The following is a 47,784-nucleotide window of genomic DNA, read 5'->3' on the forward strand; positions in this document are numbered from 1 at the left end:
ATCGCCATGTGCACGCCGCCCTCGATGCGATCTTCGAAAGTAATCAAACGGAACGTGCCATGCACCGTCGGCAACTCCCGCTCGCCGATGCGCTCGATGGTGTGTTCAGTGCTCAGGCGATAGTGGATCAGGTCGGCGATAGTGCCGATCTTGATCCCGTGCTTGCGCGCGAAGACTTCCAGATCCGGACGACGGGCCATGGTGCCGTCGTCGTTCATCACTTCGACGATCACCGAGGCGGGCGTGAAACCAGCCAGCCGCGCCAGATCGCAACCAGCCTCGGTGTGACCGGCACGGGTCAACACGCCACCTTCCTTGGCGCGCAGCGGAAAGATATGGCCCGGCTGCACCAGGTCTTCTGCGCGTGCGTTCGGCGCCACCGCAGCGGCCACCGTACACGCGCGGTCGGCCGCGGAAATCCCGGTAGTCACGCCGACCGCCGCTTCGATGGAGACCGTGAACGCGGTGCTGAATACACTGCCATTGCTCGGCACCATTTGCTCCAGCCCCAGGCGCTGGCAATGATCGTCGGTCAACGTCAGACAAATCAGCCCTCGAGCCTCACGGGCCATGAAACTGATCGCCTCGGGCGTGCAACGGTCGGCGGCCAGTAGCAGGTCGCCTTCGTTTTCCCGATCCTCGTCATCGACCAGCAACACCATTTTGCCGAGGCGATAATCTTCGATGATTTCTTCGATGCTGTTGAAGGCCATGCTGGACTCTCGATATGGGTGAAATTCGTGGTATACCATAATACAAAATCAACCAAGAGGTCACTATGAAGGCGTACTGGATTGCTCACGTGGACATCACCGATCCCGATCACTACATCCAATACACGCAGCGCGCGCCGAAAGCGTTCGCCGAGTTCGGCGCGAAGTTTTTAGCCAGAGGCGGGCGCAGCGAAGCGATGGAAGGTCGGGCGACGCCGCAGCGCAGCGTGGTGATTGAATTCGAAAGCTACGAGCAGGCCGTGGCGTGCTACCACTCGGCGGCGTATCAGGAAGCGAAGAGCTACCGCGAGGAGTGGGCGCGGGCGGAGATCATTATTGTGGAAGGGATGGCGCCGTAAGCGGCGCGGGCAGGACGATCAACGCATGAAATGAATCTTGCCGCTGTCGTCATTGCCCATGTACATGCCATAAACCCCGGCCTGGCGTTCCTCGATGTAGCGTTCGAGGATCTGCCGGATCGCCGGGTAATAGATCTGCTCCCACGGGATGTCTTCCGGGGCGAAGAACTTGCAAGCGAGGGTTTCCGGGCCGTACTGGCCGGTGATCTCCAGCGCGAGGGCGCGGAAGATGATGTAGACCTCGCTGATCTTCGGCACGCTGAAGATCGAGTACGGCGAGACGATTTCCGCGCGTACGCCGCTTTCTTCCCAGACTTCGCGCAGGGCAGCCTGTTCGGTGGTCTCGCCGCTTTCCATGAAACCGGCGGGCAAGGTCCAGGTGCCGGGGCGCGGGGGAATCGCTCGTTGGCACAAGAGGTATTTGCCGTCCTGCTCGATGATGCAGCCGGCGATGATCTTCGGGTTTACATAGTGGATGTAGCCGCAGCCGCGGCACATCAGGCGCTCGTGCGTATCGCCCGGCGGCACCTGCTGACCGAGGTCAGCGCCACCGCATTTCGGGCAAAAGCTCGGGCTGAACATGTCAGTGACCTATGCGCGGTTCTTTCAGCGCGATGGGCAGGGTGATCGGTGGAGTGGCGCCGGTCTCTTCCTGCTTGCGCTTGAGGTAGTCGAGGGCCACGGCAGCCGCAGCGCGCACGTGATCGACGCACGCCTGATGCGCCGCCAGCGGATCGCCGCTCTTGATCGCCTCGACCATTTTTTCCATTTCGTGGTTACTGGCGCCGCGACGGTTTTCCTGGGAGACCGACGTCGCCCGCAGGTAGCTGATGCGCGCCTGCAACTGACGCAGCTGAGTGGCCGCGACATGGTTGCCCGAGCCTTCCAGCAGCACGTCGTAGAAACCCTGTACCGAGTCGATCACCTGTTGCAGTTCGCCGTCCTTGAGCGCCTTGCGGTTCTCGTCGAGAGCTTTTTCCAGGGCCTTGATGTCCTTGGCCTTGGCGCGCAGGGTGAACAGCTGGACGATCAGGCCTTCGAGTACGCAACGCAGCTCATAGATGTCGACCGCATCGGCGAGGGTGATGATCGCTACGCGCGGGCCTTTGGCGTCAGCGAACTCGACCAGACCTTCGGATTCCAGGTGACGCAAGGCTTCACGCACCGACGTACGGCTCACGCCCAGGCGATCGCACAGATCGCGCTCCACCAGGCGATCGCCCGGCAGCAGCTGGAAGTTCATGATGGCGCTTCGCAGTTTATCCAGCACGATTTCGCGCAGGGTGACGGGGTTGCGATTGACCTTGAAGCTGTCGTCGAGTGGCAGGCGTTTCATGGGGTCCGCTCTTTAAGGTGGCTGTCCATGCCAGACGGGCATCAAAACAGCCGAGGGGTTAACTGGAGGCCTCGGCGTCGGCTTCGGCGAAGGCTTCACGGGCGAGCCGGAAACTGTCCACGGCTGCCGGGACGCCGCAATAAATACCGACCTGAAGCAGAATTTCGCGTATTTGCTCACGACTCAGGCCGTTACGCAAGGCGCCGCGCACATGCAGTTTCAGTTCGTGCGGGCGGTTGAGCGCCGAGATCATCGCCAGGTTGATCATGCTGCGCTCCTTGAGCGACAGGCCTTCGCGTCCCCAGACGTGACCCCAGCAGTATTCGGTGACCATTTCCTGCAACGGGCGGGTGAAGTCGTCGGCGTTCTCGATCGAGCGCTGCACATAGGCTTCGCCCAGCACCTGGGTGCGGATCTTCAGGCCCTTTTCGTACTTGTCGTTGTTCATCATTACCCCTCACACCACCATTCCCTGTGGGAGCGAGCTTGCTCGCGATAGCGTCAGCACCCGCAACATTGATGTCGACTGACACTACGCCTTCGCGAGCAAGCTCGTTCCCACAGGGTTTCGCATTATTTTCTCAACCCAGTGTCGGCAACGCGCCGAGCTTGCCCTTGTGATAAATCATCGGCGTCACCGGCTGCTCCGGCAGGATCAGGTTCTTCACCGCGCCAACGATGATCGCGTGGTCGCCACCGTCGTATTCACGCCACAGTTCGCACTCGATGATCGCCGTGGCTTTGGCGAGGATCGGGTTACCGAGCTCGCTCAAATGCCACTCGATGCCGTTGGCCTTGTCCTTGCCTTTGCCGGCGAAGGCGTAGGCCTCGGCGGTCTGGTCGGCGGACAGCAAATGGATCGCGAAACGCTTGCTGTCGCGCAGCACCGGGTAGGTGTCGGAAGCGTAGTTGGGGCAGAACAGCACCAGCGCCGGGTCAATCGACAGCGCACTGAAGGCGCTGGCGGTGATGCCGACGATGCCGCCATCCGGGTCAAGGGTGGTGACCACCGTGACCCCGGACGGAAACGAGCTCATGACGTCTTTGTAAATGCCGGGTTCGATCATGTCGCAGGACTCCTAACGCATCACAAACGGATCAGGCATCGGCGCCTGGGAGAGGTTGATCCACACCGTTTTCAGTTCGGTGTAGGCCAGCACCGAATCGATGCCGCTTTCGCGTCCATAGCCACTGTTCTTGAAACCACCGATCGGTGCCATTGCCGACACCGCGCGGTACGTGTTGACCCAGATGATCCCCGAACGCACGTCCCGGGCCAGGCGATGGGCGCGGCCCAGATCGCGGGTCCAGATGCCGGCGGCGAGGCCGAACTGTGAGTCGTTGGCAATCGCCAGCGCTTCGGCTTCATCCTTGAAACGGATCACCGAGGCCACCGGGCCGAAGACTTCTTCCTGCATGATCTTCATCGAGTTGCGATCGCACTCGAACAGCGTCGGCTCATAGAACCAGCCGTCGCCCACACCGCTCGGCCGCTTGCCGCCCAGACGCAGGCGCGCACCTTCGGCAATCGCATCAGCCACCAGACCTTCAACTACCGCCAGTTGCTGCGCGGTGGCCATCGGGCCCATTTCGCTGCTGTCGTCCTGCGGGTTGCCGATGCGGATGCGCTGGGCGCGCTCCACCAAACGGCTGACGAACTCGTCGTAGATTTCATCCTGCACCAGCAGTCGCGAACCGGATACGCAACTCTGCCCGGACGCCGCGTAGATCCCGGCGATGGCGCCGTTGATCGCGCTGTCGAGATCGGCGTCGGCGAAGATGATATTCGGCGACTTGCCGCCCAGTTCCAGCGATAGCTTGGCGAAGTTCTCGGCACTGCTGCGCACCACATGCCGGGCCGTGGCCGCGCCGCCGGTGAAGGCGATCTTGCGGATCAGCGGATGACGGGTGAGGGCGGCGCCGGTGCTCGGGCCGTAGCCGGTGACGACGTTGACCACACCCGGCGGAATCCCGGCTTCGAGGGCCAGGCGCGCCAGTTCCAGAATGGTCGCCGAGGCGTGCTCGGAGGGTTTGATCACGATGGTGTTGCCCGCCGCCAGCGCCGGCGCCAGTTTGATCGCAGTCAGATAAAGCGGGCTGTTCCACGGAATGATCGCGGCGACCACGCCCATGGCTTCGTGCACGGTGTAGGCGAACAGATCGGGTTTATCCAGCGGCAGGGTGCCGCCTTCGAGCTTGTCGGCGAGGCCGGCGGTGTAGTGGAAGAACTCCGGCAGATAGCCGACCTGACCCCGGGTTTCGCGGATCAGTTTGCCGTTGTCGCGGCTTTCCAGCTGCGCCAGTTGTTCCTTGTTTTCAGCGATCAGGTCACCGAGACGACGCAGCAGTTTGCCGCGCGCGGTGGCGGTCAAACCACGCCATGCCGGGCTGTCGAACGCGGTCTGCGCGGCTTGCACGGCGCGCTCGACGTCGGCTTCGTCAGCGTCGGGCAGTTCGGCCCAGGGTTCGGCCAGCGCCGGGTTGAGGCTTTCGAAAGTCTTGCCGGAGAGGGCGTCGACCCATTCTCCGCCGATGCACATCTGGAAGCGTGCGAGCGTCATGCAACGATCCCCTTTATATGGTTTTGTCGGGCGTGTGCGGTGTCGAGAAATTCCAGCAGCGTCTGGTTCACCAGCCGTGGCGACTCTACCGGCATCATATGCCGTTGTTCGGGCAGCACGGCAACCTTCGCGCCGGGAATGCGCGCGGCCAGTTGCTCGGCCATTTCCGGGGTCGATCCGGGGTCCAGCTCGCCAGTGGCGATCAGCGTCGGCGCCTGGATGCTGCCCAAGTCGTCGGCGCGGTACATGTCCTGGGTGGCGAACAGTTCGTAGGTGGTCAGGTAGCCTTGCGGATCATTGCCGGCGAGGGTCTGGCGGATCGCGGCGATCTGCGCCGGGTTGGCCGCCTGATATTCGCGGCTGAACCAGCGCGACAGCGCCGCTTCGGCATTCGCGTCCGGCCCGTGTTCGGCGGCTTGCGCGGTGCGGGCGATGACGCCGGCGCGCTGCTCTTCGCTGCGGTTGAACACGCTGTTGAGCACCACCAGGCTTTTCAGGCGTTCCGGGTAATGCAGGGCAAACGCCCGCGCCACCAGACCGCCCATGGAGAAGCCGATCACCGACGCCTCGGGCAATTGCAGGTGGTCGAGCAGCTCCAGCAACTGATCGGCATAGCCGAGCAGGGCGGTGCCGCTGGCCGGTCGCGGGCTGGCGCCATGGCCGAGCATGTCGTAGGCGATCAACCGGTATTGCGTGGCCAGGCCAACGATCTGGCCGCCCCACATTTCTTTGTTCAGGCCCACGCCGTGGATCAACACCACGGGTTGGCCTTGGCCGGTCGCCAGATAACTGGTGCCGGCCGGGGTGAGTTCAGCGGTGAGCCGAATCATGGAGCGCTCCTGCAATGCCTTTTTTATTGTGATTACTGGGCTTTTTCGGCGGCCAGTTCTTCCAGATCGATGTAGCGGTTGCCGATGCGCGGGTGCAGGCGACCACCGTCGGCGCAACCGAGCACCACGACGATTTCGTCGGCGCGCGGGGCGTCTTCGATCTGCATTTCCAGGGTGATGTAGTGCGAGCGCAGGCCTTCGTCGTCCTTGTGCATCATCGGGATCTGAATCGAAGTGCCCGGACCGCCGCGCTTGTTGGTGAAGCTCAGGTAACTCTTGGCCTTGACCGCTTCGCGGTAGTGATTGCCGAAGCGCAGGGTGTGGATCACCGCCGACGCGTGCTCGATTTCGCCATCGGCGCCGACCACCGCGGCTTTGCCGTAAGCCTCGATCTTCTCGGCACCGCCGATGATGCCCACCAGACGCTCGACCATCATCGCGCCGAGGTCGGAGCAATTGGCGCGGATCTGCGGCTTGAGGTCTTCGACAAAGCCGTTGCCGACCCATGGGTTCTTCATCACGACGGCCAGGCCGACCATGGTCACCGGGGTATCGGACGCCTTGCCGCCTTCGATGAAGGTTTCTTCGACATAGCTGACGATCTTGCGAATTTCGAAACTCATGAGCTGCTCCGTAGGGGATAAAGAGTGTCTGTGCGTCTGATGGTATACCATAATACCGATCGTGCAAGTCCCCCTCGCAAGAATCCCTGCCATCAGTCGGACGAATGCCCGCGTATTCAGCCGCCGCTGTAGTCCCTTTCGGTTAACAAAAGATAACGTTGCGCCGATTGTCAGACGTTTCGAATGCCCGATAGGATGAGCCAGCTTCCGAAGGGGCTCTGGATGGCGGGTTTCAGGACTATGCTTGTGACCAGGCAGTCACCGTGAGCACCCTTGCGGCGCCCTTTAAGGTCCATGACCAACAATAATAAACAGGGGAAGGTCTATGAGTCGTTGCCGCCCGCCGGCGTTACGCAACACCGCGTTGCTGGCCACAGCACTCTCTCTGCTGGGCTTTGCCACATTGTCGGCGCCGGTTCTCGCCGCCGAAGCGCCTGCCGATGTGGTCTATTCCACCGAATCGGCCAAGGCCTCGAAAAGCCTGATGCTCGATGTCGTTCACGCCGGAACCCGGCTGGTGGCGGTCGGGGATCGCGGGCACATTCTCTATTCCGACGACCAGGGCAAGACCTGGACCCAGGCCAAAGTGCCGAGCCGCCAGTTGCTGACCGCCGTGTATTTCGTCGATGACAAGCACGGCTGGGCCGTCGGCCACGACGCGCAGATCCTCGCCAGCGAAGACGGCGGCCTGACCTGGACCAAACAGTTCGAAGACCTCAAGCGCGAATCGCCGCTGCTCGACGTCTGGTTCAAGGACGTCAACAGTGGTCTGGCCGTGGGTGCCTACGGCGCGCTGCTGGAAACCACCGACGGCGGCAAAAACTGGGAAGACGTCAGCGATCGCCTCGACAACGAAGACCAGTTCCACCTCAACGCCATCGCTTCGGTAAAAGACGCCGGCCTGTTCATCGTCGGCGAGTCGGGCAGCATGTTCCGCTCCGCCGACTGGGGCCAGACCTGGGAAAAACTCGAAGGCCCGTACGAAGGCTCGCTGTTCGGCGTGATCGGCACGGCGCAACCGCAAACCCTGCTGGCTTACGGTCTGCGCGGCAACCTTTACCGCTCCACCGATTTCGGCAGCAGCTGGGAGCAGGTCGAACTGAAAGCTGCGCGCGGTTCGCTGGAGTTCGGCCTGTCCGGCGCCACGCTGCTCGAAGACGGCTCCATCGTCATCGTCGGCAACGGCGGCTCAGTGGTCAGCAGCAGCGACAACGGCGAAACCTTCAGCGTGTTCAACCGTCCGGATCGCATCTCGCTGTCGTCGGTCACCGCCGCCGGCAACGGCAATCTGATCCTGAGCGGACAGGGTGGCGTTCGCGTGACTACTGCGAACGGCGCCGAGCTGGGCAAATGAGCCGAATCAATAATAAGAAGGCGGGGCTATGACTTCCTTGAGCACTCATCATCAGGACAAGGCGACGTTTCTCGAGCGCCTGATCTTCAACAACCGCCCGGCAGTGATCGTGATCTGCCTGCTGGTCAGCATTTTCCTGTTCTGGCAGGCCACGCTGATCCGCCCGTCCACCAGTTTCGAAAAGATGATCCCGCTCAAGCATCCGTTCATTGAAAAGATGATGGAGCACCGTAACGATCTGGCGAACCTGGGCAACACCGTGCGCATTTCGGTGGAAGCGAAGGATGGCGACATTTTCTCCAAGGAGTACATGGAGACCCTGCGTCAGATCAACGACGAGGTGTTCTACATCTCCGGCGTCGACCGTTCCGGCCTCAAGTCGCTGTGGAGCCCGAGCGTGCGCTGGACCGAAGTGACCGAGGAAGGTTTTGCCGGCGGCGAAGTGATCCCGCAGAGCTACAACGGTTCCCAGGACAGCCTCGATCTGCTGCGCAACAACGTGCTCAAGTCCGGTCAGGTCGGGCGTCTGGTGGCCAACGACTTCAAGTCGAGCATCGTCGACATCCCGCTGCTGGAGTCCTACCCGGACCCGCAGGATCAGGGCAAGCTGTTGGCGCTGGATTATCGCCAGTTCTCCCATGAGCTCGAAGACAAGATCCGCAACAAGTTCGAAGCGCAGAACCCCAACGTCAAGATCCACATCGTCGGCTTCGCCAAGAAGGTCGGTGACCTGATCGACGGCCTGGTGATGGTGGTCATGTTCTTCGGCATCGCTTTCGTCATCACCCTGATCCTGCTGCTGTGGTTCACCAACTGCCTGCGCAGCACCGTGGCGGTGTTGAGCACCACGCTGGTGGCGGTGGTCTGGCAACTGGGGTTGATGCACTTTTTCGGGTTCGGCCTCGATCCGTATTCGATGCTGGTGCCGTTCCTGATTTTCGCCATCGGCATTTCCCACGGCGTGCAGAAAATCAACGGTATCGCCCTGCAATCCGGTGAGGCAGACAACGCGTTGACGGCTGCACGGCGGACATTCCGTCAGCTGTTCCTGCCGGGGATGATCGCGATTCTGGCGGACGCCGTCGGCTTCATCACGCTGCTGATCATCGACATCGGCGTGATCCGCGAACTGGCCATCGGCGCTTCCATCGGTGTGGCGGTGATCGTGTTCACCAACCTGATTCTGCTGCCGGTGGCGATTTCCTATGTCGGCATCAGCAAGCGCGCCATCGCCAAGAGCAAGAAGGACGCGCACCGCGAGCATCCGTTCTGGCGCCTGCTGTCGAACTTCGCCAACCCGAAAGTCGCCCCGATTTCCATCGCCTTGGCGCTGGTCGCTTTCGGTGGCGGTCTCTGGTACAGCCAGAACCTGAAGATCGGCGACCTCGACCAGGGCGCGCCGGAACTGCGTCCGGACTCGCGCTACAACAAGGACAACAACTTCATCATCAGCAACTACTCGACCAGTTCCGACGTGCTGGTGGTGATGGTCAAGACCAAGTCCGAAGGTTGCTCGCGCTATGAAGCCATGGCGCCGATCGACGAGCTGATGTGGAAGATGCAGAACACCGAGGGCGTGCAGTCGGCAATCTCGCTGGTGACCGTGTCCAAGCAGATGATCAAGGGCATGAACGAGGGCAACCTGAAATGGGAAACCCTGTCACGCAACCCGGACGTGCTGAACAACTCCATCGCCCGGGCCGACGGCCTGTACAACAACAGTTGCTCGCTGGCACCGGTGCTGGTGTTCCTCAACGACCACAAGGCCGAAACCCTGGATCGCGCGGTGCATGCGGTGCAGGACTTCGCCAAGGAAAACAACAAGGAAGGCCTGGAATTCATCCTCGCGGCCGGTAACGCCGGGATCGAGGCGGCCACCAACGAAGTGATCAAGAAGTCCGAGCTGACCATTCTGATCCTGGTGTACATCTGCGTGGCGGTCATGTGCATGATCACCTTCCGCTCGTGGGCGGCGACCTTGTGCATCGTGCTGCCGCTGGTGTTGACCTCGGTGCTGGGCAACGCGCTGATGGCGTTCATGGGTATCGGCGTGAAGGTTGCGACGTTGCCGGTGGTGGCGCTGGGCGTGGGGATCGGCGTGGACTACGGCATCTACATCTACAGCCGTCTGGAAAGTTTCCTGCGTGCCGGCCTGCCGTTGCAGGAAGCCTATTACCAGACCCTGAAATCCACCGGTAAAGCAGTGCTGTTCACCGGTCTGTGCCTGGCCATCGGCGTGTGCACCTGGATCTTCTCGGCGATCAAGTTCCAGGCCGACATGGGCCTGATGCTGACCTTCATGCTGCTGTGGAACATGTTCGGTGCGCTGTGGCTGCTGCCGGCACTGGCGAAGTTCCTGATCAAGCCGGAGAAACTGGCGGGGCAGAAGGGGAATTCGTTGTTTGCTCACTGAGCCGGTTGGCTGAAATGAAAAAGCCGCAACCTTTAAGGGTTGCGGCTTTTTTATGTCTGCGGTGAGGGCAAGCGGTCTCAAGGCTTAAGAAAGTTCGGTGCCTAGCACGACGCTAAGCGCACTCCGCGCATCATCCAGCTGCACCAACGTCGCATGCCGCGCGCCTAGCGCATCCCGATTCTCGATGGCCGTCAAAATCGCCTTGTGCCGAGGCAACGCCAGTTCATGCAGGTTCGGCCGCTGATTCGAATGCTTCAGAGCCTCGGCAATCGCCACCGACAGCATGTTGCACAGGTTCGCCAGCAAGTCGTTATGAGTCGCGTCGGCAATCCGGCTGTGGAAGTCCAGATCCGGTTGCAGCAAGGCTTCCGGGGTCGGCGCCGCTTCCATGCGCTGGTAAGCCTCGGCAATCGACGCAATGTCGGCATCGGTGGCGTGCTGGGCGGCGAGGGCGGCGGCGGCCGGTTCGATGATGCTGCGCACGCTGGTCAGGACGTTGAAGAACTCGTTCTGCGGGCTGCTTTGCATCAGCCAGTGCAGCACGTCCGGGTCTAGCATGTGCCATTCGCGGCGTGGCTTGACCACGGTGCCGACGCGCGGTTTCGAATACACCAGGCCCTTGGCGACCAGCACTCGGGTGGCTTCGCGCAACACCGGCCGGCTGACCGCGTATTCCTCGCAGAGCAAGGCTTCGGCGGGCAGCTTGTCGCAGGGCAGAAAGCGTCCGGAAACAATCTGCATGCCCAGTTCCTGGACGATGCGCGAGTGCATGCTTTTACGGTCGGAAGGTTTGCGGTAATCCATGGGGAGTGGCGCGATCCTGAGCGATGGAGATGCCGCGCATCATAGCAGGCACCACACAGTCTTGAGGCAGATACAGAGCAAATGTGGGAGCGGGCTTGCTCGCGAAAGCGGTGTGTCAGACAAACACAGGTTGCTGACAATCCGCTTTCGCGAGCAAGCCCGCTCCCACAAGGGGACGGCGGTGTTAGTGGGAATGGCGCGGGACTTCAGCCCCTCGGCAACCTACCAGGAAGTCGAAATCGCAACCTTGATCCGCCTGCAGCACATGGTCGATGTACAGCTGACGATAACCACCCACCAACAGCTGCTGCGGCGGTTGCAGATCCGCCATGCGCGCTGCCAGTTCAGCGTCCGGAATATCCAGGTGCAAACGCCCGCTGGCGCAGTCCAGCTCGATCCAGTCGCCTTCCTGCACCGCCGCCAAAGGCCCGCCGGCCGCTGCTTCCGGGGCGACGTGCAACACAACCGTGCCGTATGCCGTGCCGCTCATGCGCGCGTCGGAAATACGCACCATGTCGGTCACGCCCTGCGCCAGCAGCTTGGCCGGCAGCCCCATGTTGCCGACTTCGGCCATGCCCGGATAACCCTTCGGCCCGCAGTTCTTCATCACCAGAATCGAGTTCTCATCGACGTCCAGTTCCGGGTCGTTGATCCGCGCCTTGTACATGTCGAAGTTCTCGAACACCACCGCGCGGCCACGATGCTGCATCAGTTCCGGCGTGGCGGCTGACGGCTTGAGCACCGCGCCCAGTGGCGCCAGGTTACCGCGCAACACGCAGATGCCGCCGTCGGCGCGGATCGGATTGTCGAGGGTGCGGATCACTTCGTCTTCACCGTAGATCGGCGCGTCCTTGGTGTTCTCGCCGATGGATTTTCCGTTGACGGTCAGCGCATTCGGATTCGGAATCAGATTGGCCTCACCGAGGCGGCGCAGCACGGCCGGCAAGCCGCCCGCGTAGTAGAACTCTTCCATCAGGAAACGCCCGGACGGTTGCAGGTCGACGATGGTTGGCATGCCGCGACCGATGCGGGTCCAGTCGTCCAGATCCAGCTCGACACCGATGCGCCCGGCGATGGCTTTGAGGTGGATTACCGCGTTGGTCGAACCGCCAATCGCCGCATTGACCCGAATTGCGTTTTCGAAGGCTTCCTTGGTCAGGATCTTCGACAGTTTCAGATCCTCTCGAACCATCTCGACCGCACGCATGCCGGACATGTGCGCCAGCACATAACGCCGCGCATCCACCGCCGGAATCGCCGCGTTGTGCGGCAGCGAAGTACCCAGTGCTTCGGCCATGCAGGCCATGGTCGACGCGGTGCCCATGGTGTTGCAGGTACCGGCCGAGCGGGACATGCCGCCCTCGGCCGCGAGGAAATCGTCAATCGTGATGGTGCCGGCCTTGACCTGCTCGCTGAGCTGCCAGACCACGGTGCCGGAACCGATGTCCTTGCCCTTGTGCTTGCCGTTGAGCATCGGCCCGCCGGTGACGACAATCGCCGGCACGTCGCAACTGGCCGCGCCCATCAGCAGGGCCGGGGTGGTCTTGTCGCAACCGGTCAGCAGCACCACGCCGTCAATCGGGTTGCCGCGAATCGCTTCCTCGACGTCCATGCTCGCCAGGTTGCGGGTGAGCATGGCGGTCGGGCGCAGGTTCGATTCGCCGTTGGAGAACACCGGAAATTCCACCGGAAAACCACCAGCCTCGATCACCCCGCGTTTGACGTGCTCCGCGATCTGGCGGAAGTGCGCGTTGCACGGGGTCAGTTCCGACCAGGTGTTGCAGATGCCGATGATCGGCTTGCCGTGGAACTGATGGTCGGCGATGCCCTGATTCTTCATCCAGCTGCGGTACATGAAGCCGTTCTTGTCGGCCGTGCCAAACCATTGGGCGGAGCGCAGGGTGGGTTTCTTATCAGACATGATCGATTCTCTTATTGTAAGACTATTGTTTGCGAGCTTCGGCTAAACATAAGCGCAAAATCGACGGTTTGGAAGTGTTGTTGCGTAATTAGTATTACTATATAGTCGATTTCGACGGAGGGATGGCCCTGGCGATTTTCCGCGAGAGGCGTCCCCCGAGGTTCCATAAAAACAACAATCGGAGACCGATCTCATGAGCCAGGAACTGCGGCTTGTCCGGCGCATCACGCTGAAACTGATTCCCTTCCTGATCCTGCTGTACCTGATCGCCTATGTGGATCGCTCCGCCGTCGGCTTCGCCAAGCTGCACATGGGCGCCGACATCGGTATCGGCGATGCCGCCTACGGCCTCGGCGCCGGGCTGTTTTTCATCGGCTACTTTCTGTTTGAAATCCCCAGCAACCTGATGCTCGAACGCTTTGGCGCACGGCGCTGGTTCGCGCGGATCATGATCACCTGGGGCGCGATCACCATCGGCATGGCCTTCGTCCAGGGCCCGCACAGTTTCTACGTGATGCGCTTTCTGCTCGGCGCGGCGGAGGCGGGGTTCTTTCCCGGCGTTCTGTACTACATCACCCAATGGTTCCCGGTGCGCCATCGCGGCAAGATCCTCGGGCTGTTCATCCTTTCCCAACCCATCGCGATGATGATCACCGGCCCCGTGTCCGGCGGCCTGCTGGGCATGGACGGCATCCTCGGCCTGCATGGCTGGCAGTGGCTGTTCATCGTCATCGGCACCCCGGCGATCCTGCTGACCTGGCCGGTATTGCGCTGGTTGCCGGACGGCCCGCAGCAAGTGAAATGGATGGACCAGGCCGAGAAGGACTGGCTGACCGGCGAGCTGAAAAAGGACCTGCAGGAATACGGCCAGACCCGTCACGGCAATCCGCTGCATGCGCTGAAAGACAAACGCGTGTTGCTGCTGGCGCTGTTTTATCTGCCGGTGACCCTGAGCATTTATGGCCTGGGCCTGTGGCTGCCGACCCTGATCAAACAGTTTGGCGGCAGCGATCTGGTGACCGGTTTCGTGTCATCGGTGCCGTACATTTTCGGGATCATCGGCCTGCTGATCATTCCGCGCAGTTCCGACCGTTTGAATGATCGCTACGGCCATCTGGCGGTGCTCTATGTGCTGGGCGCGATCGGCCTGTTCCTCAGTGCCTGGCTGTCGTTGCCGGTGGCGCAACTGGCGGCGTTGTGTCTGGTGGCGTTCGCGCTGTTTTCCTGCACGGCGGTGTTCTGGACGCTGCCGGGGCGGTTCTTTGCCGGCGCCAGCGCGGCGGCCGGGATTGCCTTGATCAACTCGGTGGGCAACCTCGGTGGCTACATCGGCCCGTTCGTGATCGGCGCCTTGAAGGAATACACCGGCAACCTCGCTTCGGGCCTGTACTTCCTGTCCGGGGTGATGGTGTTCGGGCTGATTCTGACGGGCGTCGTCTATCGCTTGCTCGAGCGCAAGCATGTACTGCCGGTTAACCAATTCGCCGCCAGCGCACGGGGTGCTACCCGTACCTGAATGACTATCACCGACCCTGTGGGAGCGAGCTTGCTCGCGAAGTGGTCGGCACATTCAACATTTGTGGTGACTGATGCACCGCCTTCGCGAGCAAGCTCGCTCCCACAGGGATCAGCGGTGTTTTTGAGGTAATAGGAGAAAAACATGCATCTGGTTCAATTCGAATTGAGTAGCGGCGAGCGCCGTGTCGGGGTGGTCGAGGACGGTCTGGTGCGTGAAGTGCAGGATGCGCGCACGGTTCGCGATCTGGCCCTGGCCGCGATCGAGGCCGGCAGCACCCTCGCGCAGCAAGTGCAAACCCTGGGCCTGGGCATCAGTCACGATTACGCCGAATTGCTGGCCAACCTGCGCATCCTGCCGCCACTGGATCACCCGGACCCGGCGCACCTGTTGGTCAGCGGCACCGGCCTCACGCACCTCGGCAGCGCCTCGGCCCGGGACAAGATGCACCAGCAGGCCGGCGATGAAGCGGCGATGACCGACACCATGCGTATCTTCAAGTGGGGCGTGGAGGGCGGCAAACCGGCGGCGGGGCAGGCGGGCGTGCAGCCGGAGTGGTTCTACAAAGGCGACGGCAGCATTGTCGTGCGTCCCGGTCAGCCGTTCCCGCTGCCGCCGTTTGCCGAAGACGCCGGCGAGGAACCGGAAATGGCCGGCCTCTACATCATCGGCCACGACGGCAAGCCGTATCGCCTCGGTTTCGCGGTGGGCAACGAGTTCTCCGATCACGTCATGGAGCGCAAGAACTACCTGTACCTCGCCCACTCGAAACTGCGCAGTTGCAGCTACGGCCCGGAGCTGCGCGTCGGTGAATTGCCGCAACACTTGGCCGGTACGAGCCGCATCCTGCGCGACGGCGAAGTGCTTTGGCAGAACGAGTTCCTCAGCGGCGAGGCCAACATGTGCCACAGCCTCGCGAACCTCGAATACCACCATTTCAAGTACAGCCAGTTCCTGCGCCCCGGTGACGTGCACATTCACTTTTTCGGCACCGCGACCCTGTCGTTCGCCGATGGCATCCGCACTCAGCCCGGCGACGTGTTCGAGATCAGCCAGGCCGAATTCGGCGCACCGCTGGTCAACGGCATCGCTCCGGTCGCAGCGGCATTCGAACCGGACAGCATCGGCACCCTTTAAGGAGATCCCATGACTCAGATTCTCGGTCACAACTACATCGGCGGTCGTCGCAGTGCGGCGGGCGACGTCAAGCTGCAAAGCGTCGACGCCACCACGGGCGAGGCACTGCCTCACGACTTCATTCAGGCCACGGAAGCGGAAGTGGACGCCGCCGCCAAGGCCGCTGCGGCGGCGTATCCGGCGTATCGCAGCCTCAGCGCCGAACGCCGCGCGCAGTTTCTCGATGCGATTGCCGATGAGCTGGACGCACTGGGCGATGATTTCGTCGCCGTAGTCTGCCGCGAAACCGCACTGCCGGCCGGGCGGATTCAAGGTGAAAGAGGGCGCACCAGCGGCCAGATGCGCTTGTTCGCCAAAGTCCTGCGGCGCGGTGATTTCTACGGTGCGCGCATCGACCTGCCGTTGCCGGATCGTCAACCGCTGCCACGTCCGGATCTGCGCCAGTACCGCATCGGCCTCGGCCCAGTGGCGGTGTTCGGTGCGAGCAATTTTCCGCTGGCATTCTCCACCGCCGGCGGCGATACCGCATCGGCGCTGGCGGCCGGTTGCCCGGTGGTGTTCAAGGCCCACAGCGGTCATATGGCCACCGCTGAGCTGGTCGCCGATGCACTGATCCGTGCAGCAGAAAAAACCGCCATGCCCGCTGGCGTGTTCAACATGATCTACGGCGGCGGTGTCGGCGAATGGCTGGTCAAACATCCGGCCATTCAGGCGGTAGGTTTCACCGGTTCGCTGCGGGGCGGACGGGCGCTGTGCGACATGGCCGCCGCCCGTCCGCAGCCGATCCCGGTGTTCGCCGAGATGTCGAGCATCAATCCGGTGATCGTGCTGCCTCAGGCCCTGGCCGTGCGTTCGGAAACTGTCGCCCGCGATCTGACCGCGTCGGTGGTGCAGGGCTGCGGTCAGTTCTGTACCAATCCGGGCTTGGTGATCGGCATCCGCTCGCCACAATTCACGGCATTCGTTGAGCAAGTCGCGGCGCTGATCGGTGATCAACCGGCGCAAACCATGCTCAATGCCGGCACGCTGGGCAGCTACGGCAAGGGCCTGGAAAAACTCCTGGCGCACGCCGGCATCGAGCATCTGGCGGGCAATCCGCAACAGGGCAATCAGGCGCAGCCGCAGTTGTTCAAGGCGGAAGTCAGCCTGCTGATCGATGGCGATGAAGTGCTGCAGGAAGAAGTGTTCGGCCCGACCACGGTGATCGTCGAAGTGGCCGACAAGGCGCAGCTGAGCGCGGCGTTGCAGGGCCTGCATGGACAACTGACGGCGACAATCATCGGCGAGCAGGCGGATTTCGAACGCTTCCCGGAACTGACGCCTTTGCTGGAACAGAAGGTCGGGCGGATCCTGCTCAATGGTTATCCGACCGGTGTCGAAGTCTGTGATTCGATGGTTCACGGCGGGCCGTATCCGGCGACGTCCGATGCCCGCGGCACCTCGGTGGGTACGTTGGCGATCGATCGCTTCCTGCGCCCGGTGTGCTTCCAGAACTACCCCGACAGCCTGCTGCCGGAACCGCTGAAAAACGCCAACCCGTTGCGTATTCAGCGGCTGGTCGACTGCAAGCCATCGCGCGACGCCCTCTAACTCACGCCACATGATCGTTCCCACGTCGAGGCGTCGAACCGTCCGCGTGGGAATGCCTCGAGGGACGCTCCGCGTTCCAGCTCTGGAAGGGACGCGGAGCGTCCCGGGCTGCATTCCCACGCAGAGCGTGGGAACGATCAAGAGCTGGAGCGTTGGAGCGATCAGGGCGGGAGCTCAGCGCCTGCTTTGAGCTATCATTGGCCCTTTCCCCCTGAAAGACATGATTGCCATGACTGCCGTAACCGACACCCTTCTCAACGCCCTCGAACACTGCGGTATGGTCGAAATCGACGGCCTGCACGCTTTCGAATTCGCCCTCGACGAAGACGACAACCTGCACATCGAATGCATCGATGGCCGGGCAGCCAAGCATTGGGAGTTCACCCCGGCTCAGGTGGCAGCGGCGACGTTTGATGAAGATCTGCAGAGCTGGCTGATCGTCGGTTTTTCCAGCGACACCAAAACCGTTGGCGAACACCGTCTGGTCTGCCTTGGCGATGTACTGAGCAGCGCCGACGACGAGGATGAAACCGAATGAACATGCGTAAATTCTGGCCATTGCTGATGGCCGGCAGCGTCGGCGCGATGGGGCTTTCCAGTGCCTCGGCCGAAAGCTTCCAGTTGCTGGTCGGCTCCTACACCGCCGGCACCAGCGAAGGCATCTACCGGATGAACTTCGACAGCGCCACCGGCCAGATCGACGCCAAGCCGCTGCAAGTGATCAAGAGCGAAAACCCGTCGTGGCTGACCCTGTCCAAGGATCAGCACCGGGTGTTCGTGGTCAATGAAAACGGTCCTGGCCAGACAGATCCGGTCGGCCGCGTCAGCAGTTATTCTATCGATCCGAAGACCCACGTCCTGACCCTGATCAATCAGGTCCAGAGCCTGGGCAACGAGCCGACCCATTCGAGCCTCAGCGGCGACGCCAGCCATCTGTTCGTCAGCAACTACTCGGTGGTTGAAGATCCGGGTGGCACCCTCGCGGTGTTGCCGGTGGGCAGCGACGGCAAGCTCAAACCGGTGGTGCAGATGAGCGCGCACCCGGCGAGCCGGGTCAATCCCGAGCGTCAGGCCTCGAACCACGTGCACTCGACGGTGTCCTCGCCGGACGGTCGTTACGTGTTCTCCAATGATCTGGGCGCCGACAAGGTCTTCATCTACCAATTCGACCCGAAAGCCAACCCGGATCTGCCGCTGACCCCGGCGAAAACCGCGTCGGTGCAACTGCCAGCCGGCAGCGGCCCGCGTCATCTGCTGTTCAGCGCTGACGGCAAACACGCCTGGCTGACCATGGAAATGAGCGCTCAGGTCGCAGTATTCGACTACAAGGACGGCGTCCTGACCCAGACGCAAATGGTCGATCTGGCTGCCGGCCAGCCGACGTCGGACAAGGCTGCCGCCGCGCTGCACGCGTCTGCCGACGGCAAATTCCTCTACGTCAGCAACCGTGGCACCGCCAATCAGTTGCTGGTGTTCGCAATCGACCCGGCCAGCGGCCAGCTCAAGGAACTGCAACGACGTTCGGTGGAAGGCGATCACCCGCGTGAGTTCAGCCTCGATCCGAGCGGCAAATTCCTGCTGATCGCCAACCAGAAGAGCAACCAGATTGTCGTGGTCGAGCGCGACGGCAAGACCGGTCTGCTGGGCAAAACCGTGCAAAAACTGCCGATGGACGCCCCGAGCGACCTCAAGTTTCTCGTGCGTCAATAAGCCGCAGGCCCCGGTCTGCGGGGCCTGAAGCTTTGTATTAATCCTGCTGATAACAGGTAATGTTGCAAAGCATTTCAAGCGATCAACCCTCGAGCGTTAAGTTTGCTTCACGGCCCAACCGGGCAAGCAAGCCAACTGAACACGAGGGTTACCGCCATGAACTTCAATCTCTTCTCCGTGATTGCCGCCTCCGCCATCTCCGCCACCGTGGCTCTGCCAGCCAGTGCCAACGTTGAAATCAGCGACAAAAAATCCCACACCCAGAGCTACACCCAGAAATACCTGCAACAAAGCGCCAACTTCTACGCCGCGCTGGATCACAAAGCTCAACACTGAAATTTCCGTCACGCCCTGGAACTGCCCAAGGCTGCGATCCTTTGATCTTGTTTATCAAAAAGCAAAATCAAAAGATCGCAGCCTTGGGCAGTTTTTTGCCTGCTTAATGACCGGCGATAGCTATTTTCAAACGGCGAGATAGACCGGCTAAATAATCAACGAAGCTGATGGTTACTATGGAAAACCCTGAGTGGTTACCCCGGCTTTTTTGATCGATTCTGTGGGCCTCGAAACATTGTCCACGGAGCACACATCATGGCCACTTCAATCATCACTTCCGCCAAACGCGGCGCCTACGTGGCCATCGGTCTGTACCTGGTCATGGTGCTGTTTGTCAGTCTGGCGTCGCAGTCGCAACACAGCTTCGAAGCACCGATCGACGTCGCCCATCCCGGCATCCAGTTCGAACTTCGCTCGCAAAACGCGGCGGTAGATTCGGCTGAACTCGCGGGAGTCGGCGGAGCATGAAAGGCTACAGACTCTGGGTCATCGCCGGACTGGCGTTCATGACCAACGGCGCTTCCCTGTTGGGATTCGGCCAGGGTTCGGTCGGCGGACTGGCCCGGGCCATAGAGGCCAACCACACCATCGCTCACAACATCGAACGGGCCAATGCGCTGGGGCTGCTGGCCGGCAACCCACCGGTGAAAACCCCCAGCGGTTTTCTCGGCCCGTTCGAAGTGGATTGCTCGGCCATCGGCATGTGTGAAGTGCTGGCGTAACGCGCCTACTTTTTCATGATGCCGGTGAACAGCTCCGACTCCAGAAACCGCTGCAACCAGGCCTGCAACCGCACGTAAGGCGTCTGTGCAAACCAGTCACGATCAACATGGGCGAACTGGCGAACGAACGGCAACAGCGCGATATCGGCCAGGCTCGGATGATTGGCCAGCAAGTAAACGCGACCCTCAAGCAATTCATCCAGTTTCTGCAAGAACAGAGCACCTTCGGCGCGATAAACCTCCATCGGCTGTTCCGGATAGCGCTCGGCGTACTTGTAGCGATTCAAGTGAACCTTGAACACTTGATCGTTGGCTTCGATCAACTCGGCGATCCTTGAATCGCCACCTAGCAACCAGTCATCCGGATCATTCTGCGCCAGCGCCCAGCGCATGATCTCCAGGCTTTCATCGATCACCTGACCGCCCGCATCCAGCACCGGCACCGTGCCCTTGGGCGAGATCGCCAGCATCTGGGCCGGTTTGGCTTTCAGGCTGACTTCGACGATCTCCACCGGCACACCCGAATAACGCAGGGCCATCCGCGCCCGCATCGCGTACGGGCAGCGGCGGAAGGAATACAGCGTGTTCATTTCACCTCCAGTGTGCTCAAACCGTTGCCCTGGCGCTGTACCTGAATCTGCACCGGAATCCGCTCGTGCATTTCCTGCACGTGGGAAATCACCGCGACCTTGCGGCCCTGCGCCTGCAAACCGTCGAGGGCGTCCATGGCCAGTTGCAGGGATTCCGGATCGAGGCTGCCGAAGCCCTCGTCGATGAACAGCGATTCGATCTTCAACGTGCTCGACGCCATCGAGGCCAGACCCAGCGCGAGGGCCAGCGACACGAGGAAGGTTTCGCCGCCGGACAGCGAATGCACCGAACGCAGTTCGTCGCCCATCTCCGTGTCCATCACCAGCAGGCCGAGCATGCTGCCGCCGCGCTTGAGGCGATAGCGCTTGACCAGTTGCCGCAGCTGCACGTTGGCGTGATGTACCAGCAGGTCGAGGTTGTAGGCCTGGGCGATCTTGCGGAAGGTGTCGCCGGTGGCCGAGCCGATCAGCGCATTGAGTCGCGCCCAGCGCTGATACTCGGCATAGGCGTCGGCGATCTGCTGCGCGAGCGCCTGATTGGCGTTCTGGCGGCGCTGGTCTTCGGCTTGCTCGGCGCGCAGTTCGGCGCATTGCTGTTCGCTGGCCGTGCACTGGTTTTGCAGGTCGGCGAGGGCGCTGGCGAGTTGTTCGGCATCCAGGTTGCCGTTGTGCTGGGCCTGATGGTCGAGCAGGCGCTGATCGCGTTCCTGGAACAACACCTTGGCCTGTTCAACGGCTTTTTCGTTGCGCTGCAAGCGCTGGTGCAGTTCGTCGACTTGCGCATCATCGACCCGCAGCAGGTCTTCGAGGCCACCGTCATCCAGCTCCGGATGGCGTGCGCGCCAGTCGGCAATCTTGCCGGCCAGATCGCGGTCTTCGCTTTCCAGCGCTTGCAGACGTTCCTGCTGCGCTTTCAGCTCGGCGGCGATTTGCACGAGCTGCGTACGCGCTTCCTGCAGCGCCTGAGTCGTCGTGGATTCGGCGTTGCGCGCCTGTTCCACGGCCTGTTCCAGTTGCTGCTGCCAATGCTCGGCGCAGGTGTGATCGCCCAGTAATTGCGCAAGCTTCTGCTGGCTGGCGAGTTGCTGTTCAGTCAGCGCGTTGAGCTGCTGCTCAGCGTTTTGCAGCAGCTGTGCACGGCCCTGTTGGCGATCCTGTTCTTTCTCGAGCGTTTGCTGGCGTTGTTGCTGTTCGGCCAGCTCTTCCTTCTGCTGATCGACTTGCGCCAGACGTTCGGCAATCTGCCGGTCAAGCTGCATGAAGGTCGCGGCCGGCTCGGCGCGCAAGGCGTCGAGGGTGTCGCTCGGTAGCAGTGTGGCGAAGGCCGCCAGCTCCTCGTCCAGACGCTGGCGGTCAGCGCTCAGCTCGCGCTGCTGATTGCTCAGGTGCTGCGACGCTTGCTGGTGTGCGGTTTCGGCCTGACGCAATTGCTGGGTCAGGCGCGCCGCATCCTGTTGCAGCGTGAGCAGGGCGGTCTGGCGCTGTTCGTCCTGGGTGATGCTCTGGTTCAGTTGATCGTTCTGGCGGGTTAGCCACGCAGCTCGCTTGTCACTGTCCTGATTCAGCAACGATGCCGCCAGCGGATGCGCCTCGATGCTTGGCGTCAGCGTTTGCTGTTGTGCCGCCAGTTGTTCCTGCTGTTGCAGCAACTCTTTCTGTTGGGCAATCACGCCACCGACACTGGCACGCAGTTCGGTGAGTTTTTCCTTCAGTTGATCGACCGCTTGCTGCGCGCGGGCCTGCTCGCTTTCATCATGACGGCCAAGACTTTGCAACAGGGCTTCCGGCTGGTGATACGGATGCTCGTTGCTGCCGCAAACCGGGCACGGCTGGTCGTCCTGCAACTGCGCGCGCAGCTCTTCGACACTGGCACTGCGGGCCAGACGCTGACGCTCGAGCAGTTCACGGGTGACGCTAAGAGTCTGTTCGGCGACGGTCAGCTCGGACTTGGTTTTCACCCCGTCCTGGGTCAGGCGCTCGCGCTCCTGTTGCGCATCGAGCTGACGCTGTTGCAGTTCGGCATTGCGCTTGTCCAGATCCTGCTGACTGGCCCACAGGCGCGTCATGTCTTCGATGGCGCGCAGTTGCTTGCGGTTGTCCTGCAACAGAGTGCCGAGGATGCCGATCTGCTCGGCGACGGCGTCCGGCTCGGCGCCGGCCTCCTTGAACAGCACTTCCAGCTGCTGCTTTTGCGTGGCGAGCGCTTCGGTGGCGCGAGTGGCGTTTTCTTCGAGGGAAGCGAGTTCGCTTTGGCCCTTGTTCAACCGATTGCCAATCAGCATCAGTTGCTGCAAGCGGTCGCGATAGGCATTCCACGCTTCGCTCAACGGTGCCAGATGAGTGCTTTGCTCAAGATCGGCGGCAATGCGCTGCAAGCGTTCGGCGACCTGTTTCTGCTGATCGAGCAGGGTCTGGATCGCGCTTTGGCCCTGAGTGCAGGCTTGTTCTGCGGCGTGCTTCGCTTCGGTGCCGGTTGCGACATCCTTGGCGAGGCGGGCGAGGGTGCTTTGCTCCTCGAACGCCTGACGCAACAGCGGCGCGCCTTCGCTCTGCTGCGTTTGCGCCTGGGTCAGGGCAATCTGCGCTGCGGCGAGATCCTGTTCCAGTCGAGTCTGGCGCTCAGCCAGTTCGCCTTGTTGCTGGGTGTGCGCGTGAATCTGTGCGGCCAGCGGCGTCAGCTGGGTATCAAGTTCGGTTTTGCGGGCGAACTGGTGCCGTTGCGGGGCAAGTTGTTCGAGGCGGGTGAGCTTCAGACGCTCACCGGCCAGCGACTCCCTTTCGTGCTCGGCGCTGCGCAGTTGTTCGGCGGCGGCTTGTTGCGAGTCTTGCAGCCGCAGCAGTTCCTTGAGCCAGTCATGCTGCTGCTCGATTTGTTTGAGCTGCGCCTGCTGCAACTTGAGTTGTTGCTGGGCGGCATTGAAGCGCTCGTCGAGTTCTGCGCGAGCCTCGGGGGCCAGCGGGGTTACGCCGGTGGCCTGATCCTGCAACTGCTTGTGGGCTTCGCGGGCCTCCTTGGTCTTGTCGAATGCGCGGCGGCCGAGGCGGGTGTAGAGCGCGGTGTCGGTGAGTTTTTCCAGCAGTTCGCTGCGGTCGTTGTCGTCGGCTTTGAGGAACGCACTGAATTCGCTCTGGGCCAGCAGCACGGCGCGGGTGAATTGTTCGAAGTTCAGGCCCAGCGCGGCTTCAAGCTGAGTCTTGTACTCGCCTTTCTGGCTGGCGAGCAGTTGATCCTGATCGATGTCGCGCAGGCTCTGACGGCTGGCTTGCAACTTGCCGCCGGCCTTTTCCCGGGCGCGGTTGGCTTCCCAGCGCGCGCGATAGCGACGGCCATCGACGCCGACAAAATCCACTTCGGCAAAACCTTCACCGGTGCCGCGACGCAGCAGGGTGCGCGGGTCGCCGGTGGCGATTTCGCCGTCGGCGTCCGGCACCTTGGCGTCACGCCCGGTGTTGTTCAGACGCGGCACGGCGCCGAACAGCGCCAGGCACAGCGCATCGAGCAGAGTACTTTTGCCGGCGCCGGTCGGGCCGGTGATCGCGAACAGACCGGCGCTGGCCAGCGGTTCGGCGGTGAAGTCGATCTCGAACGGGCCGGCCAACGAGGCGAGGTTCTTCAAGCGAATGGCGAGAATCTTCATGGCTGCTCGCCCTCCATTTGTACGTCTTGCAGCAGCTCGGCGAAGTCCTTGAGCGTTTGCTCGTCGACCTCGCTGCCGTAGTTGTCGAGCCAGGCACGACTGAACAATTCCTGCGGCGTGAGTTGGTCCAGTTCGATCAGCGCGCTGCCGTCCTCAGCGCCGTCAGCTCCCCGGTTGCCGGCGTATTCGGCGGCAATTCGCACCAGTCGCACAGCCTTGCCTTGCAGGGCGCTTTCGACCTGATGGCGCAGATCCGGCTGCGGTTCGTCGAGGCGCACCCGCACTTCCAGCCACGGCTGGCGCTGGGTTTCGGCCAGCAGGTCGATGTTCGGCAGGTCGGCCAGTTGCAGCAGAACTTCCGCCAGTGGCGCAGGGCCGAGGCGCTGAAGATTGACGGAGCGGGGGATCAGCATCGGCTCGACGCTGACCAGGGTTTCGCCGTCCAGAACGACGTCGAGCACCTGATGCTGATAACTGATCTCCGAAAACGACAACGGGATCGGCGAGCCGCTGTAGCGAATCCGCTCTTCACCGTTGACCTTCTGCGGCTTGTGCAAATGGCCGAGCGCGACATAGCTGATGCTCGGCCCGAACAGGCTGGCGGGCAAAGCTTCGGCGTTGCCGATGATCAGGCTGCGCTCGGAGTCTTCCGACACCGAGCCGCCGGCCATGTGCGCGTGGCTGATGGCGACCAGTGCCTGGCCCGGCTGGCGCTTGGCATTCGCCGCTTCGATCAGCCATTCATGCACCTGACCAATGCCACGCAGATAGTTGTCACCCAGATGCGCACCGGTCACTTCGGCAGGCCGCAGGAACGGCAGCGCCAGGCACCATGCGGCGATTTCACCGGTGGCGTCCGGCAGCGGCAACAGCAGACGCTCCGCATCCAGTTGCCCGTCATCCAGCCACAACACCCGGCCCAGCGCATGGGTGCGCAAACGCCGCATCAACGGCGCGGGCAGCTCGATCCGCGAGCCGGAATCGTGGTTGCCGGCGATCATCACGATGGTCAGCAACGGCTGCTGCTCGTGGGCGCTGACGATGAAGTCGTAGAGGCGTTCCTGGGCTTTGACCGGTGGATTGACCGTGTCGAAGATGTCGCCGGCGATCAGCAGCACGTCCGGCTGCGCCAGCTTCAATTGGCGCAGCAGCCACTCGAGAAAACAGGCGTGCTCGAAATCGCGCTCCTGGCCGTGCAGGTTCTGCCCAAGGTGCCAGTCGGAGGTGTGAAACAGACGCAAGGCTGACTCCGCAATATAAAGAGGTGATGGCCGCAGGAAAAAGGCGCGGCGAAAAAGAAGAGAGTTTACGGGCAAAAGCCTCGATCGGACTGCAACTACTTCGGATAAAGCGGCGGCAACCCGCTGTCCCCGACCGGATCCTGCACCCGTTCCGCCGTCGGAATCGTCCGGATCGCCCGCCACAGATCCTCACCCTGCCAATGCTGCCCGGTCTCGCTGTACAGCGCGCCGTTCAAGCCGTCGAGTGCATCCGACAGGGGGACAAACCGCGCCGCCATATCCGCCAGGGTTTCCGGCTGTTGGCGGGCCCAGGCGTCGAGGGCCTGGCGGGTGGCGTGGGGGTCGTTGGCCTGGCTGGCGCGTTTGATGTCGTCGAGCAGGGTGCGCGGGCTCGGGCCGGTTTGTGCGGCGCGCAGAATTGCCGGTTGCCAGCGGGCACGCCACCAGAGGCCGAAGCCGAGCAGGGTGGTGCAGGCGAAAACGAACGTGCTGAGTTTCCACCACCACAAGGCTTCGCTGTCGGCCGCGCTGAGCGGTTGCGCGCTGCCGGCCGGGGTGTCGACTTGCAGGCTCGGGTTGTTCGCCACTTGCAGGGTGCGCGCCGGCAGGCTGGTGTGTTCCAGGTGATCTTCGAAGGTGTTCCACCAGACCACGTCTACCGTTGGCAATTCGATCGAGCCACTGCGGCTCGGCACCAGCGCTTCGCGTTCTTCTCGGCTGCCGATCAGGCCGCGGTCGCTGCTCTGGTTGTTCAGCACCGGTTGATCCGGATAGCGGCGCAGGCCATTGGCCTCGGTGGCGGGCAGGGCGGGCAGCTGCGAGCTGGCCAGGCCTTCGACCTTGAGGGTCAGGCTGCGGGTCAGGGAGTCGCCGACCTGAGTGTGTTCCGGCTCCGGGTTCCAGCTCTCGCTCAGGCTCAGGCTGCGGGCCGGCAGCCACGGTGCGTCGCTGGGGTAGGTCATCGGTTTCGGTTTGACCGTCAGCGACGTGGCGCTGGAGCTGACGCGCATCAGTTTGCCAGGCTTGGGCCCCTGCGCCGTGGGGTCCTGCGAGGGCTGGGTGTCGACCAGTGTGGCGCTGAACGTCTGCGGGGCGATGCTCAGTAAACCGCTGTGCTGCGGATAGATCGCATAACGCATCTCGATCACGCCATGGCGCACACCGTTGATGTCTTTTTCATAGGTGCGCATGTCGCCCAGTTGCTCGATGCGCGCGTCGGCGATCTGCAACGGCGTCAGGCTGCTGTCGTCGTACAGCGACACCGAATGGTAGATGCGCAACGTCAGGATGGCCTGGGCCTGCACATAGACGTTGGTCTGGTCGAGGCTGGCTTCGATGAACACCGGTTCGCGGGCATTGTTCTCTTCGCGGGTGTCGCTCTCGATCACCTGCACGGTGATCGGCTGGCTCTCGACATCGCCCAGTTTCAGCGGCGGGATTTCGACGCTGCCGTTCTGCTTGGGCAGCAACGTGATGATCCAGCGAGTGGTGGCGCGGTTGTCACCGTTGAGCGTGTTCAACTGGTTGACCTGACGCGTGCCGCGCACTTCGAACAGCGGCTCCAGCGGGCTCAGATCCGGTTTGCCGAACTGCGTGACATCGTTGGATTCGAGGGTGAGTTCGACCGTCTCGCCGGAATTCAGGCGACTGCGATCCACACTGGCCGTCAGCTCGGCCGCCTGAGCGGTGGCCGTGCAGATCAGCAGGGGCAGCAAGAGAGCGGTGAAACGGGTCATCGAATGTTTTCCTGATCCTGATGTTGTTGCTGTTCGTACCAGAATTTGCGTCGCAGCAGTTCGCCCGGATCATCCGGGATCTTGCCCAGCCATTGTTCCAGCGCCTGCTGTTGCTCGCCTTCGAGGTTGTCCTCATTGGGGCGCAGCAGCGGCGGTGTGTTCTGTTCTTCGCCCGGTTCGCTTTCCGGCAGCTCGTTGGCACCCGGCAGCGGCGGGGTGGTCGGCGGCGGCTCGCTGGCGGACTCGCCGGTTTGCGGCTCGCTGTGGGTTTCGCTTTTGACCGCTGGCGGCGGAGCGGTCGCTGGCGGTGGTTCATCGCCCGGTATGTTTTGCTGCGCCGGTTTGTCTTGCGGTTCGGCCGGCGGCGGGGCGTTTTTCTGTTTCAGCAGGTTCTCCACCAGCGCCTTGTTGGTCAGCGCCGGACGCAGATCCGGCTGGCGTTCCAGAGCCTGTTCGTAGGCGTCCAGCGCTGCTTCCAGCTCGCCGCCTCTGGCCAGGGCGTTGCCACGATTGTAGTGGGCGTGGGCGTCATTGCCCTCGGCGAAACGCTGAGCGGCGCCACTGTAGTCGCCGGCCTCGTACAACGCCACCCCTTGCCATTGCGGATCTTCGAAATGCTTTGCCGCTTCGGCCGGGCGCTTCTGTTTGAGCAGATGCAGGCCTTGTTGATCGGGGCGCAGCCACAGGTCCTCGAAGTCGAAGGCATAGCTCGGTTGCGGCAATGCCAGCAGCAACGGTAGGCAGAACAGCCAGCCACGCCGCCCGGCGCACGCGGCGAGCAACAACAGCGGCAACAGCAGCCAGTAACCCTGATCGGCCCAGGTGTCGAGGCGCACGGTCTGGCCATCGTTACGCAGGCTGCGCGGGCCATCGAGCAGGCCGAGGTCGCCCAGATCGGATTCATCCAGCCGTGCGCTGCGGTATTCGCCGCCGACCGCGTTGAGGAATGCGCCGAGGCCCGGGCTGTCGAGTTGCGGCACCCGGATCGCGCCCTGGGCGTCCTTGAGGAAACTGCCGTCCTCCTGAGCAATCGGCGCGCCCTCGGCGGTGCCGACGCCGAGCATCAACAACTGCGCCGATTGGCCGCTGAGTGCATGGCGAATGCCCTGGCGTTCTTCTTCCGACAGCGAAGAACCGATCAGCAGAATCCGCCCCTGACCCAACGCACCCTGCTTGAGCAACGCCAGCGCTTTGCTCACCGCCAGATCGGCGCGATGGCCGCTTTCCGGCATCAGCGAAGGCTTGAGCGCGTCGAGCAGATTGCGACTGGTCGCCAGGTCATCCGACAGCGGCACCAGCGTGTGGGCGCTGCCGGCGTAAACGACGATGGCGGTCTGGGCGTCGCTGCGCACTTTCAGCAGGTCGAACAGCTTGCGCCGGGCCTGTTCCAGTCGCGTCGGCGGCGAATCGGTGGCGAGCATTTCCGGGGTCAGCTCCAGCACCACCACCAACGGATCGGCGGGTTTCTGGCTGGTCTGTTCGACCCGCTCCCAGCTCGGCCCGAGCAACGCCAGAATCGTCAGCAGCCAGGCCACGCTCAGGGCGACCCACGGCAACTTGCTGTCGCGACCGCTGCCACCACTGAGCAGCGTAGCGTGGAAGGCCGGCGGCAGAATCATCTGCCAGCGACCGGCGCGTTTCTGCCGGTGCCAGAGCTGCCAGATCAGCCATCCGAGCAACGGCAGCAGCAACAGCCACCAAGGACGGAACCAGTGCGGCCAGAGGGCGATCATCGGCGCCTCCGCAAACGCAGGCGCTTGAGGCGCTCGCGCCAGTCAGGCAGGGGGCTTTGCAGATACAGCTCCTTGGTGAACAGCCGTTGCAGCGGGTTGTCCGGCCACAACACACGGGCCACCAGCAAGATGCTCAGCAGCAGGGCGAACGCCAGCGGCCACTGATACAACGCCTGCGCCGGACGGGCCTGGGTCGGTTGTTGAGTCACCGGCTCGAGCTGGTCGAGGGTGTCCTTGATCGCTTGCAGTTGCTGGCCGTCGCGAGCGCGGAAGTACTGGCCGCCGGTGACCTCGGCGATGGCCTTGAGCGCCGGTTCGTCGAGATCGAGGGTCGGGTTGCCGCCGAGCAACGCCGTGGCGCCGCTTTCTTCAGGATCGGCGCCGATGCCGATCGGATAGATTTTCACGCCTTCGCTGGCGGCCAGTTTTGCGGCGGTCAGCGGGTCGATTTCGCCGCCATTGTTCGCGCCGTCGGTGACCAGAATCAGCACTCGGCTCTGGGCCGGGCGCATGCGCAGACGCTTCAGGGCCAGGCCGATGGCGTCACCAATTGCGGTGTTCTTGCCGGCAATGCCGATCCGCGCTTCATCAAGCCAGACTCGAACGGTGCGCCGGTCAAACGTCAGGGGTGCTTGCAGATAAGCCTGGCTGCCAAACAGGATCAGACCGACGCGGTCGCCATCGCGGCTTTCGAGAAAATCGCCGAGCAAATGCTGAACCAGCGACAGGCGACTGACGTCTTCGTCTTTCCATTGCATGTCGGGGAAATCCATCGAGCCGGACACGTCCACCGCCACCAACAGATCACGACCGCTGGCGGCAATCGGCAGCGGTTCACCGAGCCATTGCGGGCGGGCGGCGGCGATCAGCAGAAACAACCACAGCAGCATGAACGGCGCTTGCTGGCGCCAGGCTGGCAGATTGGCCCGGGCGCGGCGGCGAGCGAGGCCTTCCAGGTCGCCCAGGAAACTCACTTTCAACGCCGGCTCGCCACTGTCGGCCACCGGCAGCACGAGGCGCATCAGCCACGGCAGCGGCAACAGCAGAAAGATCCACGGCCAGGCGAACTCAAACATGTTTGCGGATCCAGGTGTCGACTGCCTGGGTCAGGCCGGCGATGGCTTTGTCGTCGAGTTTGCACTCGGGTTTGTAGGCGCCTTCGACGAGCACCATCCAGCGGGTCAGGCCGGCGGCGGGGCAACGGTTGTCGAGAAACGCCAGCCATTTGCGGCCGTTGAGGGTATGGCTCTGACTGTAGGGATAGTGGTTGCGGCACAGGCGCTTGAGCAGGCCGTTGAGCTGCTGCAGCCAGGCCCCGGCCGGGGCGCCGTCGTAGGGTTTGGGCATCTGCGCCAGTTCGGCGAGTGCGGCGATGCGCACCGGATCGAGCGGCAGTTCGGCGCGCACGACCGGTTTTTTCTTGATCGGAATGAAACGCCGCAGTCGCCAGACCGCGAAACCAATCACCGGCAGCAGCAAAAGCAGCAGCCACCAGCCCGGCGCCGGCGGCCAGAAGGCAATCGGTGGCGGGGAGATCAGCGGTTGCAGTTGTTCGAGGCCGTTCATCGACCTTTCCCCGGACGCTGCGGGTTAAGGAATTCGCGCATCTGTTCGACCATTTCGCTCTGGGTGCTCAGCGGCATCAGCAGTACGCGCAGCTTCTGCGCGAGCAACTCCCAGCGGGCGATGCGCGCTTCGGCCTGGGCGCGGTAGGTCTGGCGCAGGTCGAAGTTGAGGGTGTCGAGTTCCAGCTGCGCGCCGCGTTCGGCGAATCTCAGCAGCCCAGCAGCGGGCAGGGCGTGGTCCAGCGGATCGGAAAGCGGCAGCATCAAAAGGTCGCAATGGCGCGACAACAGGCTCAATTGCTGCTCGGCGCTGTCGGACAGTGCGCGCTCGTCGCAGATCACGATCACCAGACTGCCCGGTCGCAGCACTTCGCGGGCCCGGCGCAACGCCACGCCAAACGCATCGCGATCCGGCTCCCGCTCGCTGTGCAGCGACTGATTGACCTTCACCAGCCGGTTGAGCAGTTGCAAAAGGCTCTGCTTGCTGCGACGCGGTTTGATTTCGTAGTGCTCGTTGTCGCCGAACACCAGCCCGCCCACCCGGTCGTTGTGACCCAGCGCGGCCCAGCCGATCAGCGCCGCTGCCTGCGCTGCGAGCACCGACTTGAACATCAGCCCGGAACCGAAAAACAGCCGCGTGCTTTGCTCGACCATGATGAAAATCGGCCGTTCACGTTCTTCATGGAACAGTTTGGTGTGCGGTTCCTGCGTCCGCGCGGTGACGCGCCAGTCGATGGTGCGCACGTCGTCGCCGGCCTGATAGACCCGCACCTGATCGAAGTCGACGCCACGACCACGAAATTTCGAGTGGTGCAGGCCGATCAGCGGACTGCGCTGGCTCGGCGTGGAAAACAGCTGCACTTCGCGCACGCGGTGACGCATCTCGATCAGCTCGGCGAGGCTGATGCGGATGCCCGGTTCGGACGGCAGAGAGGCGTTCATCGGGGTCAAGCGACGGCTACGACGTCGAGAATCCGTTGCACCACCCGATCCTGGTCGATGCCAGCGGCTTCGGCCTCGAACGACAGAATAATGCGGTGACGCAATACGTCGAACAGCACAGCCTGGATGTCTTCCGGGCTGACGAAGTCGCGACCGGCCAGCCAGGCATGGGCGCGGGCGCAGCGGTCGAGGGCAATGGAGCCACGGGGGCTGGCGCCGTAGGCGATCCACTCGGCCATTTCCGGGTCGAACTTGGCCGGGTTGCGCGTGGCCATGACCAGTTGCACGAGGTATTCCTCCACGGCGTCCGCCATGTACAGACCGAGGATTTCCTTGCGCGCGGCGAAGATCGCCTGCTGGCTGACCCGGCGTTCGGGCTTGGTTTCGCCGTTCAGGGCTTCGCCACGGGCCTGTTGCAGGATCCGGCGTTCGACGGCGGCGTCCGGGAAACCGATTTTCACGTGCATCAGGAACCGGTCGAGCTGGGCTTCGGGCAGCGGATAGGTGCCTTCCTGCTCGATCGGGTTCTGCGTGGCCATCACCAGAAACAGCGGCGACAGCTCGTAAGTACTGCGCCCGACGCTGACCTGACGTTCGGCCATGGCCTCAAGCAGCGCCGACTGAACCTTGGCCGGGGCACGGTTGATTTCGTCCGCCAGCACCAGGTTGTGGAAGATCGGGCCTTGCTGGAACACGAAACTGCCGGTTTCCGGGCGATAGATCTCGGTGCCGGTGATGTCGGCGGGCAGCAGGTCCGGGGTGAACTGGATGCGATGGAACTGGGCTTCGATGCCCTCGGCGAGCTCTTTGATCGCTTTGGTCTTGGCCAGGCCCGGAGCGCCCTCGACCAGCATGTGGCCGTCGGCGAGCAGGGCAATGAGCAAGCGCTCGATGAGTTTTTCCTGGCCGAGAATCTGCGTTGAAAGAAAGGTTCGCAGCGCCAGCAGCGCTTCACGATGTTCCATCGATGACTGTTCCTGGAAAGGGTGGCCACAGGCGTTCGGATAACGCCGGGGCTGGGGGCGTTACTTTAATCCATCGCAGGGGGTGGCGACTAACGGCATTTTGCGCAAAGTGCGGGAAATGACCGGGGCAATTGTTGGAATTTTGTAGGGTGGGGGAGGTGCGGTGTTCTTTCGGACCCTTTCGCGAGCAAGCTCGCTCCCACAATGAACCATGTTCTCCTGACAGAACGCGGTCACTGTGGGAGCGGGCTTGCTCGCGAAGGCGCCAGTTCAGACACCCTCAAATCTGGCTGATATAGGTGCCAGTACCATCAAGAATGTTCTTCAGGGTTTCCTCAACCTCAGCCAGATCCACCATGTCCGGATTGAAGGTGATTTCCAGCACATCATCCCCATTCAGCGCATCGGCATCCGCGGCCGCGATTTCGATCTTCAGCAGGGTCTTGGTCAAGGTGACCTTGACGCCATCAAGGGTCGACGGCTCGCCATCCAGCGTGATCTCCAGCTCGTCCTCGTCCGGGTAGCGGCTCATCAGGAACATGTCGCCCTTGTCGCTGTGGCAGCAGAGCATGGCCATGTTGTCTTCTTCGTCGTCGCACGGGTTGACGATCAAAAGGGCGGTGGTCATTTGCATGGGGAATTCCTGCCTCGGCGGGCTTGTTGGTCGCAATTGGGCGCGATTCTGCCAGCCCTCGGGAATTTCTGCATGTGAGAGTGTCAGAGGATGTGTCGTGAACGCGACACAGGTCAATGGTCATTCCTGGCACGCCTGTACCGTAAAAACGGGCATTCAGACCGGCGTTCCGCCCTATGAATGCTAGTGTTTACCGATGCGCAGGCCTTGGTTTACGTGCCAATGACCGAATATGTCGCAGCACCGCAAGCAGACACATTGTCGCACCCATTAAGCTGCGCAACGGATGAGCACCCGTAAAGGCATTGCCAGGGCCCCGCGAGCGGCGCCGGGCAGTCGTTTTTGCAGATGCCCATTCATGGAAGGTGAATGTGACCTGAGTGTCTCGTCCAGCTTCACCCACCTGTCACCCTGTTTCCTCTGCCCGAGAATCAGGAACAGGGCGACGGAACGCCCCGAAAGGGGTTTTGTACGCGACGCTTTCCATCAATAACAAGCCCAAGCGGAGTACCACAGATGGCGTTCTTCACCGCAGCCAGCAAAGCCGACTTCCAGCACCAACTGCAAGCGGCACTGGCGCAGCACATCAGTGAACAGGCACTGCCACAAGTGGCGCTGTTCGCTGAACAATTCTTCGGCATCATTTCCCTGGACGAGCTGACCCAACGTCGCCTCTCCGACCTCGCTGGCTGTACTCTTTCTGCGTGGCGCCTGCTTGAGCGCTTCGATCACGCGCAACCACAAGTGCGCGTCTACAACCCCGATTACGAACGTCACGGCTGGCAGTCGACCCACACCGCGGTCGAAGTGCTGCACCATGACTTGCCGTTCCTGGTGGACTCGGTGCGTACCGAGCTGAACCGTCGCGGCTACAGCATCCACACCCTGCAGACCACCGTGCTCAGCGTGCGTCGTGGCAGCAAGGGCGAGTTGCTGGAAATCCTGCCAAAAGGTTCGACCGGCGAAGGCGTGCTGCACGAGTCGCTGATGTACCTGGAAATCGACCGCTGCGCCAACGCGGCCGAACTGAATGTGCTGACCAAGGAACTGGAACAGGTCCTGGGTGAAGTCCGCGTCGCGGTCGCCGATTTCGAGCCGATGAAGGCCAAGGTGCAGGAAATCCTCACCAAGCTCGATAACAGCGCATTCGCCGTCGATGCCGACGAAAAGAACGAAATCAAGAGCTTCCTGGAATGGCTGGTGGGCAACCACTTCACCTTCCTCGGCTACGAAGAATTCACCGTGACCGATGAGCCGGATGGCGGCCACATCAAGTACGACCAGGATTCCTTCCTTGGCCTGACCAAACTGCTGCGCACCGGCATGACCTATGACGAGCTGCGCATCGAAGACTACGCCGTCAATTACCTGCGCGAACCGACCCTGCTGTCGTTCGCTAAAGCCGCGCACCCGAGCCGCGTACACCGTCCGGCCTACCCGGATTACGTGTCGATCCGTGAACTCGACGCCGACGGCAAAGTGATCAAGGAACACCGCTTCATGGGCCTGTACACCTCGTCGGTGTATGGCGAAAGCGTGCGGGTCATCCCGTTCATTCGCCGCAAGGTCGAGGAAATCGAGCGTCGCTCGGGCTTCCAGGCCAAGGCTCACCTGGGCAAGGAACTGGCACAGGTTCTGGAAGTGCTGCCGCGTGACGATCTGTTCCAGACTCCGGTCGACGAACTGTTCAGCACCGTGATGTCGATCGTGCAGATCCAGGAACGCAACAAGATCCGCGTGTTCCTGCGCAAAGACCCGTACGGTCGTTTCTGCTACTGCCTGGCCTACGTGCCGCGCGACATCTACTCCACCGAAGTTCGCCAGAAGATCCAGCAAGTATTGATGGAGCGCCTGAAAGCCTCCGACTGCGAATTCTGGACCTTCTTCTCCGAGTCCGTGCTGGCCCGCGTGCAACTGATCCTGCGCGTCGACCCGAAAAACCGCATCGACATCGACCCGCTGCAACTGGAAAACGAAGTCATCCAGGCCTGCCGCAGTTGGCAGGACGACTACGCCGCCCTGACCGTCGAAACCTTCGGCGAAGCCAACGGCACCAACGTGCTGGCCGACTTCCCGAAAGGCTTCCCGGCCGGCTACCGCGAGCGTTTCGCTGCGCATTCGGCCGTGGTCGACATGCAGCACCTGCTCAACCTGAGCGAGAAGAAGCCGCTGGCCATGAGCTTCTACCAGCCGCTGGCCTCCGGCCCACGCGAGCTGCACTGCAAGCTGTATCACGCCGATACCCCGCTAGCACTGTCCGACGTGCTGCCGATTCTGGAAAACCTCGGCCTGCGCGTGCTGGGTGAATTCCCGTACCGTCTGCGTCACACCAACGGTCGCGAGTTCTGGATCCACGACTTCGCGTTCACCGCCGCCGAAGGTCTGGACCTGGACATCCAGCAACTCAACGACACCCTGCAGGACGCGTTCGTCCACATCGTCCGTGGCGATGCCGAGAACGATGCGTTCAACCGTCTGGTGCTGACCGCCGGCCTGCCATGGCGCGACGTTGCGCTGCTGCGTGCCTACGCCCGCTACCTGAAGCAGATCCGCCTGGGCTTCGACCTCGGCTACATCGCCAGCACCCTGAACAACCACACCGACATCGCTCGCGAACTGACCCGGTTGTTCAAGACCCGTTTCTACCTGGCGCGCAAGCTCGGCAGCGATGATCTGGACGACAAGCAACAGCGTCTGGAGCAGGCCATCCTGACCGCGCTGGACGACGTTCAAGTCCTCAACGAAGACCGCATCCTGCGTCGTTACCTGGACCTGATCAAAGCGACCCTGCGTACCAACTTCTACCAGACCGACGCCAACGGCCAGAACAAGTCGTACTTCAGCTTCAAGTTCAACCCGCACTTGATCCCTGAGCTGCCGAAACCGGTTCCGAAGTTCGAAATTTTCGTTTACTCGCCACGCGTCGAAGGCGTGCACCTGCGCTTCGGCAACGTCGCTCGTGGTGGTCTGCGCTGGTCCGACCGTGAAGAAGACTTCCGTACTGAAGTCCTCGGCCTGGTAAAAGCCCAGCAAGTGAAGAACTCGGTCATCGTGCCGGTGGGTGCGAAGGGCGGCTTCCTGCCGCGTCGCCTGCCACTGGGCGGCAGCCGTGACGAGATCGCGGCCGAGGGTATCGCCTGCTACCGCATCTTCATCTCGGGTCTGCTGGACATCACCGACAACCTGAAGGACGGCAAACTGGTACCGCCGGCCAACGTCGTGCGTCATGACGACGATGACCCGTACCTGGTGGTTGCTGCGGACAAGGGCACTGCAACCTTCTCCGACATCGCCAACGGCATCGCCATCGACTACGGCTTCTGGCTAGGTGACGCGTTTGCGTCCGGTGGTTCGGCCGGTTACGACCACAAGAAAATGGGCATCACCGCCAAGGGCGCGTGGGTTGGCGTACAGCGCCACTTCCGCGAGCGCGGCATCAATGTCCAGGAAGACAGCATCACAGTGGTCGGCGTGGGTGACATGGCCGGTGACGTGTTCGGTAACGGCTTGCTGATGTCCGACAAGCTGCAACTGGTTGCCGCGTTCAACCACATGCACATCTTCATCGACCCGAACCCGAACCCGGCCACCAGCTTCGTCGAGCGTCAGCGCATGTTCGACCTGCCGCGTTCGGCCTGGTCCGACTACGACACCAGCATCATGTCCGAAGGCGGCGGCATCTTCTCGCGCAGCGCGAAGAGCATCGCCATCTCGCCACAGATGAAAGAGCGCTTCGACATCCAGGCCGACAAGCTGACCCCGACCGAACTGCTGAACGCCTTGCTCAAGGCGCCGGTGGATCTGCTGTGGAACGGCGGTATCGGTACTTACGTCAAAGCCAGCACCGAAAGCCACGCCGATGTCGGCGACAAGGCCAACGATGCACTGCGCGTGAACGGCAACGAACTGCGCTGCAAAGTGGTGGGCGAGGGCGGTAACCTCGGCATGACCCAACTGGGTCGTGTGGAATTCGGTCTCAATGGCGGCGGTTCCAACACCGACTTCATCGACAACGCCGGTGGCGTGGACTGCTCCGACCACGAAGTGAACATCAAGATCCTGCTGAACGAAGTGGTTCAGGCCGGCGACATGACCGACAAGCAACGCAACCAGTTGCTGGCGAGCATGACCGACGAAGTCGGTGGTCTGGTGCTGGGCAACAACTACAAGCAGACTCAGGCCCTGTCTCTGGCGGCCCGCCGCGCTTATGCGCGCATCGCCGAGTACAAACGTCTGATGGGCGACCTGGAAGGCCGTGGCAAGCTGGATCGCGCCATCGAGTTCCTGCCGACCGAAGAGCAACTGGCCGAACGCGTTGCCGAAGGCCATGGCCTGACCCGTCCAGAGCTGTCGGTGCTGATCTCGTACAGCAAGATCGACCTCAAGGAGCAGCTGCTGGGCTCCCTGGTGCCGGACGACGACTACCTGACCCGCGACATGGAAACGGCGTTCCCGCCGACTCTGGTCAGCAAGTTCTCCGAAGCCATGCGTCGTCACCGCCTGAAGCGCGAGATCGTCAGCACCCAGATCGCCAACGATCTGGTCAACCACATGGGCATCACCTTCGTTCAGCGACTCAAAGAGTCCACCGGCATGACCCCGGCGAACGTGGCTGGCGCTTATGTGATCGTGCGCGACATCTTCCACCTCCCGCACTGGTTCCGCCAAATAGAAGCCCTGGACTACCAGGTTTCCGCTGATGTGCAACTGGAGCTGATGGACGAGCTGATGCGTCTGGGCCGTCGCGCTACGCGCTGGTTCCTGCGTGCCCGCCGCAACGAGCAGAACGCTGCCCGTGACGTCGCGCATTTCGGTCCGCACCTGAAAGAGCTGGGCCTGAAGCTGGACGAGCTGCTGAGCGGCGAAATCCGCGAAAACTGGCAAGAGCGTTATCAGGCGTACGTCGCAGCCGGTGTTCCGGAGTTGCTGGCGCGTATGGTGGCGGGGACTACCCACCTCTACACGCTGCTGCCGATCATCGAAGCGGCCGACGTCACCGGTCAGGACCCAGCCGAAGTGGCCAAGGCGTACTTCGCCGTGGGCAGCGCGCTGGACATCACCTGGTACATTTCGCAGATCAGCGCCTTGCCGGTTGAAAACAACTGGCAAGCGCTGGCCCGTGAAGCGTTCCGCGACGACGTCGACTGGCAGCAACGCGCGATCACCATCGCCGTGCTGCAAGCGGGCGGCGGTGATTCGGACGTGGAAACCCGTCTGGCATTGTGGATGAAGCAGAACGACGCCATGATCGAACGCTGGCGCGCCATGCTGGTGGAAATCCGTGCCGCCAGCGGCACCGACTACGCCATGTACGCGGTGGCCAACCGCGAGCTGAACGACGTGGCGCTGAGCGGTCAGGCAGTTGTCCCTGCTGCGGCGACTGCGGAGCTTGAGCTTGCTTGAGTAGCCGTTGAATGAAAAAGCCCCGCTCTCGAAAGAGGCGGGGCTTTTTATTTATGGCGGGTTTATGCGCGGGTCTGCGAGATATCAATCCTCGTCAACCAAATCCTCGTACGTGTCCGGCGTAGCGCCGGGGTAATCAACATTCCTTTGCAGGATTTCGAGGTTGAACTTCAGGGTTGTACCTGCGCGCTCACTGAAATATTGAGCGTTGCTATTGGACTGGATGATTCCGGCATTTCGGGCTTTCAGGTAAATATTTGCGTTGTTTGTGCCCAGGTCATCAAGTGTGATGATTCTTTTGTTGTCATCCAGCAAGTTGAAGGAGGTTGTTTTTCCGCCAGCACCCGGCATGGCGCTGAGCTTCCCGGTAGCGCCTTTGCTGATGTAGTGAGCAAAGTAACCATGACCACGAATCTCGATGTTGTAGTAATCCTCGTAACATGCGAAGTAGGCAATGAACTTGGGGTAGGTTCGTGTCGGTCCAGCCGGGTGACGCGGTTGGGACGGCAGCGTGGTGAGGACATTGGCTTCGCTGGCAGGGTAACTTTCATTCAGCAGATTCCGGAAAGTCAAACGGCTGCCGTTATATTCCAGGTGTGCGTAAAACGATCTTTTTTGATTCAGGCTCATAATGATCTTCCATGATGTCGAGTGGGTCTTGCGTGGTGTGGCGACTAATCTAATTGAGGTTTTTTCAGATGGAAGTCTGCAAGCGTTGCGAGGTATTGCTGTGTGAGGGACATGACGGCTGAGGGCAGTTTTAAAGCGGGTTTGAATGTTGTTTTATACTTCTATTTTAATATGTGTATTTCGAACCAATACCTCTCCCTGGCGATCTCCTTTTCGGGAGATGCCAGGGGTCAAAGGGGGCTGTCAGTGCAGGTTTTGCCCCTGCTTGTGATCAAGCATCGACACGTTACCTGCCGACCTGGTCAATAAATTACTGAGCGACTGGTCAAACTTCTGCAACGCCCGAACTTGCACATTCTGCTGTTCATTAATATCCGCCACGATATCTTCCGAACGTTTGTAATCCGCCCATAACGGACTCAGAGCTCTGGCGTCCGTCCCTTGGGCCGTGCCGATATAGTTGAACTTCCCGTCATAAAAGTCCGCACTCACATCCGCCTTGACGTCCGAACTGCGCGACGTAATCAACTGGCTGTGAGTGTCGACGATCGCCACCACATCCGGGTTGGCCGCGCGCAGGCTCTGCATGTCGGGATACACCGTAACCGAGCCAAACTGGCGTTGCAGCGAGGTTTTGACCCAATCCACCGCCATGTCCGGTTTCGAGGTGGCGACGTAGGCATCGTGGATCGGCTGCACCAGCAGGCTCTGGCCGAAACCGGTGCCGGCGTTGGCCTGATAGTTGCGCAGGTAGTCGCGGTTGGTCTGGGTGCTCGGGCTATAAATCACGCCCAGCGACACGCCAGGGCCGGCCTTCACGGTGGTCATGTGGCTGCGACCCACCGGGTGGGGCAGCAAGGTGTCGAGCGACGATACCGCTTTGGGCGCGGTGGGGACCGAGCAGGCCGTCAGTGTCAGCAGTGAAAGGAACAGAGTGCTGGCGAACGCAGGTTTCATGGTGTTTCTCCCGTGAAACAACTTCAGTCGGAAAGTTTAAGTTGCCACTCTTCGCGGCAGTTGAATCAGACTAAACCTGTGGCGGTTTTATGAAACGACCAATCAGTGAAGTTATCAGGAGACCAATAGTTTGATTTGCTGTAAGCCGCGCAGGTTAATTGCGACCAGCATTAAAAACGCCCAAATCGACGATTTGAGCGTTTTTATTTATGGCTGACGTAACAGCAATCAGTTTTCCAGAGGGATCAACACTTTCTCATCGGGCGACAGCACCATGAACACCAACAACTTGGCCGGCTTGCTCTTGCTGGCGTTTTTCGAGACCAAATGCTCGGAACCGGCCGGCTCGTACCAGTACTGGCCCTTCTTGTAGGTGATCGGTTGTTCACCTTTGACCTGGGAAACGATCTCGCCTTCAAGCACGTAGGCCATGGCGGTGCCGTCGTGTTTGTGGGCGATCGAGGACTGGCCGGGTTTGTAATCGACTTCGATCATCATGGCTTTTTTGCCGGGGACGTTTTTCAGCATCTGATCCTGCAGCACCGAGATTTTCTCGGACGGGGCATCGGTGCCGTGGGCCAGTGCCGAAGCGCTGATGGTAAGGGCCAGAGCGGCGAACGGGGCGGCAAGCAAGTGCAGGACTTTCATGGTGATCACCTGATAAGTTGGGGGAGTCGGTAATCACAGTAGTCCGCGTGCCGGGGTATTCAAACGGCCAATATTCGGGAAGTTCGGGTGACCAATCTGGGGGATTCTGCGCTTTCGAATACGCCTTCGCGAGCAAGCTCGCTCCCACATTCAACCGTATTCAAATGTGGGAGCGAGCCTGCTCGCGATGGGTCTTTAAGGTCAAACGATCGGAAAGGAGTTGAAATCGACGCTATTGGCCAGACGACTGTCGATCAGGTCGATGAAGCCCTGGGCTTCCGGGCGATTGAAATGCGCCTGCATTGCCGCTTCCGACTGCCAGCGGGCGCTGACCGTCCAGCGGTGGCTGTCCTCGGGGCAGCGGTCGACCATGTAGGAATCGCAGCCCGGCGTTTCGCGCAGGGTTTCGACGATCTTCTGCAACTGCTTGCCCAGCTCCTCCGATCGGCCGGCTGCAGCCTGCACCTGTACGGTGTTGATCACTTCGTTGGACATTGCTCACACTCCTGAATCAGGCCGGACGAATCCTGCTCATTGAGGGATAACGCTTGTGCAGGATAGGCCTGCACCCCCGGATCACCAATAACCAATCGGCGGTTAATCGTTTAGTCCAATCTAACCAACGACCTGTTGCAGAATGTCGCGCAGGCGGTCGAGCGCAATGTCGATGTCCAGCGTCTCGATGGCGCCGAAACCGAAGTACATCCCGCTTTTGGCCGGTTGCTGGTAATAGAAGCCGTCGATGGCGTACAGCCCGACTTCGACCTTCTTCGCCAGTTCGATCACCAGCGGCAAATCGATCGGCACCTTGCAGAACACCGCCATGTGAAACCCCGCGCTGGGCGGCACGGCTTCCAGCCACGGCGAAAGGTCGGTGGCCATGCGCGCCAGAATCCGCTCGCGGCGCTGGGCATAAATGGTATGGCAGCGGCGGATGTGCTTGAGCAGACAGCCTTCGGCAATGAACTTGGCCAGCGCCCATTGCGGCAGGGTAGAGGCGTGCAGGTCGGTGAGCTGCTTGGCGCGGATCACCGCTTCGAGGATCGCCGGCGGCAGGATCGCGTAGCCGAGGCGCAGCTCGGGCAAGAGGGTTTTCGAGAAGGTTCCGACGTAGGCAACGATGCCGCGCTGATCGAGCTTGTGCAGCGAATCCGTCGGGCGACCCTCGTAGCGGAACTCGCTGTCATAGTCGTCCTCGATGATGATCGCGCCGAGTTCATAAGCCCGTTCGAGCAGGGCTTCGCGCCGCGCCTGACTCATCGGCATGCCCAGCGGGAACTGGTGCGACGGCGTCACGTAGATCAGCCGTGTGCCCTCGGGAATCCGCTCGACCTGAATCCCTTCCGCATCCACCGGCACGCCGACCACCGTCGCCCCGTGAGTGCCGAACAACAGCCGCGCCGGCGGGTAACCGGGATCTTCCATCGCCACCAGACTGCCGGGACGGATCAACACGCGGGTGATCAAATCCAGCGCCTGTTGCGCGCCGTTGCACACTACGATGTCCTCGTCCTGACAGTTCACGCCACGGGAAAACGCGATGTGCCGGGCAATCGCATTGCGCAGCGCCGGCAGGCCTTCCGGCACGCTGTAAAAACCTTTGGAATTGGCCATCTGCCGCAGCGCGTGAGAGACGCAGCGGCGCCAGTCATCCTGGGGAAACTGGCCCTTGCTGGTGGCGCCGCCGATGAAGTCATAGCGCAGCGAACCCTCAAGCGTTGGATGGCGCAGGAACACCGGCAGATTGCGCCAACTCTCGATAACCTCGGAACTGGCCAGTTCGGAATGGCTTTGCTTGCGCTGGACCGGCGTCGAACGGGCGTTGACGTAAGTGCCTTTGCCGATCACGCCGGTGAGGAAATTCTCGTAGGTGAGCTGCGCGTAAGTGTCGGAAATGGTCTTGCGCGAAATCCCCAGTTGCTCGGCGAGCAAACGGCTGGGCGGCAACTGCGTGCCGGCGGCCAGACGCCCGGATTCAATGGCGCCGCGCAGTTGCTGATACAACTGGCCGGCCAGGTCCTTGCGGCCGTTGATCACGACATGAAGTTCCATACCGAGGGGGCTCTCCGGGCGATTGAGTGTGCCGGCCAGATTACTCCCGAATGCGGGCGGGGCAGAAGTTGCGTAGTGCAATTATCCGGAATTGGCGCAAAACCCTGTGGGAGCGAGCTTGCTCGCGAAAGCGGTGTCTCAGTCGACATCGATGTTGAATTTAATGCCCCCATCGCGAGCAAGCTCGCTCCCACAGGTATCGTGTTTGGCTCGGGTTCAGTGGTCTGCCGTTTTTTCGTGGAATTGGGGCTGTAACGTTGTCGAATCAGCGCTTACCGTGAAATGACTCTTCTGCTGCCCGAGGCCCGCCCATGTCCCCGCGTCTGGATTACTACAGCGCTTCACCCAAAGCCATGAAAGCGATGATTGCCCTGGAAGCGCTGACCAGCAGCCTGAGCATCGAACCGCCGCTGCTGCACCTGATCAAGATCCGTGCCTCGCAGCTCAACGGCTGTGCGTTCTGCACCGACATGCATTCGGTGGAAGCACGGCGGGCAGGGGAGACGGACCGGCGCCTGTACGCGATCGCAGTCTGGCGCGACAGCGGCTTCTTCAACCTGCGCGAACGTGCGGCGCTGGCCTGGACCGAGGCAGTGACGCTGCTGGCGGACAGCCGGGTGCCCGACGATGTTTACCAGCAGGCGCGGGAACAGTTCAACGAGACTGAACTGGTGGACCTGACCATGGCCGTGAGCACCATCAACAGCTGGAATCGTCTGGCGGTGAGCTTTCGCCAGATTCCCAGCGATTGATCACGAGCCATCAATCGCTGCGCCCCCTAACACGCTGATCGTTCCCACGCTCCGCGTGGGAATGCCTCTAGGGACGCTCCGCGTCCAGTGACGCAGAGCGTCACGGCTGCATTCCCACGCAGGAGCGTGGGAACGATCAGGTAAAAGTTAGTTCGGTGGCCGCTGCGGTTTCACCGACGTACCAAAGGTGTTGCCCATCCGCGTAGCCGTGGCCGCCGGCGTCGCCAGCCCCACCTGATTCGGCGGGCGCTTGTTGACCGGCACATTCATCGCTTCCTGATTCTTCTGCGCAGCCGCCGCGCCATCGGGGTTGTTGCCCATCTGCTGGCTCAGGCAATCGTAATTCGGCGCCTTGTAGCCACCCACCGTCACCTCGACGCAGCCCAGCGGTTCCTCCGCGTGCGCACCGCCAAACGCCATCAGCAACAACCCGCCGAAGACGACTTTCCAGACTGATTTCATGCCTGCCTCCTGGCCGGCCCGAAGGGGCCGCTCTAGCTCAAGAGTCTAGTGCAACGGCGGCGCCGATCCCGTGATGGTTTTTTTGCAGTGGCCGTCACACCAGATTCATAAACAGCCCTCAGGATGACGGTTTTCAGGGATACATCAGCCGTGCAGCGAGGCCGTGCCAGGGAGGATGTCGTGCGCTCAGCGCTCATGCGCCAGCTCTGTCTGGGGCTGCTGCTTGGCTTGTTTCTGAGCCGCGCCAGCGCCGATCCGGTGCCGGCGACGATGCGTATGACGCTGCACATCCCGGCCCAGGAACTGGCCCGCGCCCTCGATCAGTTCAGCCGCGCCACGGGCATGGCGGTGCTGGTCGACAGCCAGTTGAGCCGCGGTCGACGTTCCTTGGCGGTAGATGGCGAATTCACTGCCGCCGAAGCATTGCGCCGGATGCTCGGCGGCAGCGGCTTGATGGCCAAGTACAGCCGCGACGACGCGTTCACCTTGCAGGTTGCGCAAGTCGAGGAAGTGCCAATGCCGGCGGAGAAACCGCCCCCCGCCAGCGCAGCCGTCAACCGCAGTTACGCCACAGCGGTGCAGGCCGCGATTGAACGCAACCTGTGCCGCTCGCCGCTGACCCGGCCCGGCAGTTTTCGCGCGGTGTTGCAGCTGTGGATCGGCCGCGACGGCGTGGTGCAGCACAACCGGTTGGTCACCACCACTGGCGATGTTCGGCGCGATGCAGCGCTGGTAGACAGTTTTCACACGCTCAAGATCGACCGGCCCACACCCGGCGCATTGCGCCAGCCAGTCACGTTGCTGTTGTTACCCGAATCGTCAGGAAAGCGCATGGAATGCACACAATGGGAAGGAGTTTCCGGGGGATGAAAGACGCCGGACAAAGTTCGATGGTCCAGCTGTTCCTGACGTCCTACGAGGACTTTCGGGTGCGCCTGCGACGCCGTCTCGGCTCGGAGGACCTGGCCAACGACGTGCTGCACGAAACCTACCTGCGGGTCGACCGCATGGAAGCGCCGCCGAACCTGCTGCGGCCCAACGCCTACCTCTATCGCATGGCCCTCAACATCGCCGCCGACCGCCGCCAGGCCGATGCGCGATTGCTCACCGGCAGCGAAGTCGAAGAACTGCTGCAAGTCAGCGACGAAGCGCTGGACCCGATGCGCGTGGTCGGCGGCCAAAAGGAAATCCAGTCCCTGCTCAGCGCCCTCTACGAACTGCCGGCCCGGCGGCGCCGGATCTTCATCGCCGCACGGCTGGAAGAAGCGCCGCACCTGGAAATCTCCCAGCGTTTCGGCATCTCCACGCGCATGGTCGAGAAGGAAATCAAGGCTGCCCTCGGACACTGCGCGGCCAAACTGGAAAGAAAAGTGTTTCAGCGGTTCGGTCGCGGGGCCGGAAAACCGTCTAGTGAATGAAGCTCCGATTGAGTGTCCCGATCAACCCGTCGAGTACCTGCGCGTTTGAACATCTTCCGTCTGACACCTGCCGAGCCCACGCCTGCCGAGCGTCTGCAAAGCGAAGCCCGCGACTGGCTGATCCTGCTGACCTCCGGCCGCGCCACGGTCGCCGACGCCCGAGCGCTGCGCCAGTGGTGTGCGCAAAGCCCGGAACACGCCCGCGCCTTCGAAGAGTGCAAGGCGTTGTGGCACCTGCTGCAACCGGCAGCCGAAGCGACGCAAGCGCCACGCCGGTTTGGACGCCGGGCCTTTCTTGGCGGCGCGATTGCCGCATCGGCCGCGTTCCTGCTGGTGCGCGGCACGATTCCGGGCGGGTTCTCCGGGCTTGGCGCCGATTACATCACCGAAGTCGGCCAGCAACGTCGCGTCGAACCGGCCGATGGCTTGAGCCTGGAACTGAACACCCAGACACGCATCAACCAACGCTCGGTGGATGAGGGCGTGCAAGGTTTTGAACTGGTCAGCGGCGAAGTCGAAGTGCAGACCGCGCGGCTGCCGATGGCGATGCAGGCCGGTGGCGGTTGGCTGCGGGCGAGCAGGGCGCGGTTCAACCTGCGTAACCTAGATCAACAGGTTTGCGTGACGTGCCTCGATGGCGCGGTAGAAGTGGAAGTTGAAGGCCGCAGCCTGCGCCTGGAGCCGGGCCAGCAATTGACCTATGACGCGCAACAGGTCGGCACCGTGCAAAGCGTCGACACCGCAGCGGTGATGAACTGGCGGCAGCAGGTGCTGGTGTTCAACGGCGCGACCCTGAGCCAGATGATCGACGAGATCAACCGCTACCGCCCAGGCATGTTGCTGCTGCTCAATCGCGCACTCGGCCAACGCCGCGTACAGGCACGTTTCTCCCTCGACCAACTGGCCGGGGTAGGCGCGCTGATCCGCGATGCCTACGGCGTCAAATGCACCGAACTGCCGGGCGGTGTAGTCGTTCTCAGCTGATCACTGCAAGGGCCCCATGACTTGCCGGTACTTCTCCGGCCCTTGCGGTGTTTGCCGGGTCAACCGCACCTCCAACCCCAACGGATCCTCCCGCCGATTCCCGCTCAACTGCCGCCACCCCTTATCCATCTCCCAAACCCGCACCTGCAAATCACTCACCTCACCCAAAACCGCCACCCCCGCCGTAGGCGCCGGCAACGGATACCGACTCCGCGCCGGCGCCACCGCGCGATACAACGTGTCCCCCTTGAGCCACCAGCGCACCCGCTGCAACGCTCCCGGCTGATCCGCCGCACTCCGAATGATGTCCAGCCGAAACCCCTTACTGTCACTGCTGCGCACCGTAACGGCAGGCGGGGCCGTCGCCGGTTCATCCTCGGTGCCGACCTTCTTCGGCTCCGTCAGCTCGATCCCCGCGCGCATCTCCACATCCCGCTGCATCTGATTCAACGCCCGCAACAGGCTGTCGCTCTGCTCACCACTGGCCTGCAAATGGCTGTCGGCGCGGGTGACACTGTCCAGCCCCTTCCAGGCAATCAGACTGACCACCGCCATCAACAGAATCGCGACCATCACCTCGATCAGCGTAAAACCGTGTTGTCTGTTCATTGCACGCTAATCCGGCCCGAAGCATCGCGCAGCACACTCAACCGATTGAGCCCGTCAGACAGCGTCAACTGCAGCGGCGGATTGATCCACTCCGCGTTCAGCACCACTTTCTGCTTCGGCTCCACCCGTACTTCCAGCTTCGGACTCTGCCAGGGACGCGGCCGCAACTGCGGGTCCCGATCGAAATGATCAAAGCCCTTGCCACTGTCACTGCGCCGACTGAACCGAAACCCCTTGCCATCGCTCAACCACGCAATCGGCCGGCCATCGGCGCGGGCCTCAGCCTGGGCAATCTGCAGCAACTGCGCCACGCGCTCGGCGTCCTTGCGCAGCAACTGCAACGGATCGGGCTTGATACTCAAACTGATCGCCGCACTGGCGATGCCGATGATCACCAGCACCACCATCAACTCGATCAGCGTAAAACCCTGCTGCCTGCACCGGTTCATCGAATGCGCACTCCCTTGCGTCCAGCCCCGTCCCAAAAAACCATCCTGCACGGCCAACATGTAAGGTGTGTGAAATAAAACCGTGAGAATTGCCGCGTAGTCTGGTCACCGGGACTAAAAGGAGATTCAGCCCATGAGGTTCACCGCACGCTTTTCACCCCCCGAAATCATCCAGGCCGCCGCGCTGCTGACCGCCCTGGTCGGCATCGCCACCTGGTCATCCCTGCTCCTGACCACCGCCGAATCCCACACCCCGGCGGCCACGCCGCAACTGCTCGCCGCACGCAGCGACAACCCGGCGTTGCAATGGTTTTCCAACCGCACGGCGCCGGTGGAAATCAAAGTCAGCGGCGTGATGGCGGGGAGTCGCGGGGCGGTGGCGATACTCAGCCTCAACGACGGACCACCTAGGAGTTTTTTGCAGGGGGAACGGGTGAGTCCTGGGGTGAAA

45 protein-coding genes and 1 pseudogene are annotated in these 47,784 nt (G+C 62.0%); 18 read left to right on the forward strand and 28 right to left on the reverse strand.

Annotated elements, in window-relative coordinates:
- Positions 1-713: 3,4-dihydroxy-2-butanone-4-phosphate synthase (gene ribB / locus K5E37_RS26080; RefSeq protein ID WP_221535526.1), on the reverse strand; the 713-nt coding region annotated here is incomplete at its 3' end.
- A 65-nt stretch (positions 714-778) separates the two neighbouring features.
- Between ribB and K5E37_RS26085 the strand changes: the two genes are divergently transcribed.
- Positions 779-1,072, forward strand: a complete 294-nt coding sequence (locus K5E37_RS26085; protein WP_221535527.1) for a DUF1330 domain-containing protein — start codon at positions 779-781, stop codon at positions 1,070-1,072.
- An 18-nt stretch (positions 1,073-1,090) separates the two neighbouring features.
- Here the strand turns inward: K5E37_RS26085 and K5E37_RS26090 are convergent, their stop codons facing one another.
- The 7 genes from K5E37_RS26090 to K5E37_RS26120 all read right to left on the reverse strand — a co-directional run bounded on the left by K5E37_RS26090 (position 1,091) and on the right by K5E37_RS26120 (position 6,422).
- Positions 1,091-1,654: an NUDIX hydrolase gene (locus K5E37_RS26090; protein WP_007957402.1), complete on the reverse strand. Its 564-nt coding sequence runs from the start codon at positions 1,652-1,654 to the stop codon at positions 1,091-1,093.
- A 1-nt stretch (position 1,655) separates the two neighbouring features.
- Positions 1,656-2,408, reverse strand: coding sequence for a GntR family transcriptional regulator (locus tag K5E37_RS26095; RefSeq protein WP_085603063.1), 753 nt, complete (start codon positions 2,406-2,408; stop codon positions 1,656-1,658).
- Positions 2,409-2,466: 58 nt separating this feature from the next.
- Positions 2,467-2,856 carry a carboxymuconolactone decarboxylase family protein gene (locus K5E37_RS26100; protein ID WP_085605114.1) on the reverse strand — a complete coding sequence of 130 codons (390 nt, stop codon included), beginning with the start codon at positions 2,854-2,856 and terminating at the stop codon, positions 2,467-2,469.
- 133 nt (positions 2,857-2,989) lie between these two features.
- Positions 2,990-3,475 carry a flavin reductase family protein gene (locus K5E37_RS26105; protein WP_074688589.1) on the reverse strand — a complete coding sequence of 162 codons (486 nt, stop codon included), beginning with the start codon at positions 3,473-3,475 and terminating at the stop codon, positions 2,990-2,992.
- 12 nt (positions 3,476-3,487) lie between these two features.
- Positions 3,488-4,969, reverse strand: coding sequence for an aldehyde dehydrogenase (locus K5E37_RS26110; RefSeq protein WP_085603065.1), 1,482 nt, complete (start codon positions 4,967-4,969; stop codon positions 3,488-3,490).
- Positions 4,966-5,799 (reverse strand): alpha/beta fold hydrolase, encoded by an 834-nt coding sequence (locus K5E37_RS26115; protein WP_221535528.1) that lies wholly within the window; start codon positions 5,797-5,799, stop codon positions 4,966-4,968. The genes K5E37_RS26110 and K5E37_RS26115 overlap by 4 nt, the downstream gene beginning before the upstream one ends.
- A 32-nt stretch (positions 5,800-5,831) precedes the next feature.
- On the reverse strand, positions 5,832-6,422 hold the full coding sequence (locus tag K5E37_RS26120) for an amino acid synthesis family protein (protein WP_007957412.1): 591 nt from the start codon (positions 6,420-6,422) through the stop codon (positions 5,832-5,834).
- A gap of 325 nt (positions 6,423-6,747) precedes the next feature.
- On the opposite strand from K5E37_RS26120, the gene K5E37_RS26125 reads away from it, so the two are divergent.
- A complete protein-coding gene (locus tag K5E37_RS26125; RefSeq protein ID WP_221535529.1) occupies positions 6,748-7,776 on the forward strand; it encodes a YCF48-related protein in 1,029 nt (342 codons plus the stop codon).
- A gap of 28 nt (positions 7,777-7,804) precedes the next feature.
- On the forward strand, positions 7,805-10,189 hold the full coding sequence (locus tag K5E37_RS26130) for an RND family transporter (protein ID WP_007957414.1): 2,385 nt from the start codon (positions 7,805-7,807) through the stop codon (positions 10,187-10,189).
- 84 nt (positions 10,190-10,273) lie between these two features.
- On the opposite strand, the gene K5E37_RS26135 is transcribed toward K5E37_RS26130, so the two are convergent.
- Both K5E37_RS26135 and K5E37_RS26140 read right to left on the reverse strand, forming a co-directional pair.
- The gene (locus K5E37_RS26135; RefSeq protein WP_007957415.1) at positions 10,274-10,993 is read right to left on the reverse strand and encodes a FadR/GntR family transcriptional regulator; all 720 of its coding nucleotides are present in this window, start codon (positions 10,991-10,993) and stop codon (positions 10,274-10,276) included.
- Positions 10,994-11,177: 184 nt separating this feature from the next.
- A complete protein-coding gene (locus K5E37_RS26140) occupies positions 11,178-12,914 on the reverse strand; it encodes an IlvD/Edd family dehydratase (RefSeq protein ID WP_221535530.1) in 1,737 nt (578 codons plus the stop codon).
- A gap of 193 nt (positions 12,915-13,107) precedes the next feature.
- Here K5E37_RS26140 and K5E37_RS26145 point away from each other — a divergent pair, with 193 nt between their 5' ends.
- The 8 genes from K5E37_RS26145 (at position 13,108) to K5E37_RS26180 (ending at position 19,925) form a co-directional block, all read left to right on the forward strand.
- Positions 13,108-14,430 (forward strand): MFS transporter, encoded by a 1,323-nt coding sequence (locus K5E37_RS26145; RefSeq protein WP_221535531.1) that lies wholly within the window; start codon positions 13,108-13,110, stop codon positions 14,428-14,430.
- Between the two features lie 144 nt (positions 14,431-14,574).
- Complete coding sequence (gene araD1, locus K5E37_RS26150; RefSeq protein WP_085603078.1) at positions 14,575-15,567, forward strand: AraD1 family protein; 993 nt, start codon at positions 14,575-14,577, stop codon at positions 15,565-15,567.
- 9 nt (positions 15,568-15,576) lie between these two features.
- Positions 15,577-17,157 (forward strand): aldehyde dehydrogenase (NADP(+)), encoded by a 1,581-nt coding sequence (locus tag K5E37_RS26155; protein ID WP_221535532.1) that lies wholly within the window; start codon positions 15,577-15,579, stop codon positions 17,155-17,157.
- 229 nt (positions 17,158-17,386) lie between these two features.
- The gene (locus K5E37_RS26160; RefSeq protein WP_085605117.1) at positions 17,387-17,695 is read left to right on the forward strand and encodes a DUF5629 family protein; all 309 of its coding nucleotides are present in this window, start codon (positions 17,387-17,389) and stop codon (positions 17,693-17,695) included.
- Positions 17,692-18,867 (forward strand): lactonase family protein, encoded by a 1,176-nt coding sequence (locus K5E37_RS26165; RefSeq protein WP_221535533.1) that lies wholly within the window; start codon positions 17,692-17,694, stop codon positions 18,865-18,867. Before K5E37_RS26160 ends, K5E37_RS26165 begins: the two co-directional genes overlap by 4 nt.
- A 156-nt stretch (positions 18,868-19,023) precedes the next feature.
- Positions 19,024-19,203, forward strand: a complete 180-nt coding sequence (locus K5E37_RS26170; RefSeq protein ID WP_007941320.1) for a hypothetical protein — start codon at positions 19,024-19,026, stop codon at positions 19,201-19,203.
- A 255-nt stretch (positions 19,204-19,458) separates the two neighbouring features.
- Positions 19,459-19,671 carry a hypothetical protein gene (locus K5E37_RS26175; RefSeq protein ID WP_085603084.1) on the forward strand — a complete coding sequence of 71 codons (213 nt, stop codon included), beginning with the start codon at positions 19,459-19,461 and terminating at the stop codon, positions 19,669-19,671.
- Positions 19,668-19,925 (forward strand): hypothetical protein, encoded by a 258-nt coding sequence (locus K5E37_RS26180; RefSeq protein WP_115078204.1) that lies wholly within the window; start codon positions 19,668-19,670, stop codon positions 19,923-19,925. The genes K5E37_RS26175 and K5E37_RS26180 overlap by 4 nt, the downstream gene beginning before the upstream one ends.
- Positions 19,926-19,930: 5 nt before the next feature.
- Here the strand turns inward: K5E37_RS26180 and K5E37_RS26185 are convergent, their stop codons facing one another.
- From K5E37_RS26185 to K5E37_RS26230, 10 genes are all read right to left on the reverse strand, one after another.
- Positions 19,931-20,515: a glutathione S-transferase gene (locus tag K5E37_RS26185; protein WP_221535534.1), complete on the reverse strand. Its 585-nt coding sequence runs from the start codon at positions 20,513-20,515 to the stop codon at positions 19,931-19,933.
- Positions 20,512-24,153, reverse strand: coding sequence for an AAA family ATPase (locus tag K5E37_RS26190; protein WP_221535535.1), 3,642 nt, complete (start codon positions 24,151-24,153; stop codon positions 20,512-20,514). The genes K5E37_RS26185 and K5E37_RS26190 overlap by 4 nt, the downstream gene beginning before the upstream one ends.
- Positions 24,150-25,394: an exonuclease SbcCD subunit D C-terminal domain-containing protein gene (locus K5E37_RS26195; RefSeq protein ID WP_221535536.1), complete on the reverse strand. Its 1,245-nt coding sequence runs from the start codon at positions 25,392-25,394 to the stop codon at positions 24,150-24,152. Before K5E37_RS26195 ends, K5E37_RS26190 begins: the two co-directional genes overlap by 4 nt.
- A 95-nt stretch (positions 25,395-25,489) precedes the next feature.
- Positions 25,490-27,130: a BatD family protein gene (locus tag K5E37_RS26200; RefSeq protein ID WP_221535537.1), complete on the reverse strand. Its 1,641-nt coding sequence runs from the start codon at positions 27,128-27,130 to the stop codon at positions 25,490-25,492.
- Positions 27,127-28,863 (reverse strand): VWA domain-containing protein, encoded by a 1,737-nt coding sequence (locus tag K5E37_RS26205; RefSeq protein WP_221535538.1) that lies wholly within the window; start codon positions 28,861-28,863, stop codon positions 27,127-27,129. Before K5E37_RS26205 ends, K5E37_RS26200 begins: the two co-directional genes overlap by 4 nt.
- On the reverse strand, positions 28,860-29,939 hold the full coding sequence (locus tag K5E37_RS26210) for a VWA domain-containing protein (protein ID WP_221535539.1): 1,080 nt from the start codon (positions 29,937-29,939) through the stop codon (positions 28,860-28,862). The genes K5E37_RS26205 and K5E37_RS26210 overlap by 4 nt, the downstream gene beginning before the upstream one ends.
- On the reverse strand, positions 29,932-30,429 hold the full coding sequence (locus tag K5E37_RS26215) for a DUF4381 domain-containing protein (RefSeq protein WP_039766825.1): 498 nt from the start codon (positions 30,427-30,429) through the stop codon (positions 29,932-29,934). The genes K5E37_RS26210 and K5E37_RS26215 overlap by 8 nt, the downstream gene beginning before the upstream one ends.
- Complete coding sequence (locus K5E37_RS26220; RefSeq protein WP_007959332.1) at positions 30,426-31,370, reverse strand: DUF58 domain-containing protein; 945 nt, start codon at positions 31,368-31,370, stop codon at positions 30,426-30,428. The genes K5E37_RS26215 and K5E37_RS26220 overlap by 4 nt, the downstream gene beginning before the upstream one ends.
- Before the next feature lie 5 nt (positions 31,371-31,375).
- Positions 31,376-32,335, reverse strand: coding sequence for a MoxR family ATPase (locus K5E37_RS26225; protein ID WP_007913915.1), 960 nt, complete (start codon positions 32,333-32,335; stop codon positions 31,376-31,378).
- Positions 32,336-32,615: 280 nt separating this feature from the next.
- A complete protein-coding gene (locus K5E37_RS26230) occupies positions 32,616-32,969 on the reverse strand; it encodes a hypothetical protein (RefSeq protein ID WP_003225678.1) in 354 nt (117 codons plus the stop codon).
- Positions 32,970-33,485: 516 nt separating this feature from the next.
- Between K5E37_RS26230 and K5E37_RS26235 the strand changes: the two genes are divergently transcribed.
- The gene (locus K5E37_RS26235) at positions 33,486-38,372 is read left to right on the forward strand and encodes an NAD-glutamate dehydrogenase (RefSeq protein WP_207982997.1); all 4,887 of its coding nucleotides are present in this window, start codon (positions 33,486-33,488) and stop codon (positions 38,370-38,372) included.
- A gap of 84 nt (positions 38,373-38,456) precedes the next feature.
- Here K5E37_RS26235 and K5E37_RS26240 read toward each other — a convergent pair whose 3' ends face one another.
- From K5E37_RS26240 to K5E37_RS26260, 5 genes are all read right to left on the reverse strand, one after another.
- On the reverse strand, positions 38,457-39,002 hold the full coding sequence (locus tag K5E37_RS26240; protein ID WP_221535540.1) for a hypothetical protein: 546 nt from the start codon (positions 39,000-39,002) through the stop codon (positions 38,457-38,459).
- Between the two features lie 243 nt (positions 39,003-39,245).
- Positions 39,246-39,959, reverse strand: a complete 714-nt coding sequence (locus K5E37_RS26245; protein ID WP_221535541.1) for an ATPase — start codon at positions 39,957-39,959, stop codon at positions 39,246-39,248.
- Between the two features lie 228 nt (positions 39,960-40,187).
- A complete protein-coding gene (locus K5E37_RS26250) occupies positions 40,188-40,607 on the reverse strand; it encodes a cupin domain-containing protein (protein ID WP_221535542.1) in 420 nt (139 codons plus the stop codon).
- Between the two features lie 201 nt (positions 40,608-40,808).
- On the reverse strand, positions 40,809-41,102 hold the full coding sequence (locus K5E37_RS26255) for a putative quinol monooxygenase (RefSeq protein WP_007959339.1): 294 nt from the start codon (positions 41,100-41,102) through the stop codon (positions 40,809-40,811).
- A 120-nt stretch (positions 41,103-41,222) separates the two neighbouring features.
- Complete coding sequence (locus K5E37_RS26260; protein ID WP_221535543.1) at positions 41,223-42,659, reverse strand: PLP-dependent aminotransferase family protein; 1,437 nt, start codon at positions 42,657-42,659, stop codon at positions 41,223-41,225.
- Positions 42,660-42,750: 91 nt separating this feature from the next.
- Here K5E37_RS26260 and K5E37_RS29775 point away from each other — a divergent pair.
- Together K5E37_RS29775 and K5E37_RS26265 are read left to right on the forward strand one after the other, a co-directional pair.
- Positions 42,751-42,861 (forward strand): annotated as a pseudogene (locus tag K5E37_RS29775) (metal ABC transporter ATP-binding protein); the annotation flags it as partial.
- Between the two features lie 109 nt (positions 42,862-42,970).
- Positions 42,971-43,411 (forward strand): carboxymuconolactone decarboxylase family protein, encoded by a 441-nt coding sequence (locus tag K5E37_RS26265; protein WP_007959341.1) that lies wholly within the window; start codon positions 42,971-42,973, stop codon positions 43,409-43,411.
- 147 nt (positions 43,412-43,558) lie between these two features.
- On the opposite strand, the gene K5E37_RS26270 is transcribed toward K5E37_RS26265, so the two are convergent.
- Complete coding sequence (locus K5E37_RS26270) at positions 43,559-43,873, reverse strand: hypothetical protein (protein WP_221535544.1); 315 nt, start codon at positions 43,871-43,873, stop codon at positions 43,559-43,561.
- A 195-nt stretch (positions 43,874-44,068) separates the two neighbouring features.
- On the opposite strand from K5E37_RS26270, the gene K5E37_RS26275 reads away from it, so the two are divergent.
- Genes K5E37_RS26275 through K5E37_RS26285 form a run of 3 tightly spaced genes read left to right on the forward strand, consistent with a single transcriptional unit; the run spans position 44,069 to position 46,275 of the window.
- Entirely contained in the window at positions 44,069-44,743 is a 675-nt protein-coding gene (locus tag K5E37_RS26275) for an STN domain-containing protein (protein WP_221535547.1), read from the forward strand.
- A complete protein-coding gene (locus K5E37_RS26280; protein ID WP_011334580.1) occupies positions 44,740-45,291 on the forward strand; it encodes an RNA polymerase sigma factor in 552 nt (183 codons plus the stop codon). Before K5E37_RS26275 ends, K5E37_RS26280 begins: the two co-directional genes overlap by 4 nt.
- A 45-nt stretch (positions 45,292-45,336) precedes the next feature.
- Positions 45,337-46,275, forward strand: coding sequence for a FecR family protein (locus K5E37_RS26285; protein ID WP_221535548.1), 939 nt, complete (start codon positions 45,337-45,339; stop codon positions 46,273-46,275).
- Here the strand turns inward: K5E37_RS26285 and K5E37_RS26290 are convergent, their stop codons facing one another.
- Together K5E37_RS26290 and gspH are read right to left on the reverse strand one after the other, a co-directional pair.
- A complete protein-coding gene (locus tag K5E37_RS26290) occupies positions 46,276-46,884 on the reverse strand; it encodes a prepilin-type N-terminal cleavage/methylation domain-containing protein (protein ID WP_221535545.1) in 609 nt (202 codons plus the stop codon).
- The gene (gene gspH / locus K5E37_RS26295) at positions 46,881-47,333 is read right to left on the reverse strand and encodes a type II secretion system minor pseudopilin GspH (protein WP_011334577.1); all 453 of its coding nucleotides are present in this window, start codon (positions 47,331-47,333) and stop codon (positions 46,881-46,883) included. The genes K5E37_RS26290 and gspH overlap by 4 nt, the downstream gene beginning before the upstream one ends.
- Positions 47,334-47,466: 133 nt before the next feature.
- On the opposite strand from gspH, the gene K5E37_RS26300 reads away from it, so the two are divergent.
- Positions 47,467-47,784: general secretion pathway protein GspC (locus tag K5E37_RS26300; protein ID WP_221535546.1), on the forward strand; the 318-nt coding region annotated here is incomplete at its 3' end.

The sequence above is a fragment of the Pseudomonas sp. RIT778 genome (assembly GCF_019718735.1).
GTDB classification, from domain to species: domain Bacteria; phylum Pseudomonadota; class Gammaproteobacteria; order Pseudomonadales; family Pseudomonadaceae; genus Aquipseudomonas; species Aquipseudomonas aphyarum.

Excerpts from the sequence above, each read along its gene's own strand:
- K5E37_RS26085 (WP_221535527.1), top strand. The coding sequence starts at position 779 with ATGAAGGCGTACTGGATTGCTCACGTGGACATCACCGATCCCGATCAC.
- K5E37_RS26090 (WP_007957402.1), bottom strand. The coding sequence starts at position 1,654 with ATGTTCAGCCCGAGCTTTTGCCCGAAATGCGGTGGCGCTGACCTCGGT.
- K5E37_RS26095 (WP_085603063.1), bottom strand. The coding sequence starts at position 2,408 with ATGAAACGCCTGCCACTCGACGACAGCTTCAAGGTCAATCGCAACCCC.
- K5E37_RS26100 (WP_085605114.1), bottom strand. The coding sequence starts at position 2,856 with ATGAACAACGACAAGTACGAAAAGGGCCTGAAGATCCGCACCCAGGTG.
- K5E37_RS26105 (WP_074688589.1), bottom strand. The coding sequence starts at position 3,475 with ATGATCGAACCCGGCATTTACAAAGACGTCATGAGCTCGTTTCCGTCC.
- K5E37_RS26110 (WP_085603065.1), bottom strand. The coding sequence starts at position 4,969 with ATGACGCTCGCACGCTTCCAGATGTGCATCGGCGGAGAATGGGTCGAC.
- K5E37_RS26115 (WP_221535528.1), bottom strand. The coding sequence starts at position 5,799 with ATGATTCGGCTCACCGCTGAACTCACCCCGGCCGGCACCAGTTATCTG.
- K5E37_RS26120 (WP_007957412.1), bottom strand. The coding sequence starts at position 6,422 with ATGAGTTTCGAAATTCGCAAGATCGTCAGCTATGTCGAAGAAACCTTC.
- K5E37_RS26125 (WP_221535529.1), top strand. The coding sequence starts at position 6,748 with ATGAGTCGTTGCCGCCCGCCGGCGTTACGCAACACCGCGTTGCTGGCC.
- K5E37_RS26130 (WP_007957414.1), top strand. The coding sequence starts at position 7,805 with ATGACTTCCTTGAGCACTCATCATCAGGACAAGGCGACGTTTCTCGAG.
- K5E37_RS26135 (WP_007957415.1), bottom strand. The coding sequence starts at position 10,993 with ATGGATTACCGCAAACCTTCCGACCGTAAAAGCATGCACTCGCGCATC.
- K5E37_RS26140 (WP_221535530.1), bottom strand. The coding sequence starts at position 12,914 with ATGTCTGATAAGAAACCCACCCTGCGCTCCGCCCAATGGTTTGGCACG.
- K5E37_RS26145 (WP_221535531.1), top strand. The coding sequence starts at position 13,108 with ATGAGCCAGGAACTGCGGCTTGTCCGGCGCATCACGCTGAAACTGATT.
- araD1 (WP_085603078.1), top strand. The coding sequence starts at position 14,575 with ATGCATCTGGTTCAATTCGAATTGAGTAGCGGCGAGCGCCGTGTCGGG.
- K5E37_RS26155 (WP_221535532.1), top strand. The coding sequence starts at position 15,577 with ATGACTCAGATTCTCGGTCACAACTACATCGGCGGTCGTCGCAGTGCG.
- K5E37_RS26160 (WP_085605117.1), top strand. The coding sequence starts at position 17,387 with ATGACTGCCGTAACCGACACCCTTCTCAACGCCCTCGAACACTGCGGT.
- K5E37_RS26165 (WP_221535533.1), top strand. The coding sequence starts at position 17,692 with ATGAACATGCGTAAATTCTGGCCATTGCTGATGGCCGGCAGCGTCGGC.
- K5E37_RS26170 (WP_007941320.1), top strand. The coding sequence starts at position 19,024 with ATGAACTTCAATCTCTTCTCCGTGATTGCCGCCTCCGCCATCTCCGCC.
- K5E37_RS26175 (WP_085603084.1), top strand. The coding sequence starts at position 19,459 with ATGGCCACTTCAATCATCACTTCCGCCAAACGCGGCGCCTACGTGGCC.
- K5E37_RS26180 (WP_115078204.1), top strand. The coding sequence starts at position 19,668 with ATGAAAGGCTACAGACTCTGGGTCATCGCCGGACTGGCGTTCATGACC.
- K5E37_RS26185 (WP_221535534.1), bottom strand. The coding sequence starts at position 20,515 with ATGAACACGCTGTATTCCTTCCGCCGCTGCCCGTACGCGATGCGGGCG.
- K5E37_RS26190 (WP_221535535.1), bottom strand. The coding sequence starts at position 24,153 with ATGAAGATTCTCGCCATTCGCTTGAAGAACCTCGCCTCGTTGGCCGGC.
- K5E37_RS26200 (WP_221535537.1), bottom strand. The coding sequence starts at position 27,130 with ATGACCCGTTTCACCGCTCTCTTGCTGCCCCTGCTGATCTGCACGGCC.
- K5E37_RS26205 (WP_221535538.1), bottom strand. The coding sequence starts at position 28,863 with ATGATCGCCCTCTGGCCGCACTGGTTCCGTCCTTGGTGGCTGTTGCTG.
- K5E37_RS26210 (WP_221535539.1), bottom strand. The coding sequence starts at position 29,939 with ATGTTTGAGTTCGCCTGGCCGTGGATCTTTCTGCTGTTGCCGCTGCCG.
- K5E37_RS26215 (WP_039766825.1), bottom strand. The coding sequence starts at position 30,429 with ATGAACGGCCTCGAACAACTGCAACCGCTGATCTCCCCGCCACCGATT.
- K5E37_RS26220 (WP_007959332.1), bottom strand. The coding sequence starts at position 31,370 with ATGAACGCCTCTCTGCCGTCCGAACCGGGCATCCGCATCAGCCTCGCC.
- K5E37_RS26225 (WP_007913915.1), bottom strand. The coding sequence starts at position 32,335 with ATGGAACATCGTGAAGCGCTGCTGGCGCTGCGAACCTTTCTTTCAACG.
- K5E37_RS26230 (WP_003225678.1), bottom strand. The coding sequence starts at position 32,969 with ATGCAAATGACCACCGCCCTTTTGATCGTCAACCCGTGCGACGACGAA.
- K5E37_RS26235 (WP_207982997.1), top strand. The coding sequence starts at position 33,486 with ATGGCGTTCTTCACCGCAGCCAGCAAAGCCGACTTCCAGCACCAACTG.
- K5E37_RS26240 (WP_221535540.1), bottom strand. The coding sequence starts at position 39,002 with ATGAGCCTGAATCAAAAAAGATCGTTTTACGCACACCTGGAATATAAC.
- K5E37_RS26245 (WP_221535541.1), bottom strand. The coding sequence starts at position 39,959 with ATGAAACCTGCGTTCGCCAGCACTCTGTTCCTTTCACTGCTGACACTG.
- K5E37_RS26250 (WP_221535542.1), bottom strand. The coding sequence starts at position 40,607 with ATGAAAGTCCTGCACTTGCTTGCCGCCCCGTTCGCCGCTCTGGCCCTT.
- K5E37_RS26255 (WP_007959339.1), bottom strand. The coding sequence starts at position 41,102 with ATGTCCAACGAAGTGATCAACACCGTACAGGTGCAGGCTGCAGCCGGC.
- K5E37_RS26260 (WP_221535543.1), bottom strand. The coding sequence starts at position 42,659 with ATGGAACTTCATGTCGTGATCAACGGCCGCAAGGACCTGGCCGGCCAG.
- K5E37_RS26265 (WP_007959341.1), top strand. The coding sequence starts at position 42,971 with ATGTCCCCGCGTCTGGATTACTACAGCGCTTCACCCAAAGCCATGAAA.
- K5E37_RS26270 (WP_221535544.1), bottom strand. The coding sequence starts at position 43,873 with ATGAAATCAGTCTGGAAAGTCGTCTTCGGCGGGTTGTTGCTGATGGCG.
- K5E37_RS26275 (WP_221535547.1), top strand. The coding sequence starts at position 44,069 with ATGCGCCAGCTCTGTCTGGGGCTGCTGCTTGGCTTGTTTCTGAGCCGC.
- K5E37_RS26280 (WP_011334580.1), top strand. The coding sequence starts at position 44,740 with ATGAAAGACGCCGGACAAAGTTCGATGGTCCAGCTGTTCCTGACGTCC.
- K5E37_RS26290 (WP_221535545.1), bottom strand. The coding sequence starts at position 46,884 with ATGAACAGACAACACGGTTTTACGCTGATCGAGGTGATGGTCGCGATT.
- gspH (WP_011334577.1), bottom strand. The coding sequence starts at position 47,333 with ATGAACCGGTGCAGGCAGCAGGGTTTTACGCTGATCGAGTTGATGGTG.